Genomic DNA, 55,842 nt, shown 5'->3' on the forward strand with positions numbered 1-55,842 from the left:
TCAGTGGATCGCCATCGACGTCGGTACCGGTGACCTTGCCGTTGACGGGCGTGTCTTCGTTCGTCGTCTCAGCATACGCAGGCGCCGTCGGCGCATCGTTCACCGGATCGACCGTCACCGTCACCGTGCTCGTCGTCGTCCCGCCATGGCCATCACTCACCGTGACAGTGAAGCTGTCCGTCCCATGGAAGTCCGGGTTCGGCGTGTACGTGTACGTGCCATCCGGGTTGACCGTGACCGTGCCATGCGCCGGGTCGCTGCCCTTCGTGTAGGTCAGCGTGTCGCCGCTGTCGATGTCGCTGCCAGTCACGCGGCCGCTCACGGGCGTGTCTTCGGCCGTGGTCTCGGTGTAGTCGGGCGCGGTGGGCGCGTCGTTCACGGGCGAGACGGTCACGGGCACCGTGACGGTGGTGGTGCCGCCCTTGCCGTCGCTGACGGTCACTTCGAAGCTGTCGGGCCCTTCGTAGCCGGGCTTGGGCGTGTAGACGAACTGGCCGGTGGACGGATCGACGGTGACGGTGCCGTGCTCGGGGCCCTTGGCGACGGTGTAGGTCAGCGTGTCACGGTCCGGGTCGGTCGCCTGCACTTGTCCGCTAACGGGCTTGTCCTGGTCGGTGACGACAGGATCGGCCTTGCCTTCGGGGCCGCGGTTCTGCGCGGGCAGCAACGGCGGAATGAAAGCCGGGCCACCGCCGCCGCCCCCACCACCGCTCGCGGCGGCACCGACGCCCAGCACGCCGAGCGCGCCCAGCAGCCAGCCCGGCACGCCATCGGGCAGCAAGGCGCCGCCGGCGTCGTTCCACTCGATCTCGGTGAAGTGAAAGTCTTTCCAGGGCGCGGTGTACTGGCCCCACCACTGCACGCCGGCGCCGTCTTCGAGCACGAGGTCGTTGCGGCCGGCGTCGGGGTACTCGGCGAAGAAGCCGCGCACGGCGACTTCCTGGCCGTCGCGCAGCACGAGCACGAGGTCGTCGCCGCGGCGCTCGAACTTGAGCACGCTCTCGGGCGCGATCTTCAGCGTGACGATCGACGGGCGATCCAGAACCAGAGGGGCTTCCGCCGTCGCTTTGCGGGATGACGCGCCACCAGACTTGTAAACAGCTTCCATGATTGGTCTTTCTCCTTGATTCCGGACCTCGGGCGAGCCCTCGCTTTCAGCGAACAGCCCGGGTCGCACGTTGGGAAATCTCGAAGGCCGCGGGTGGCTCTCGAGGACTCGCCGGCGCGACCCGGTGTGCGGGTCACGCAGGCTTGCGCTTGCATGGGGCGGGATTCTTGGTTCGGGGGGGTGTCCGGACTTTTGCCGGAGAGGCCGTGGCGTTTGCCGTGGCGTACAACTGTTCACAAACGTGTGTGAATGTCGAATACTTCACACGATTGGCGAAAGAAAATCAGCAATTCGCAAGTTGGGAAAGCGAGCGCTGGCGGTCTTTTGGCTTACGGGCTTTTGCCGGAGCGTCCAATTCTTTTGATGGACGGAATCGGCCCGGCTATTTCCTGCAATACCGGACGGGCCCTGTCCAGCCCCCCGTTTTCCCTCTGACAGCCCCCCTCGCCGCGGCACCTTTTTTAAGGCCTCGGGCGGCAATGGCGGGCGGATCGATCAGGAATGAAGACCGGTCATTGGATGAATTTGCATTTCTTGTGACAATGATTACCAAATTAATTTCTTGGTTACATTGTTTCGGCCACAGGGCGTTCCAACGCGGTGCCGGCGCCCCCTCTTTCCATGTCCTATTGGTCACCTCCGGAGCCCCGGAGAGCTCATCTGCTGGTTGTCGACGACAACGTTGACGAACTCAAGCTCTTGCTGGAAACGCTGCGGGGCACCGGCTACCGCATCACGCTCGCCTTCGACGCGATGGAGGGCTACCGGCGGGCGACGACGCTGCAGATGGACCTGGTGCTGCTGGACGTGCGCCTGGGCGGCACCGACGGGTTTGCCGCCTGCCGCCTGCTGAAGGCCGACCCGGCCACGGCGGACATTCCGGTGATCTTCGTGACCTCGTCGGCCAGCCTGGAAGAGCGCCTGACGGGCCTGCGGGCCGGTGCGGTCGACTACATCGTGAAGCCCTTCGACCCGGCCGAGGTGATGGCCCGCGTCGAGATTCACCTGGCGCTGGCGGAATCCCGCAGGGCGCGCACCGCCCCTGCCCCGCAGCCGGCGCCCCCGCCCGACAGCCCCGCCGCGAACGACGGCGGCGCGCCGGGCTCGGGCATGGACCGCGCGCTCATGCAGGCGGCGGAGCGGCTGATATTGGCCGACCTGAGCCGCGTGCTGCCGCTGCGCGAGCTGGCGGCGCGCGTGGGCACGCACGAGAAGCGCCTGTCGCGCGTGTTCAAGGAGCTGACGAACCGCACGGTGTTCGAGTTCGTGCGCGAAGCGCGGCTGCACGAGGCGCAGCGCCTGCTGCTCGAATCGGCCATGCGCATCGAAGAGATCGCCGCGGCGGTGGGGTTCTCGAGCGCCGCGAATTTCGCGACGGCGTTTCGCGAGTACTTCGACTGCACGCCCTCGGCCTGCCGCCAGGCCGGTGTCGAACGTTCCGGCACCTGACGCGCGATGCATCCGGTGCGCACACGCCCCTGGTGGGCAAGCGGTCTGCTGCTCGGCCTGGCCTTGTGGTTGTGGGGCTTCGCGGCCAGCGCGGCGGAAGCCGTCAGGTTCAGCGCGCTGAACCGGGGCAATGTCTCCGTCGAACAGACCGTCGAGGTGCTGGAAGACCCCACGGCCCGCCTGTCGGCGCGCGAGGTGCTCGCCCTGCCCAGCAGCGGTGCGAACGGGTTCGTGCCCGCCACGCCCGACCAGCTGATGCGCGGGTTCTCGACCTCGGCGGTCTGGCTGCGCCTGTCGCTGGTCAACGATGCGCAGGAGGTGCGCACGGCGCGGTTCGGGCTCAACGTGACGTGGCTGCGGCATGTCGACTTTCATCTGCTGCGCACGCGCAATGGCCAACCCGCATGGACGCACGCGCAGGCCGGCGTGTCCGACCCGATGGACAGCACGCATCGCCACGACCGCATTCCGCAGCTGCAGATCGACCTGCAGCCGGGCGAGTCGGTGCAGGTGCTGGTGCGCGTCATGAGCACGGGCCAGATCAAGCTGGTGCTGGAGCTGCACACCGACGAGGCGTGGCATCACATCGAACGCAACCATGCGCTGCTCAGCGGCCTGCTGATCGGCGGGCTGCTGGCCTTCGCGGTGTATTCGGCCGCGCTATGGTGGATTTCGCGCGCGCCGATGCTCGCGTTCCAGGCGGGGAGCTTTGCGCTGCTGGCGCTGTACGAGGCCACCTACCGGGGCTATGCGCGCATCGCACTGTGGCCCGACAGCACCGTCTGGAGCTACCGCGGCCACAGCGTGATGGTGGCGGCCACGGCGCTGTGCCTGCTGCTGTACTTTCACGAGCGCGGCCGCCAGAGCCCGGTGCGCGTGCCCGGGCGCCCGCTGCTGTTCGTGCTGGCCGGCGTCGAGATCGTCGTGCTGCTGGGCACCTTGTTCGGCCCCTATGCGACCTTCGCAGCCATCGGCATCGTGAACGCGCCACTGATCGTGCTCGCGCTGACCGTCTGCACCTTCATCTACCAGCGGCGCGCCGGGCCGGGCGGGCGGCTGTCGCTGCTGGTGATGTTGGTGATCTGCGTGGGCGCACTGATGCGCATGTCGGCGCTGATGTTCGCGGAGCGCTCGATGTCCGACTTCGATCACTATGCGCTGGCGTTCCCGGGCATGCTGGTGGGCGCGTTCGCGATCACGGCGTGGTCGTTCCAGGAGACGCGCCAGCGCAACGCCGCGCAGCAGACGCTGCTGCAGTGGCAGGCCCAGGAGCAGCAGCGGCTCGAAGAAGAAGTGGTGCGCAAGACCCGCGCCCTGAGCGAGGCGCTGGGCCAGGCCGAGCAGCGCACGCGCGAGCAGAAGGAACTGCTGGCCTACATCAGCCACGACCTGCGCGCGCCGGTGGCCACCATCCTGGGCAACCTGAAGCTGATGCAGGACGGCAGCGACACGCCGGCGCCCGCGCGGCTCGCCACCATCGAGCGCAGCGCGGCCTACCAGCTGGAGCTGATCGATGACCTGGTCGACTACGCCAAGGGCGAGCTGGCGCCGCTGGCCGTCGAGGCGCAGCCGGTGCAGTTGCGCACGCTGGTCGACAACGTCGCGCAGTACGCGCACGCGCTCGCGCAGCGCCAGCACAACAGCTTCGAACTCACGATCGACGGCGAGCTGCCGGCCCTGGTCCGCCTGGACGGCAAGCGGCTGCAGCAGGTGGTGCTGAACCTGCTGTCGAACGCGGCCAGGTTCACGCGCAACGGCGCCATCGGACTGCGCTTGCAGGCGCAGCCGAGCGACGGCGCGTGGCAGCTGCACTTCGAAGTGACCGACAGCGGCACGGGCATCGACGCCGACACGCTCGAGCGCATGACGCGCCTGCTGGCCGACAACGCGCCCAGCATGGCGGGCGGCGGGCTCGGGCTGGTGATTGCGCAGCGCATCGTGCAGCGGATGGGCGGGCGGCTCGCCATCCACAGCGGCATGGGCTCGGGGACGCGGGTGGTGTTCTCGCTGTCGACCGAGCCGGCGCCTTCGTCGGACGCGCCTGCACCGCCGCCATCGGAACCCATCGCCGCGCCGCGCCCGCGCGCCAGGCCCCGGGCGCGCGGCCGGCTGCTGCCGGTGTTGACGCCGCTGTCGCCGGCGCAGAAGGACGAACTCGAAGTGCTCGCCCGCGACGGGCGCTGGAGCGACCTGCACGAGTGGGTGAACCGGCTGGCCACGGAGGCGCACAGCCAGCCGATGGTGCTGACGCTGCGCCAGGCGCTGGACCGGCTGGATTTCGAGCAGATCCGGTTGATTGCGCGCGCGGCGCCTTTGCGTCCGCTGTAGCCCGCTCTCGCCCGCCTGCGCCGCACCGCCAGAACCCATGCGACCGGCAGGGTCGCCCCATGGGTGGGCTTTCACTTTCTATTTCGATATATCTAGAATAGTCTCGACCCACTCAAGAAAGCCATCCCCATGCGCCACCTTCACCACGCTCCGCACCACCATCACCACCGCCACGCCCCGCGCGGCGAACACGAAGACGGCCTGGCCGGCGGCGGCCGCGGGATGCGCGGCGGACGCGGCGGCGGCGCGGGCCGGGTGTTCGGCCACGGCGGGCTGCGCTTCGTGCTGCTGCAGCTCATTGCCGACAAGCCTTCGCACGGCTACGAGCTCATCAAGGCCATCGAGGACCGCCTGGGCGGCACCTACGCGCCGAGCCCCGGCGTGGTCTACCCCACGCTCACGCTGCTGGAAGAGCTGGGCTACCTGAGCGTGGAAACCGCCGATGTCGGCGGTCGCAAGCGCTACAGCATCACGCCGAGCGGCCAGGAGTTCCTGGCCGCCAACCGCGAGACGGCCGACGCCATGATGGCCCGCATGGCGGGCGGCGTGGACGGCGCCGGCCCGCGCGCCGGACGGCCCCCGCAAGTCACCCGCGCCATCGAGAACCTCAAGCTCGCGATGCGCCTGCGCCTCGGCGGCGCCCCTCTCACCGAACAACAAGCCCACGAATTCGCCGCGGTGCTCGACAGCGCCGCACAACAGCTCGAACGCATCTGAACCACTCTGACATGACCGACTTCACAACCGCTGCTTCTTCTTCCAACACGCCCGACCGCACGCCCCGCCGCGTGCGCCACGAACTGCGTTTTCGCCAACTCACGGTGAAGACCGTGCAGCGCGTGACGCCGCACCTGATCCGCATCACGCTGACCGGCGACGCGCTCGAAGGTTTCACCAGCCCCGGCTTCGACGACCACGCGAAGCTGTTCTTTCCCGATGCCGCCACCGGCCAGCTCACGCTGCCGACCGCCGGCCCCGACGGCCCCGTGTGGCCCGAAGGCGGACGCCCCGCCATGCGCGACTACACGCCGCGCCGCCACGACGCGCAAGCCAACACGCTCGAGATCGACTTCGCGCTGCACGACGCCGGCCCCGCCACGCAATGGGCCGAGCAGGCCAAGCCCGGCGACATCGTCGGCGTGGGCGGCCCGCGCGGCTCGTTCATCGTGCCGACCGAATTCGACTGGCACCTGCTGATCGGCGACGACACCGCCCTGCCCGCCATCTCGCGCCGCCTGGCCGAACTGCCGGCCGGTGCGCGCGTGGTGGTGCTGGCGGAAGTCGACAGCGCGGCCGACGAGATTCCTTTGGAGACGCAGGCCGAGCTCACGCTGCGCTGGGTGCACCGCCAGGGCGCCGCGCCGGGCCTGAGCCCCGTGCTGGTCGACACGCTGAAAACCATGACGCTGCCAGCCGGCGACTTCCACGCCTGGGTGGGTTGCGAATCGGCGATCGCGAAGGCGCTGCGCGCGCACCTCGTGGGCGAGCGCGGCGCGAACCCGAAGTGGGTTCGGGCGTCGGGTTACTGGCGTCGCGGTGCAGTGGCGACGCACGACACGCACGACGAGTGAAACGCGGCGCAGGCGTCTAACGACGGCGCCTGGGGCTCGTCGTAGAACCAAGCACATCGGACGATTTCCGCCTCCAGTGCCTGGATTCGATGTGCCCAGTCAAGAGCGAAAGGCTGGCCCGCACCAGCCTTGATCAGGGCTTGCGCGCCTTCAAACGCTCCAACCCGAAGTTTTCTTGAAAGGCCATGCTTCGAATTTCCTGAGAAGCAATGGCCGCAGATGTTTCGCGCAGCCCAACATCGAGACACGTGACGTTGCCTGGAACCATGCATGTGTTCGTCTTGAGCGCCACATACTTGGCTTCGCCGGCGCGGATCGAAATGTCCATTTCGACAGGCTTCTTCAGCATGTCCCACGCCCACTCCAGGCGCAGCTTGTGGCTGCCTGGCGGCAGCGCAGCCCAGGAATAGCCCCCGGTATCCAGATTGAAGACATTGACGCCATCCACATAGAAATATGCAGATCGAGCGCCCGAAGCGAACGCCTCTTCACGGTAAACGTAGACAACACCGTCTTCCGGCTTGATGTTCTCCGCGGGTCGGAAAGTCGGCCCCCTCGCATTGGCACAGCCTGCCAACAAAACTGCCGTCAGCACGTACGCGAGTGCTCTTTTTCTGCGCATGTCTTCCCCCCTGTTGAACATCGGCTGATCCTATCTCGGCACCTCGGAGCCAGGAAGCGATCTGGCATCCAGGATGCTTCAACGCAACGTCAGCCGATGACAAGTCGCTTCAGCTTGGTAAGCCTCGCGTCAAAGCCAGCCGACACGCCTGAACCGGTAGTACAGGTACCCGCAGGTGCTGACGATCAGCCCCAGCGCCATCGCATAGCCATAGCGGAATTTCAGCTCCGGCATGTGCTCGAAGTTCATGCCCCAGATGCCCGCGAAGGCGGTGCACACCGCGAAGATGCTGGCCCAGGCGGCGAGCCGCTTGGTCACTTCGCTCTCCTCGATGGTGACCATCGAGAGGTTCACCTGCACCGCCGTGGCGATGGTGTCGCGCACCGCGTCGATCGAGCCGTTGATGCGCACCAGATGGTCGCCCACGTCGCGGAAATACTCCTGCGTGCCCACGCAGATCTGCGGCACGCGCCCGCCGTGCAGCTTGCCCGCCGCCTCCACCAGCGGCGCCACCGCGCGCTTGAGGATGAGGCTGCGGCGCTTCAGGTCGTACAGCTGCTTGATCTTGTCACGCGCCGCGCCGCCCTGGGCAAAGATCTGCTGCTCGATGGATTCGAGTTCCACTTCGAGCGCGTCGATCACCGGAAAGTAGCGGTCGACCACCGCGTCCATCAGCGCATAGAGCACGAAGCCCGCGCCGTTGCGCAGCAGGTCGGGCTCGCGCTCGCAGCGTTCGCGCACGCCCAGGAAACCCTGCTGGCTGCGGTTGCGCACCGACAGCACGTAGTTGCGGCCGACGAACACGTTGACCTCGCCCACGTTCACGCTGTGCCCACTCTCGCCTTCGGTCGAGGGCTCGACCAGGTGCATCACGACGAACAGCGAGTCGCCGTACTCCTCCACCTTGGGGCGCTGGTGGCCGTGCTGGGCGTCTTCGACGGCCAGCGGGTGCAGGTCGAACTCGTCCTGCATCTGGGCCAGCTCTTCGGGCGTGGCGTCGCTCAGCGCCACCCAGACGAAGCAGCCGGCGCGGGAGATGTAGTCGCTGATGTCCTCGACGGGAATGTCGGCGAGCTTGGCGCCGTTTTCATAGGCCACGCAGTTGATCAGCATCGGGACGTTTCCCTCTTCGAACTTGGAATGAACTCAGGCCGCCGCATCGGTCGGTGCGGTCGCGGCCAGGCGGGCCGTGTCGGCCAGCGAGGCCTCGATGGCCTGCGTCTCGCGCGCGAGCAGGGCCAACCCCTGGTCGGCGAACGCGCGGTGGCTGGCCACGTCGGCCCACAGGCTCGCCGCGGCTTCGGCACACGTCAGCGACGTGAAGCGGATGCGGCCCTTGGCGAGCGCGACGAAGCGCTGCTCGCGCAGCGGATCGGCCCGGTCCCAGGCGCCGCCGATGAGCACGCGCTTGCCGCGCTTGATGCGGGGCTCGCGCTCGGCGAAGAAAGGCAACTTGGCGCCGAACCAGCCCGGCAGGCCGGTGTTCAGCGCGGTGTCGAAGGCCGAGGGCGCGGCGTGCGCCTTGGCGAATTCGCGCAGCGTGCCGAGCTGGTAGAGCGCCGGGTCCTTGGCACCGCCTGTGCCTTCGACGGGCCGGATGACGGTCGGGCCGCTGTTGCCCGTGCCCGGTCGCCCTTCGGGCCGTTTCGACTTGCGCAGGTCCGCCAGTTGGGCTGGCAACATGCACAGGTACAGCGCCGCGAGGTCAGCGGGCAGGGTGGCGGTGTCCGGGAGCGCGTCCGCTGCAGGGCCTTTGATTTCATCCGACGGGGCCATGGGCGCCTTTGTTCTTCACGCGGGGTTTGCGCCGGGGGATTTTAGGAGGGGCGATGCGGGCCGCCGCCCGCGCCCGGCCGCGTCAGTGCTCGGGGCCGCCCTGCCCCTGCGGCTCGGGCGCTGGGGCCGGCAGCCATTGCAGCTCGTCCGGCAGGTACGGCCGCGACCAGCTCATGCCGTCCAGCCGCACGCGCAGCGTGAGCCCCCGCACGGTGGTCACGGTGCCGGGCTGCCCGTGCACCAGCACCCTGGCGCCCTTGCGGGCAGGCACATGAAATCGTTTCCGGATGTCCTCGTAGCTCACTGGGGTCTCCATCGATGAGGGTCGCGTGCGCCCGCGTAGTCATGCGCATGCGCATGACTACGCGCGGGGGAGCTGTCTGGATTCAGGGGAATGCGGCCAAAGTGGACGCGGCAGGGGCGTCGGTGCGGGGAGGCCGGCGCGCACGCCGATGGCCGTCCCCGATAATGACCCGATCCCCGGGATGCGCAGCGCGCACCCTCTTTTCTTCTCCACGGATTCAATGACCTTACCGGTGAAAAGCACCAAAGATCAAGCCCCCTCGGCTGGCGATTCCGCCGGGCACACGCCGATGATGACGCAGTACTTAGGCCTCAAGGCCGACCATCCGGACACCCTGCTGTTCTACCGGATGGGCGATTTCTACGAACTGTTCTGGGCCGACGCCGAGAAGGCCTCGCGCCTGCTCGACATCACGCTCACCCAGCGCGGCCAGTCGGCCGGGCAGCCGGTGCTGATGTGCGGCGTGCCCTTCCACTCGGTCGACACCTACCTGGCGCGGCTCATCAAGCTGGGCGAATCGGTCGCCATCTGCGAGCAGGTGGGCGAGGTCGGCGCCAGCAAGGGGCCGGTCGAGCGCAAGGTGGTGCGGGTGGTCACGCCCGGCACGCTGACCGATTCGGAACTGCTCAACGACAAGAGCGATTCGCTGCTGCTCGCCGTGCATGCGGGCACGCGCAATTTCTGCGGCCTCGCCTGGCTCAGCGTGACAGGTGCCGAGCTGCGGCTGGCCGAGTGTCCGGCCGATGCGCTCGAAGCCTGGATCGCACGCATCGCGCCGAGCGAGCTGCTGTACAGCGCCGAGGTCACGCCCGCCTTCGAGCAGCGCCTGAAGGCCGCGCGCGCGGCCGTGCCGTTCACGCTGTCGCTGCGTCCGGCCTGGCAGTTCGATCCCGGCCTGGGCGAGCGCAAGCTCAGCGAGCAGATGGGCAGCCACAGCCTCGCGGCCTGGAACGCCGAATCGCTGGGCAACGCGCACGCCGCCGCCGCCGCGCTGCTGGGCTACGCCGAGCACACGCAGGGCCGCGCGCTGTCGCACGTCCAGCGCCTGTCGGTGGAACGCGACGGCGACCTGATCGAGCTGCCGCCCACCACGCGCCGCAACCTCGAGCTGGTGCAGACGCTGCGCGGCGAAGACGCGCCCACGATGTTCTCGCTGCTCGACACCTGCATGACGGGCATGGGCAGCCGCCTGCTCAAGCGCTGGCTGCTCTCGCCGCGCCGCGACCGCAGCGAAGCCCAGGGCCGGCTCGACGCCATCGGTGCGCTGCAGTCCCCCGGGCCCGGCGCCACGGCCGCGCCCTGGCGCACGCTGCGCGAGCAACTGAAGAACACCAGCGACGTGGAACGCATCGCGGCGCGCATCGCGCTGCGCCAGGTGCGCCCGCGCGAACTCGTGGCGCTGCAGCTCGCGCTGGCGAAGGCCGAGCAGCTGGCGCCGCTGCTGCCGGGCGCGGCCGCGCTGCTGGCGCAGATCACCGAACGCCTCGCACCGCCGCCCGGCTGCGCCGACCTGCTGGTGCGCGCGATCAAGCCCGACCCGTCGGCGCTCGTGCGCGACGGCGGCGTGATCGCCACCGGCCACGACGCCGAGCTCGACGAGCTGCGCGAGATCAGCGAGAACTGCGACGACTTCCTGCTCAAGCTCGAGATCAGCGAGCGCGAGCGCACAGGCATCAGCAACCTGCGCGTGCAGTTCAACCGCGTGCACGGCTTCTACATCGAGGTGACGCAAAGCGCGCTCTCGAAGGTGCCCGACAACTACCGCCGCCGCCAGACGCTGAAGAACGCCGAGCGCTTCATCACGCCCGAACTCAAGGCCTTCGAAGACAAGGCACTGAGCGCGCAAGACCGCGCATTGGCGCGCGAGAAGTGGCTCTACGAGCAGCTGCTCGACGCGCTGCAGCCCTCGGTGCCCGCGCTCACGCAGCTGGCCGGCGGCATCGCCGCGCTCGACGCGCTGTGCGCGCTGGCCGAGCGCTCGCACACGCTGAACTGGCGCGCGCCGACCTTCGTGTCGCACCCGTGCATCGAGATCCAGCAGGGCCGCCACCCGGTGGTGGAGGCGCGACTGGCCGAGAAGTCGTCGGGCGGCTTCATTGCCAACGACACGCAGATGGGGCCGCAGCAGCGCATGCAGATCATCACCGGCCCGAACATGGGCGGTAAGTCGACCTACATGCGGCAGGTGGCGATCGTGGTGCTGCTGGCGTCCATCGGCTCGCACGTGCCCGCCACGGCCTGCCGGCTCGGGCCGATCGATGCCATTCACACGCGCATCGGCGCGGCCGACGACCTGGCCAACGCGCAGTCGACCTTCATGCTCGAGATGACCGAGGCCGCGCAGATCCTGCACAGCGCCACGGCGCAGTCGCTGGTGCTGATGGACGAAATCGGCCGCGGCACCAGCACCTTCGACGGCCTGGCGCTGGCGGCCGGCATCGCGGCGCAGCTGCACGACCGCAGCAAGGCCTTCACGCTGTTCGCCACGCACTACTTCGAGCTCACCGAGTTCCCGGCCACGCACCACGGCGCCGTGAACATGCACGTGAGCGCGACCGAGTCGGGCCGCGACATCGTGTTCCTGCACGAGATGCAGCCGGGCCCGGCCAGCAAGAGCTACGGCATCCAGGTGGCGCGCCTCGCAGGCATGCCCGCGGCGGTGGTCAACCACGCGCGGCAGGCGCTCGATGCACTCGAAGCGCAGCATGCGCAAACGCGTGCACAGGTCGACCTGTTCGCGCCGCCGCCGGCCACCGAAACCCCCATGGCCAGCGCCGTAGAATCCGCGCTGGCTGCCCTCGACCCGGACGCCATGAGCCCGCGCGAAGCCCTCGACGCGCTCTATGCCCTCCAGAAACTGAACGCACGTGAACGCAGTACCGCATGAGCGGGCCCAGTTCCTGCAAGGCGAACCCATGACTTATTGCGTAGGCATCAAACTCAACGCCGGCCTGGTGTTTCTCTCCGACTCGCGCACGAACGCGGGGGTGGACCACATCAGCACCTTCCGCAAGATGATCGTCTACGAGCAGCCGGGCGACCGCGTCATGGTGCTGCTGTCGTCGGGCAACCTGAGCATCTCGCAGTCGGTGCGCGAAATCCTGCAGATCGAAGAGCTGCGCGAAACGCGCGAAGACGGCACGCAGGGCGAGCCGATCACCATCTGGAACGCCAAGAGCATGTTCGACGCCGCGCGCGTGCTGGGCTCGGCCGTGCGCCATGTGTACGACCGCGACGCCGAAGCACTCAAGCATGCGGGCCTCGATTTCAACGTGTCGTTCATCTTCGGCGGGCAGGTCAAAGGCGAAGGCATGCGCCTGTTCCTGGTCTACGCCGCGGGCAACTTCATCGAAGCCACCACCGAGACGCCCTACTTCCAGGTCGGCGAATCGAAGTACGGCAAGCCCGTGCTCGACCGCGTGCTCACGCCCGAGACGCCGCTGGACGAAGCCGCCAAGTGCGCGCTGGTGTCGATGGACTCGACCATGAAGTCGAACCTGTCGGTGGGCCTGCCGCTGGACCTCGTGGTGTACGAGGCCAACAAGCTCGAGACCGACCGCGTGATCTGCATCGACGCCGACAACCCCTACTACCGCATGATGCACAACAGCTGGGGCCAGAAGCTGCGCGAGGTGTTCGACAGCATCGAAGACCCGGTGTGGGACGACAGCGCCACCGAACACCCGCTGCGGATGCCGGCCACGCGCCACAGCCCGCTGCGCAAGATCTCGACCCCCGACGAAAAGCTCATCTGAATCTGTCCGTGCCTCCTGTCATCTTTTCGCACGGCAACAGCTTCCCGGCGAGCACCTACCGCGTCGTTCTCGACAGCCTTCGCAACCGGGGCTTCGAGGTCGACGCCATCGAGAAATTCGGGCACGACCCGAAGTACCCTGTCACCGACAACTGGCCGCACCTGGTGCAGCAGCTGGCCGACTTTGCCAAGCTGCGCGCCGACCGCGCGGGCGGCCCGGTGTTCCTCATCGGCCATTCGCTGGGCGGCTTCCTGAGCCTGATGTGCGCGGCGCGCCATCCCGAGCTGGCACGCGGCGTGCTGCTGATCGACTCGCCGATCCTCGGCGGCTGGCGCGCGAACACGCTCAACGTGGTCAAGCGCACGCCGCTCATGAAGAGCATTTCGCCCGGCGCCGTGAGCCGCAAGCGCAAGAACAGCTGGGAGCACCGCGAGGCGGTGTTCGAGCACTTCCGCAGCAAGAAGGCGTTCGCGAAGTGGGACGAGCAGGTGCTGCACGACTACATCGACCACGGCACCTTCGACAGCGAAGACACGCGCTCGCTGAGCTTCGACCGCGACGTGGAAACCGCCATCTACAACACGCTGCCCCACACGCTGGGCGCGCTGCTGCGCCGCCATCCGCTCAAGTGCAAGGCGGCCTTCATCGGCGGGCGCCAGTCGGTCGAGATGAAGCAGGTGGGCATGGCGATGACCGAGCAGGTCACCAAGGGCCGCATCACGATGCTCGACGGCAGCCACCTGTTCCCAATGGAAAAGCCGCTGGCCACGGCGGCGGCCATCGAGGCTTCGCTGCGCAACCTGATGTAGGTGGTGTTCAGGCGGTGCGGCAGGCGACCGCGTCGCCGACGCGCAGCACACCGCCACGCAGCACCCGCGCCGTCACGCCGCCATGCCCGCGCATGGCGTTGTAGCCACCGGGGCCGAGCAGTTCTTCCATGCGCGAGCAGGGCTCGCAGGGCCCGGTGATCTCGAGCAGCACCTCGGGCCCGAGCGCCAGCACCAGCGGCTGGTCGCGAAACAGCGAGCGCGCTGCCAGCAGGTTGAGGCCCGACACGACGAGGTTGCGGCGCAGCAGCCCCGCGTCGACACCCTCCATGCGCTGCACGAGCGCCGCGACAACCGGCAGGTGCTCCGCCTGGATCAGCGTGACCTGCCGCTTGCCACCGCCGCGCCCGGCACTGCTGCGGTCGCCGGCCAGGCCCAGCCCTTCGATGGCCTGCACCTCCTCCACCGATTGAACTGGTGTGCGCCGCGCGGGGCGCAGCAGGATGGCATCGAGCCGGCCAGGGTGTGGGAACTGCCGGGTCAGGGCGTGGAGGTCGGACATGCGCCGCATTGTCCACGCGGACTTTTTTTGCGCGCTGCTGTCGGCCCGCCGCATACTGGCGCGTCCTTGGGGTTGAACCGACCTTCTTCGAAGCGACACGCACCGCGCCGACGATGACCACCACCGAGCTGAGCTGGATCGCCACCACGCTGACCGCCGCACGCCCGCGCGCGGTGGCGGCGCTGCTGCGTTACTTCCGCGACCTGGACACGGCCGAGGAAGGCTTCCAGGAAGCCAGCCTGCGCGCACTGCGGCATTGGCCCGAGCAGGGCCCGCCCGACGATCCGCTGGCGTGGCTGATCCTCGTGGGGCGCAACGCGGCGCTCGACGAGCTGCGGCGGCGCGACCGGCACGATCCGTTGCCCGAAGAGGAAGACGGCGACGCGGACATGACCCTCGACCCCGACCTCGCCGAGCAACTCGACCAATCGCACTACCGCGACGACGTGCTGCGCCTGCTGTTCGTCTGCTGCCACCCCGCGCTGCCGCTTGCGCAGCAGATCGCGCTGGCGCTGCGCATCGTCTCGGGACTGTCGGTGCCGGAGATCGCGCGCGCCTTCCTGGTCGGCGAGCGTGCGATGGAGCAGCGCATCACGCGCGCCAAGCAGCGCGTGGCCGCGGCCGGCCTGCCCTTCGATGCGCCCGGTGTGCGCGAACGCGGCGAGCGGCTGGCGGCCGTGGGCGCGGTGGTCTACCTGCTGTTCAACGAAGGCTACGCCGCCAGCGGCGGCACGGCCCATGTGCGCGTGGCGCTGTGCGAAGAGGCGATCCGCCTCGCGCGCCTGCTGTGCGACCTGTTCCCCGACGAGCCCGAGACCGCCGGCCTGTGCGCCCTGCTGCTGTTGCAGCACGCGCGCGCCGATGCGCGGCTCGACGCGGCCGGCATGGTCGTGCTGCTCGAAGACCAGGACCGCACGCGCTGGCACCGCGCGGCGATCGACGAAGGCCTGGCCCTGCTCGACACCGCGCTGCGCGAGCGCCGCGTCGGGCCGTACCAACTGCAGGCGGCCATCGCGGCCACGCACGCGCGGGCGGTGCGCGCGGCCGACACCGACTGGGCCGAGATCGACCGGCTCTACGCAGGGCTCGAAAAGCTGCAGCCTTCGCCCGTGGTCACGCTCAACCGTGCGGTGGCCGTGGCCAAGGTGCGCGGGCCCAAGACGGCGCTGGCGATGGTCGACGGGCTGGCAGAGCCGCTGTCGGCGTACTTTCATTTCCACGGCCTGCGCGGCGGGCTGCTGATGCAGCTGGGCCGCGCCGACGAAGCGCGCCGCGCCTTTGCCGACGCGCTCGCACTGGCGCGCACCGCCGCCGAGGCCGCGCACATCCGTCTGCTGCTGGACCGTCTCGGCGCGGACGCCTCTTCCGACTCCCTTCAAGCAAAGGACGCACGATGCTCTATTCCATCCTGATCTACGGTTCCGAAGCTGCGGCGGCCGGCTGGGCGCCCGAGGTCGAAGACGAGATGCTCGAGCGCCACACCGACCTGCGCGACGAGCTGCAGGCCGCCGGCCGCCTCGGCACCGTGCTGCGCCTGATGCCCGACACCGCCACCACCGTGCGGCACGCCGGCGCCGCGCATCCGCTGGTGACCGACGGGCCGTTCGCCGAGACGAAGGAGCAGCTGATGGGCATCTACATCGTCGAGTGCGAGTCGCTCGAAGACGCGCGGCATGCGGCGCGGCGGCTGGACTTCGAGGGCGGCGTGTTCGAGATCCGCCCGGTGACCTGGTACGACCCGGGCGTGATCGCGCCGCGCATCCCGCAGGTCTGAAAAAAATCCCGCTGCGCTGTCGGATCAGCTGGGCCTGCACCGTCCTTGGAACGAGCGCCCGCATGTCGCGGGTCGCCATTCACGCCAAGGAGAAACGTCCATGCCCTCGAATGTCCCCTCTTTGAAAGACCGCTGCGCCGTGATCCACGGCGGCAGCGGTGCCCTCGGCGGCGCCGTCGCCCGCGCCTTTGCTCGCGAAGGCGCCCGCGTGTTCGTCACCGGCCGCAGCCGCGACAAGCTCGACGCGGTGGTGCGAGACATCACCCAAGCCGGCGGCCATGCGCAGGCCGCGGTGGTCGATGCGCTGGACGAAGCCGCAATGCTGCGCCACGCAGCCGAAGTGGCCGAACAAGCCGGCGGCATCGACCTCGCGTTCAACGCCGTCGGCGTCTTCCACGTGCAGGGCCGGCCGCTGGCCGAGCTGTCGCTGGAGGACTTCTTCCTCCCCATCCACGCCTACACGCGCGCCAACTTCCTCACCGCCAAGGCCGTGGCACCGCACATGGCGGCGCGCGGCGGCGGCGTGATCCTGTCGGTGTCGACGCCCGCCTCGCGCCTACCCGGCCCCGGGTACCTCGGACATGCCGTGGCCTGCGCCGGCGTGGAGGGGCTCGCGCGTCACATGGCGGGCGAGCTGGCGGTCTTTCGCATCCGCACGGCCTGCATCCGCTCGCACGCGATTCCCGAGGCGGTGGCCGCGGGCTCGCACAGCGGCGAGGTGTTTCGCCCGGCGGCCGAGCGCATGGGCCTCACGGTCGAGCAGATGCTGGCCGAGCGGCCCGAGGGCCTGCTGGTCGAACGCCTGCCCTCGCTGGACCAGCTCGCGGGCACCGCGGTGTTCCTGGCCTCGCCGCTGGCCGGGGCCATGACCGGGGCAATAGTCAACCTGAGCGGAGGGGTCATCCTCGATTAGGGTTGTGGTCGCTTTGAATTAACATCAAGATACAAATAGGAACTTTAGAAACAGTCGTTTCATTTAAGAAAAAACGTTGCACCACGTACACCACGGCTCAAAAATGTCGTCCTATGTCTGCCCCTCTCCTGGAAGACGTTGAAGTGGTCTCGCTGAGCCCCGCGCTGGTGGTCGAAGACGATCCGGCGATGCGCGAGCGCCTGGCGTACGTGCTGTCGACGCTCGGATGCGACGAGCCCCAGATCGCCTGGGCCGACAGCCTGACCTCGGCCCGCTCGCTGCTGGAGCAGCAGCATTTCGGCGTGGCGCTGGTCGACATCGGCCTGCCCGACGGCAGCGGCGTCGACCTGATCGAGTGGATGCACGTGCACCACCGGCTGGTGCCCGCCGTCGTGATCTCGGCTTGGCGCACCGAGGCCGTGATCTTCGCGGCGCTGCGTGCCGGCGCCATCGGCTACCTGCTGAAGGAACGCGACGACCTCGAGCTCAGCATCGCGCTGCGCAGCATCGAGCAAGGCGGCGCGCCGATCGACCCGGCCATCGCCCGCCGCATCCTCGGCTGGGTCGCGACCCAGCTGCCCGGCCTGCCCTCGCCGCCCGACGACCCGTCGCTGACGCCGGCCACCACGCCCGTCATGCTGACGCCGCGCGAGCGCAAAATCCTCGAGCTCGTGTCGCAAGGGATGAGCAACCGCGACATGGCGGAGGCGCTGTCGATCTCCAGACTGACCGTGGAATGCCACACCAAGAACATCTACCGCAAGCTGGCCGTCAACTCGCGCACCGAGGCGGTCTACCAGGGCCGAAGGCAGGGCTTGCTGCGCTGAGGTTTCTTGCGGGCCTGCTGCTGTGGGCCCTGTGGCTGCTGCTCTCGACGGGCAGCGCACACACACAAACACCGGTGGTCCCCGAGCTTCGCGCCGAAGCCGCACGAGGCACCGGCTGGGACGACACGACGCCGCCCGCCGACGGCTGGACGCCCGTGGCCCTGCCCGACAGCTGGGCCACGCGCTGGCCCGGTTTCGACGGCGTGGTCTGGTACCGGCTGACCTGGGAGCAGCCCGCGCCGGCGGGCGAGACCGGGCTGCTGCTGCACTACCTGAACATGGCCGGAGAGGTCTCGCTCAACGGCACGACGATCTGGCGCGACCGCAGCCTGGTCGAGCCGCTCACGCGCGCATGGAACTCGCCGCGCTACTGGCTGCTGGACGCGCCGCAACTGCGCGCCGGCACCAACACGCTGCTGGTGCGCGTGTCGGGCCTGTCGGCCTACCAGGCCGGGCTGGGGCCGGTGAGCCTGGGCACGCCCGCGGCCATGCAGGCCGAGTTCGGCCGCGAGCAGCTCATGCGGCGCGACCTGCAGGTGTTCGGCCTGGCGACCAGCGCGGCGGTGTCGGCCTTCTTCGCGGCGTGGTGGCTGCTGCGTCGGCGCGAGACGGCCTACGGCTGGTTCGCGGCGATGTCGGTGCTGTGGCTGCTGTTCGGCTACAACCAGATCGCCACCAGCCCGTGGCCCTTTGCCAGCAACCACAGCTGGCAGGCGCTGAACACCTCGCTGCTGCTGGTGTTCAGCGTGTCGTACGGCGTGTTCGTGCTGCGCTTTGCCGGGCGGCGCCTGCCGCGCCTGGAGATCGCGGCGTTCGCGGTGGCGGCCATCGGCGTGCTCGACCTGTGGTTCGCGGGCACCGCCAACCTGCCCACCCACCGCGCGATCTGGACGCTGGTGGGCGGCCTCACGATCATCGTGGTGAACAGCAGCGGCATCTTCCATGCGCTGCGCCACCGGGGCAGCCCGATGCGCTCGCTCGCGCCGTTCATGGCGGTGTCGGCGCTCACGGGCGCGCACGACCTGCTGGTGTTCACGCAGGTGATCGACAGCAACATCTACTACACGACCATGTCCTCGTACGTGCTGCTCTTGGGCATGGCGCTGACGCAGGCCGGGCGCTTCGTGCAGAGCCTGCGGCGCATCGAGAACTTCAACACCGAGCTGATCGAGGAAGTGAACGCCGCCAAGGCCGAGCTCGCGTCCACGCTCGCGCAGCAGCACGCGCTGGAGCTCGCGCACGCGCGCATCGGCGAGCGCGTGGCGCTGGTGAGCGACCTGCACGACGGCCTGGGCGGCATGCTGGTGGGCAGCATCGCGACGCTGGAACGCACGCCCGAGCACCTCAGCGCACCGCAGTTGCTGGCGATGCTCAAGAGCCTGCGCGACGACCTGCGACTGATCATCGACGCCACCGGCCGCGACGACGGCGCACGCGCGCTCGGCGAGCTGCTGGCGCCGCTGCGCTACCGCAGCGCGCAGCTGCTGGACGCCAACGGCATCGACTGCCGCTGGAAGGTCTCGGGCATCGACACGCTGGAGCTCGCGCCCTCGCAGAGCCTGGACCTGATGCGCTTCCTGCAGGAGGCGCTGACCAACGTGCTCAAGCACAGCGCGGGCCGGCGCGTGGACGTGACGGTGGCGCGCGCAGGCGCCGAACTGCAGCTCAGCGTGCGCGACGACGGCCGCGGCTTCGCGGTGGACGGCGTGAGCGGCGGCGCGGGGCTGCGCAACCTGCGGGCGCGGGCACGCCGCCTGGGCGCGCAGCTGCAGCTGCAGTCGCGCCCCGGCGAGACGCAGGTGCTGCTGCGGATGCCCCTGGGCGGCGCGGCGGCTACTTGACCAGTGCCAGCGTGCCCTTCATGAGCGACGCGTGCCCCGGGAACGAGCAGAACCACGCATAGCTGTCTCCCGCCTTGAGCTTGCTCACGTCGAAGCTCACGGCATCGGTCTCGCCGCCGCCGATGACCTTCGAATGCGCGATGACGCGGGCATCACCCGGCTTCACATAGGCCTTGTCCAGCCCCGCGCCGATGCCGTCCGCCGCCACGCCCTGCGCGTCGGCGGCCTTGCTCAGCACCCAGTTGTGGCCCATCGCGGCCTTGGGCAGCTTGCCGACGTGCTTGAGCTTCACGGTGAACTGCTTGCAGCTGGCCGGCACGGCGATGGCGCTCTTGTTGAACTGCATCGCGTCGTTGCCTTCGATCTCGATGTCGCAGGTGGCGGCCAGCACGGGGCCGGCAAGCAGCGCCGTGAAAAGCAGGGCCGCGGTGGTTCTCGTCTTCATCACATGGTTCCTTCGGTGAGGTGCCGATTCGGCACGCCCCACTGTGCGGTGGGCGTGCCGCGAAACACTTGCGATGAATCAATGCGCGGCGAAAAGCCTCAGAGTTCGAGCACCAGCCGCCCCTCACAGGCGCGAGAACAGCAGGCCATCATCTTGGTGTTCGCATCGCGCTCGCTGCGCGTGAGCACCACGTCGCGGTGATCGACCTTGCCGGCCAACACGCGCACTTCGCACGAGCCGCACAGGCCTTCCTCGCAGTCGCTCTGCACATCGACGTTGGCCGCGCGCAGGGCTGTCAGCAGGGTCTGGTCGGGCGGCACGGTGATGACGAGGCCGGAGTCCTTCAGCTCCACCTCGAAGGCATGTTCCTTCGACGGGTCGAGCGTGGCCAGCGTCGATTCGAAATGCTCCACGCGCAGCGCGCCCTCGGGCCACGCGGCGCAGCAATCTTCCAGCGCTTCGAGCATGCGCAGCGGGCCGCAGGCGTACACCTGCGCGCCGGGCACGGGCGTGGCCAGCAGCGCGCGCAGGTCGTTGCGCCGGCCTTCATCGGCGGCATGCACGTGCAGGCGCTCGCCGTGCAGCGCGGCCAGCTCGTCGACGAAGGCCATGCTCGCGCGGCTGCGGCCGCTGTAGTGCAGTTCGTAGTCCATGCCCAGCGCCTTGGCGCGCCGCGCCATCGCGCTCACGGGCGTGATGCCGATGCCGCCGGCGATGAAGATCGCCTTCGGCAGCGACTCGTCGAGCCGGAAGTGGTTGCGCGGGCCGCGGATGCGCAGGCGCTCGCCCACCTTCACGTTCGCATGCACCCAGGCCGAACCGCCACGGCCTTCGGGCTCGTGCAGCACGGCGATCTCCAGCGCGTGGGCTTCGTCGGGGTCGCCGCACAGCGAGTATTGGCGCGACAGCTCGGGCGAGCCGCATTCCACGTCGATGTGCGAGCCCGGCGTCCAGCGCGGCAGCGGCTTGCCGTCGGGCGACACCAGGCGCAGCCGCACGATGCCGTCGGCCACCGGCGTCACGCGCTCGACCACCACGGGCCGCGCGATGGCGTGCGCCGACGGCTCGCCGATGCGCACCGGCACCTGCACGTCGCGCAGGCCCGCGTTGGCGCGCTCCGGGTTGGCGCGCGGGTCCCACTCGACCCACAGGTGCTCGGGGCCACGGAACGAGGTGTTCGGCACGTAGCTGAAGCGCTGCTCCGACAGGCGCATGTGCGGCAGCCGGCGCGTGAACTCCTCCAGGAAGATCTGCATCTCCATGCGCGCCAGGTTCTTGCCCATGCACTGGTGCGAGCCGTAGCCGAAGGTCAGGTGGTCGCTGGCGTTGTCGCGGCGGATGTCGAACAGGTCGGCATCGGCGAAGTGGCCTTCGTCGTGGTTGGCCGACGAGGTGACGATCAGCAGCCGCGAGCCCGCCGGCAGGTCGACGCCGCCGACCTGCGTGTCCTTGGTGACGAGCCGGCGCCAGGCGGCCACCGAGCCGTTGTGGCGCAGGCACTCTTCCACCGCGTTGGGAATGAGGCCCGGGTCGTCGCACAGCTCCTGCCACACCTGCGGGTGCTGCAGCAGCAGCTTCACGGCGTTGGCGGTGGCGTTGGCGGTGGTCTCGTGCGCGGCCACGATGCCGGCCATCATCATCGAGTGCAGGTACGAGTCGGTGACGACCTCGGGGTGCTGCATCTGCTTGCGGATGCCGTACTGCATCCAGCCGGGCGCATCGGGGTCCTGGCGCATCTTGTCGAGCACCTTGCCGGCGTACTGCCAGAAGTTGCCGACGGCGTGCGCCACGGCCACCTGCTCCTCGGGCTTGGGGCGGCCCCAGGTGTTGACGGTGTGCGCGATGGAATATTTGCGCAGCGTGTCCATGTCTTCCTCGGGCACGCCGAGAAAGTGCAGCGCCACGGTGAGCGGGATTTCCCACAGCATCTGGTCGACGAGGTCGGCGCGGCCGTCGTCGATGAAGCGGTCGACATAGCTGCGCGCGAGTTCGCGCACCAGCGGCTCGTGGTGCTTCAGCGCCTCGGGCGTGAACGGGTCCATGAGCGCGCGGCGGCGCGGCATGTGGGCCGGCTCGTCCTCGTTCACCAGTGTGCGGTTGAGCGCAAAGCCGTAGCTTGCGAGCACGGCATTGGCCTCTTCGCCCGTGGGCGTGATCTTCTCCAGCGCGTTCGACGGGCTGAAGGTGAGGTTGTCGCGGAACACCGCCTTGATGTCGTCGTAGCGCGTGATCACCCAGTAGCCCAGCTTGGGGCTGTAGAAGATCGGCTCCTGCTCGCGGGCCCAGCGCACGTACTCGGGCGGGTCCTGCTGGTAGCCGTCCTCGAAGGGATCGAACTCGGCGGCGCGCTGGCTCACGGGGCAGCCGGTGGGCGTGCGCTCGGCGGAGAGCGCCCCGTGCGCGATGGGGCAACCGGAAGTGCGCGAAGGCATGGCGGTGTCGGACATGGCAGCAGACTCAGTCGAGCGTGATCTTCAGGTCGCGGATCAGCTTGTGCCAGCGCGCGGTCTCGGCCTTGAGCAGCTCGGTGTACTGCGCGGGCGTGTTGCCCACGGGCTCGACGCCGAAGTCGACCATGCGCTTGTTCACCGAGGGCTCGTGGATGGCGGCCACCAGCTGGCGGTTGAGCGTGTTCACCACGTCGGCCGGCGTGGCCGCGGGCACCACCACGCCGACCAGCGCGGCGGCTTCGACGTTCTTGTAGCCGAGCTCGGCGAAGGTGGGCACGTCGGGCAGCTGCGGCAGGCGCGTGGGGTTGGCCACGGCCAGCGCGCGCACCTTGCCGCCCTTGATGAAGCCGGCGCCGGCGGCCATGTCGACCATCATGGCCGGCAGCTGCCCGCCGACCACGTCGGCCAGCGCAGGCGCCGCGCCGCGGTACGGCACGTGGACCATGAAGAGCTTGGCTTCCACCTTCAGCAGTTCCATCGCCAGGTGGTGCGGGCTGCCCGCGCCGGCCGAGGCGTAGTTGATGCCGCCCGGCTTGGCCTTGGCCTGCGCGATGAAGTCCTTGGCGGAGGCAAAGCCCGAGTTGGCGCCGACCACCAGGATCATGGGGAACTTGCCCATCAGCGTGACGGGTGCCAGGTCCTTGGTGGGGCTGTAGCTCAGCGACTTGTACAGCGCCGGGTTGAACACCAGCGTGCCGTTGTCGGCCGAGAGCACGGTGTAGCCGTCGGCCGGGGCGCGCGCGGTTTCGGCAGCGGCCAGCGCGGTGTTGCCACCCGGCTTGTTGTCCACCAGCACCGGCTGGCCGACCTGGGTCGACAGCGTCTGGGCGACGGTGCGCGCGAGGAAGTCGGAGCCGCCGCCCGCTGCGTAGGGCACGAGCCAGCGGATCGGCTTGGCGGGGAAGGTGGTCTGGGCGCTGGCGGCGGTGGCCAGCGCAGCCAGGGACAGGACCGCAAGGCCGCGGGCGAAGTGCTTCTTCATCGGGGTGTCTCCGTGGTAGAAATTGTGTATTGCGTAATTATCATACGCATTGCGTAATCACTAGACCACGGGTTTACCCGGCCACCGAGGCCGCCACCTAAGATGAGGACGACATGACCTCCCCCGCCGAAGCACCCCCGGTTCCCTCTTCCCCTCCCCGCGAGCGCCGCCAGCGCGTGCAGTCCGCCGAGACCGGCATGGCCGTGCTCAAGGGCCTGGCGCACCTGGGCGGGCGCAGCAGCCTCACGGCGCTGGCCACCCATGTGGGCGAGAGCCCGGCCAAGGTGCACCGCTACCTCGCGAGCCTGATGGAAGAAAGCCTGGTGCGCCAGGACACCGCCTCGCAGCACTACTACCTGGGGCCCGAGGCGATCCAGATCGGCCTGGCCGCCATGCGCCAGGCCGACCCGATCCGCGCGGCCGAGCCCTGCCTGATCCGCCTGCGCGAATCGCTGGAGGTGACCTGCTTCGTCGCGGTGATGGGCAACAAGGGCCCGACCATCGTGCGCTTCGAGGAGCCGGGCCTGCCGGTGACGGTGAACGTGCGCGCCGGCTCGGTGATGTCGATGCTGTGGTCTGCCACCGGGCGCGCCTTCCTGGGCCTGCTCGACGAGTCGCGCGTGGTGGCGCTGGCCGAGCAGGAACTGGCCGACGCCACCGAGGACATGCGCGCGCTGCTCGATGCCGACGACCCCATCGGCGCGTTGCGCCGCGAGGTGCAGCAGGCGCACTGCGCCATCGTGCGGGACACCTACCTGCGCGGCATCAGCGCCGTGGCGGCGCCGGTGTACGACTACGCGGGAAGGGTGTGCGCCGTGATCACCGCGCTGGGTGCCACGGGCGGGTTCGACCCGTCGATCGACGGGCCGATCGCCATCGCCGTGCGGCGGGAGGCGAAGGCCGCCGGCGCGCTGCTGGGCGCGGCGGCCTGAAGCTGCAGGCTTATTCCGCCCAGACCACCGCGCCGGTCCACGCTGTGGCCAGCACCACGATGCCGAAGGCGATGCGATACCAGGCGAACGGAATGAAGTTGTGCGTGCTGATGTACTTCAGCAGCCAGCGCACGCACAGCCACGCGCTGATGAACGAGAAGGCCAGCCCCACTGTGAACAGCGGAATGTCGGCCACCGACAGCAGCGCGCGCTCCTTGTAGAGGCTGTAGGCGCCCGCGCCGATCAGCGTCGGAATCGCCAGGAAGAACGAGAAATCGGTCGCCGCCTGGCGCGACAGGCCCAGCAGCATGCCGCCGATGATGGTCGAGCCGCTGCGGCTGGTGCCGGGGATCATCGCGAAGCACTGCACCAGGCCGACCTTGAGTGCGTCCCAGGGCGTCATGTCGTCCACGTGCTCGACGCGCACCGAACCGGGCGGGCGCTTCTCGGCCCACAGGATGATGAAGCCGCCGATGATGAAGGTGCTCGCCACCACGGTCGGGATGAACAGGTGCGCCTTGATCATCTTGCCGAACAGGAGGCCCAGCACCACCGCGGGCAGGAAGCCGATGACGATGTTCAGCGCCAGCCGGCGCGCCTTGGGCTGGCGCGGCAGCGCCACCACGGTCGAATGGATCTTCTGCCAGTAGACCAGGATCACCGCGAAGATCGCGCCGGTCTGGATGGCGATGTCGAACACCTTGGCCTTGGCGTCGTCGAAGCCCAGCAGCGAGCCCGCAAGAATGAGGTGGCCGGTCGACGAGATCGGCAGGAATTCGGTCAGACCCTCCACGATGCCCATGACAGCGGCCTTGACCAGCAAAACGATATCCACGCGTACTCCTTGAAAGAGCGGCAATTATGGCGAGGCCATCGGTCAGGCCCTGTTCAGGCGCCGTTCCGCCGGTGGAACGCAAGGCAGCCCGCCCACGGAAATACCTAGTTCAGGTGATGTTCGACCTCGGCGCGTTAATACATATTGATAACAGTTATTCATCTGCGCCCGAAGGAGCATCCATGTCAACGTTCACCACCGGGAGTGAACTCGAGGACTGCGTCGCAGAAGAACGCCCCTCGACGCTCGACGACCATGTCGAAGACCGTCTCAAGAGCCCCTGCCAGCTGGAGCGGGAGCAGTGCCACGGCATGCTGCGCGTGGCCGAAGCCACCGGCGCCTCGGCCCACGAGCTGCGCCAGCTGACCCAGCGCCTGGCCGACATCGACCGCTGCGGCGCCAGCGCCTGCATCGTCGCGCAAGGCCATGTGGAGGCCGACCGCATGGCCTCCGGCCTGCAGGCCAACGCCGCCCTGTGCATCGACTTCCGGCTGCTGGAGCCGCTGGGCCCGGCCCATGACAAGAAATGGTTTGCGCGTTGGAAGTTCTGGAGCTTCCTGCTCGGCGCGGCCGGCCCGGTGGCCGCGCTCACGCTGCAGGGCCTGGCGCTGCGCCCGGCCGAACCGCACGACGCGCACGCCGACCTGGTCGCCAAGTCGCGCAAGGTGCTCGAAAGCTGGCGCCGCACCTCCGACACCCTCTTCTGGCACGCGGTGGAAGACTACGTGCGCCAGCAGGCCTTCTCGCTCGAGACCCAGGCCTACCTGATGCACTGCGTGGCGTCGGTCTTCGCCGCCGAGGCGCCCGTGCTGTGCGACGCCGAACGCGAACGGCTGGCCGCCGTGCTCACCGACACCTACTGCGACGCACTCGGCACGGCGGCGACCATGCCCTCGTCGGACATCTACCGCCGCCTGGCGCAGGGCCTGGAAACCGACAGCGGCAACGCCGGCCCGGGCCGCCCGCTCGCGCGCGGCGAGGCCGCGCAGGTGGCGATGACCACGCTGGTCACGGTCGTCGGCAACGGCGGCTCACACTGAGCGCCGACGCAACGCGCGCACCGCGCTGTCGACCGTCGTCAGCACCGGCAGGCCGCTGGCCGCTTCGCAGGCGCCACGCGCCCGCGCCATGCTGAACTGAGCCAGGGCGATGCGCGTGCAACCGCGCGCGCGCAGCGCCGCGGCCTGTTCGGCGATGAGCGCGTCATGGCGCTGCGCGTCGCCCGCATCGAGCGCGGCCAGCGCGCCCTCGGCCAGCGCGAGTTCGAGCGCCATGCCCGACGGAAACTCTGGCGGCATCGATTCCAGCGTGCGCGCGAAGGTCGCGATCAGGCCCAGGCGGCCCTCGCCCTGCACGGCCTCCTCGATCATGGCCTCGTTGGGCTTGAGCACCGGAATGCCCGCGTGCCACTGCGCCACCGCCTCGATGCACGGCCCGAAGGCCGAGCACGTGAAGAGAATGCCGCGCGCGCCCGTGTCCACCGCGTACTGCGCCAGGCGCTGGAAGCGCTCGTGCATGGCCGCGTCGAGCCCCTTGCCGTCGCGCGCGAGGTCGGCCGAGAGGCTGTCGTCCAGCAGGTTCATGCGCACGGCCTCGGGCCAGTCGCGTGCGAAGGCTTCGTTGATGGGGGCGACGGAATGCGAGAGCGCGTGGATGAGGGCGATGCGTGTCATGAAGTCGGGTGAGATCAGATGCCCTTGGACGACGGGTTGGCAAAGGCCTCCTTCGTCTCGGCATTGAGCGGGTAGTTGATGTTGATGCCCTTGGGCGGAATCGGCGACATGAACCACTTGCTGTAGAGCTTTTCCATCTCGCCGGACTTCATCATGCCCGACACCACGCGGTCCACCAGCGCCTTGAAGGCCGGGTCGTCCTTGCGGAACATCAGCGACTGGTTCTCGGTGCGCAGGCTCTCGCCGGTGATGACGAAGTCCTTCGGATTGCGCGCGTTGGCGATCTGGCCCGCCAGCAGGATGTCGTCCAGCACGAAGGCCTGCGCGCGGCCGCTCTCGACCAGCAGGAACGAGTCGGTGTGATCCTTGCCCGAGAGCTGGTTCACCTCGAGGCTGCGGCCCTTGTCGGCCGCGCGCAGCAGGCGGAACGACGTGGTGCCGGCGGTGGTGACCACGGTCTTGCCCTGCAGGTCGGCGATGCTCTTGATGCCCGAATCGGCCTTCACCAGCGTGCGCACGTTGTAGCGGAAGATGTCTGGCGAGAAAGCCACCTGCGACTGGCGCTCGACCAGGTTGGTGGTGGAGCCGCACTCGATGTCCACCGTGCCGTTCTGCACCAGCGGGATGCGGTTGGCCGAGGTCACGGCCTGGTACTTGATGTCGAGGGCCGGCAGCTTCAGCTCGGTCTTCAGCGCGTCGACGATGCGGTTGCAGATCTCGATGCTGTAACCCACGGGCTTGAGGTTGGCGTCCAGGTACGAGAAGCCGAACGAGGCCTCGCGGTAGCCGAAGGTGATGGCGCCGCTGGCCTTGATCTTGGCGAGCGTGTCGTTGGCGGCCTGCGCCTGCGCGGCGGTGGTCGGCACCAAGGCGGCACAGGCCAGCGCGAAGGCGGCGGCAATGGAAAGCGACGGGCGAAGCTGGGGCATGGAACGCTCCTCGGAACAGCGGTTGAAGAAAAAGGGGCGGTGGCTCAGCGCGTCGCGCCGCGCGTGACCGCGTCGACCGAGGCCGTGAGCCGCGCGACGATCTCGTGCAGGTGGTCGCGCGTCGCGATGTACGGCGGCGCCAGCAGCACGTGGTCGCCCTGGCGGCCGTCGACCGTGCCGCCGAAGGGGTAGCACAGCAGGCCGCGCGCCATCGCGTCTTTCTTGATGAGCGCATGGACCTTCAGCGATGGATCGAAGGGCTGCTTGCTCGCGCGGTCGGCCACCAGCTCGATGCCCCAGAAGAAGCCGCGTCCGCGGATGTCGCCCACGTGCGGGTGGTCGCCCAGCGCCTCGGCCAGCATCGCGCCGAAGGCGACGCCGTCGTCGCGCACCTTGGCGACCAGGCCGTCGCGGCGGATCACCTGCTGCACCGCGAGCGCCGCCGCGCAGGCCATCGGATGACCCAGGTAGGTGTGGCCGTGCTGGAAGAAGCCGCTGCCCTTGGACATGGCCTCGACGATGCGGCGCTGCGCCAGCACCGCGCCGATCGGCTGGTAGCCGCCGCCCAGGCCCTTGGCGATGGTCATCAGGTCGGGCACCACGCCCTCCTGCTCGCAGGCATGCAGCGAACCGGTGCGGCCCATGCCGCACATCACCTCGTCGAGGATCAGCAGCACGCCGTACTTGTCGCAGACCTCGCGCACGGCCTTGAAATAGCCCGGCACCGGCGTGAGCACGCCGGCGGTGGCACCGCCCACGGTCTCGGCCACGAAGGCGATCACGCGGTCAGCGCCCTGCGCGACGATGGCCGCTTCCAGCTCATCTGCCAGGCGCAGGCCGTACTGCTCGGCGCTTTCACCTTCGCGCTGCTCGCGGTACGGGTAGCACGGCGCGACGTGCGTGGCCGGCACGAGGATGGGCGCGAAGGGCTCGCGCCGCCAGGCGTTGCCGCCCACCGCGAGCGCGCCCAGCGTGTTGCCGTGGTAGCTCTGGCGGCGCGCGATGAAGTGCGTGCGCTGCGGCTGGCCGATTTCCACGAAGTACTGGCGCGCCATCTTCAGCGCCGACTCCACGGCCTCCGAGCCACCGCTCACGAGGTACACGTGGCTCATGCCTTCGGGGGCGCCACCGATGAGTTCGTCGGCCAGCTGCTCGGCCACCTCGCTCGTGAAGAAGCTGGTGTGGGCGTAGGCCAGTGTGTCGATCTGCGCGTGCATGGCCGCCATCACCTCGGGATGGCCATGGCCGAGCGAGGACACGGCCGCGCCGCCCGAGGCGTCAAGGTACTCGCGCCCTTCGGCGTCGCGGATGAACATGCCCTGCGCGCTGGCGGCAACGGGCGGGGTCTGGCGAAGGTGGCGGTGGAAGACGTGCGTCATGGCGAGGGAAAAGCGGGGCCTGTATTTGGAACTAACGTTTCGGCCGAATTATTGTTTGGAACATTTGTTCCGTCAACTCCCGGGATTTCCCTGCTCCGGTACATTCGTTCCAGACACCGAGAGAAAAGAGACACCGCCATGGGCGCCAAAGAACTGATCCGCCAGCGTTTCAACGAACTGAGCCCCGCCCTGCAGCAGGTGGCGCGCTACGTGCTCGACCACCCCAACGAAGTGGTCACAGGCTCGATGCGCAACGTCGGCACGCGCGCGCAGAGCACGCCAGCCACGCTGGTGCGCTTCGCGCAGCACCTGGGCTTCGAGGGCTGGCCGCAGCTGAAAGAGGCCTTCGCCGCCGACATGGGCCTGGGCACCGAGACCTACGGCGGGCGCGCCAAGCAGCTGGTGGGCCGTGTCGCCGACCAGGGCCTGGCGGGCGAGATGTTCGAGGTGCAGCGGCGCAACCTGGAGCTCACGCACCAGCAGAGCGGGCCGGCGCTGCTCAAGGCCTGCGCGCTGCTGGAGAAGGCGCCGGCCGTGCACGCGGCGGGCTTTCGCGCCTGCTTTCCGATCGCGTTCTCGTTCGTGTACGTGTACCGGCTCTTTCGCACCAGCGTGCACCTCGTGGACGGCCAGGGCGGCTCGCTAGAGATGCAGCAGCGCGCCTTCGCCAAGGGCGACGCACTGGTGGTGGCGAGCTTTGCGCCCTACTCGCGCGAAGCCTTGCAGGTGGCCGAGGCTGCGAAGGCGGCCGGTTGCCGCATCGTGGCGATCACCGACAGCGTGACCTCGCCGCTGTCGCTGCTGGCGGACGAGACGCTGCTCTTCACCATCCACAGCCCCTCGTTCTTCCCGTCGGTGGCGGCCGGCGTGGCCGTGACGGAAGCGCTGGTCGAGCTGCTGGCGAGCCGCGCGGGCAAGCCAGTGATCCGGCGCATCGACCAGGCCGAGGCGCAGCTGTTCGAGTCGGGGGCCTACCTCATGGCGCCGGTGGCGCGCGGCGGATAGGGAAAAGGATCAGGCCAGCGCGCGGGTGCGGCCGGCGCTCTGGCGCAGGTAGAGCACCAGCAGGTCGCGGTTGGCGTTGATGTGCTCGCGCATCGCGGCTTCGGCGCCCGAGGCCTCCTGCCGGCCCAGCGCCTCGACGATGCAGCGGTGCTCTTCGAGCGCCTGCAGGGCCTGGCTGTGGCGGTACAGCAGCATCGCGGCGTCGTGCCTGTGCGGGCGCGAGCGGCTGTCGAAGATCACCGGCAGCTGGCAGGCGCGCTGCACGGCCTCGCTGAGCCAGCGGTTGTCGGCCAGCGACAGCAGCTTGTGGTGGAAAGCCTGGTTCAGGTCCTGCCACAGGTCGGCCCGCTCGTCGGTCCATTCGCCGCTGTCGTGCAGCAGCGCGTGCTGCTCGTCGACCATGGCCGTCAGTTCGGCCAGCGCCTCGTCGTCCAGGCCGCGCTCGCTGAGCAGGCGGCAGCCCATGCCTTCGAGCGTGGCGCGCACACTGAAGGCGTCGAACACGTCCTTGGCGTCGAAACGGCGCACCTGGAAACCCCGCTGCGGGTGGTAGACCAGCAACCCCTCGTCGGCCAGCCGCGCCATGGCGCCGCGCACAGGGGTGCGCGACACGCCAAGCTCGTTGGCGAGCGAAATCTCCATCAGGTGGGCGCCGGGGGCGATCGCACCGTCGAAGATGCGGGTGCGCAGCGTGTCGGCCACGGACAGAACGCGCGTCCGCGAGGGGTCTGGGGGGGTCATCGAAAGTCGGAAACAGGGGGCGGCCGGAAGCAGGCCGCGCGGATGGTACGGCGGCGTATCGAAGCTTCATATCCCCAATTTCCGTAAAAATACCGTTCTGGCGACTTTTTCGAGAATTACGGAAAAATTATTAACTTCTGTAAACAACCACCCCGGTTTCTGCGTTACCGCCCCGCTGTTTCTGCCGCCAGGTGGATCGCGGCGCGAATCCGGGGGTAGGTGCCGCAGCGGCAGATGTTGCCGCGCATGGCGTCCGAGACCTGGTCGTCGCTGGGTTTGGGCGTGGCTTTGAGCAGCGCGCAGGCCGACATGAGCTGGCCGCTCTGGCAATAGCCGCACTGCACCACGTCGACCTCGGTCCAGGCCGCGCGCAGGGCGTCGGCTTCCCGGCCCTTCAGGCCCTCGATGGTGGTGACTTCGCGCCCGCCCACGGCCTCCAGCGGGGTGACGCAGGAGCGCACGGCCTGGCCGTCCAGGTGCACGGTGCAGGCGCCGCACAGCGCCTTGCCGCAGCCGAACTTGGTGCCGACGAGCTTCATCTCGCCGCGCAGCACCCACAGCAACGGGGTGTCGGGCTCGGCGCTCACGGTGGCGGTCTGGCCGTTGATCTTCAGCGTGGTGGTGGTCATGGGGTGTCTTTCTTGCTGTTCCGGGAGATCAGGCCAGCCGCAGAGGCAGGCTGCGCAGGCGCTGGCCGGTCAGCGCGAACACGGCGTTGGCCACGGCGGGCGCGATGGGCGGCGTGCCGGGCTCGCCCACGCCACCAGGCGGCACCTCGGCGCCGGTGCCGGCGAGGATGTCGACCTCGATGGCCGGGCACTCGTCGATGCGCAGCGGCGTGTAGTCGTGGAAGTTGCTCTGCTGCACCTGGCCGCGCGCCACGGTGATCTCGCCGCGCAGCGCGGCCGACAGGCCGAACACGATGCCGCCTTCCATCTGCTGGCGGATCAGGTTGGGGTTGACCGGCAGGCCGCAGTCGATCACGCACACCACACGGTGCACGCGGATCTGCCGCTCGGGCGTCACCGACACCTCGGCCACCTGCGCCACGATGCTGCCGAAGGCCCGGTGGATGGCCACGCCGCGCGCGCGCTTCGTGCCGTCGGGCCCGTCGGCCAGCGGCTCGCCCCACTTCGAGAGTTCGGCCACGCGCTTGAGCACCGCCAGGTGGCGCGCATCCTTGGCAAGCAGGCCGGCGCGGAAGGCCACCGGGTCCTTGCCGGCGGCGACGGCGCATTCGTCGATGAAGCTCTCGACGAAGAAGCCGTTCTGCGAATGCGCCACCGAGCGCCAGATGCCGGTGGTGACGGCCGATTCGACCGGCACGTGCGCCACGCGGGCCTGTGGGAAATCGTAGGCGGTGTTCCAGGCGCCGTCGGTCGAGTTGTCCATGAACGACGGCGCCCCCAGGCTGGAGCCGGCGCTGGTGGTCTGCCACGCGACCAGCGCGCCCGCCGCGTCGAAGCCGGCCTTGCACAGCGCCACGTAGGCCGGGCGGTAGAAGTCGTGTGTCATGTCTTCCTCGCGCGACCAGATGAGTTGCACCGGCGCGCCGCCGGCCTCGCGCGCGAGCTGCGCGGCCTGCACCAGGAAGTCGATGAAGTAGCGCCGCCCGAAGCCGCCGCCCAGGTAGGTGACGTGCAGCGTGACCTTGTCGGCGTCGATGCCCAGCGCCTTGGCGACCGCGGCGCGCGCGAAGCCCGGCGCCTGCGTGGGCGCCCAGACGGTGGCGGCGCCGTCCTTGAACTGCACGGTGCAGTTCATCGGCTCCATGGTGGCGTGCGCCAGGAAGGGCACGCGGTACTCGACCTCGATCGTGCGCGCGGCGGACTTCAGCGCCGCCGCCACGCCGCCGGTATCGAGGCGCGCATTGCCCGCATCGGCGTCGAGCGTGCGCGCGAGGCGGTCGATCATCTCGGCGCTCGAGAGGCTCGCGGCCGGGCCGTGATCCCATTCGATGTCGACCTGCTTCAGCGCGCGCATCGCGTGGTACGGCGTGTCGGCGATCACCGCCACGCCGCCCGCCGTGCTGCCGGTGCCGACAAGGCTCGCGGCCACCGGTTCCAGCGCCATCACCTTGCGCACGCCGGGCAGCGCCTCGGCCGCCTTGGCGTCGAAGCGCGCGACGCGGCCGGCCAGCGTCGGGCACATGGCGATGCTGGCGTACAGCAGGCCCGGCGGCAGCACGTCGATGCCGTAGGTGGCCGTGCCATTGAGCTTGCCGGCGTTGTCGATGCGCCGCTGCGGCTGGCCGATGACGCGGAAGTCGGCTTGCGCCTTGAGCTTCACCGCCGTGGGCAGCGGCTGCTGCGCGGCCTTTGCCGCGAGTTCGCCGAAGCGCGCGCTGCGGTTGGAGGCCGGGTGCAGCACGCGGCCGGCCTCGGTGCGGCATTCGCCGGCGGGCACCTGCCACTGCGCCGCCGCCGCGCTCACCAGCATGAGCCGCGCCGAGGCGCCGGCCTCGCGCACCGGGCCCCACTGGTCGGTGACGCTCGACGAGCCGCCCGTGCCCGAGAGCCCCGGGATCGTGCGCAGCAGCTTGCCCACCACCTGGTGCGCCGCGCGCTTGCCGAAGCCCTCGTCGCCGGGCTTGAAGGGCAGCGCGTCGAGGATCATGGCCTGGTTGTTGTAGATGGCGTCGAAGCCGGCCTGCTCGAGCCGCACCTGCGACACCGCGGCATCCATTTCCTCGGCCAGCAGCATCGCCAGGCCGGTGTGCGTGCCCTGCCCCATTTCCGATTGCGTCATCACCAGCGTGACGGTGTCGTCGCTGCCCACCTTGACCCAGCCGTTGAGCGCGACCTGCCCGTTGCCCGCCGGCAGCGGCGCACCGGGCACGAGGCGCGAAGCCGCCGGCGTGGCGGCCCAGCCGACGACCAGGGCGCCGGCGGCGCCGAGGGTGCCGAGCACGAAGTGGCGGCGTTTGAGTGTGGGCATGGCGGGGTCTTTCTTCGGTGGGGGTCTTGTCGTTCAGAGGTGCGGTCGTCGTCAGGGCGGCACGGCGATGCCTTGCCAGAAGATCTCGAAGCCGGCTTCGGCGTAATCGAAGGCCGGTTCGGCGTCGCCGGCCTGCGCGATGTAGCCGACAGTGGTCTCGGCCATGGCCGTGAGCATCGCGCCCAGGAATTCGATCGGCCGCTCGACGACCTCGCCGCGCCGCATGCACTCCTGCGCCACCGCTTCCAGCCGCGCGAACGGCGCCATGCCGGCGGCGCGGCTCTCGTCGCTCAGTTCGTCGGAGACCTTGAGCTGCGCCAGCACGCGCAGCTTGCCGGGGTGCGCCACGCCCCAGCGCACGTAGCGGTCCCAGATGTGGCGGAACTGGGTGCGCGGGTCGGCGGCCTCGGGCCAGTCGGCCAGCATCACGCCGGCCAGCTCGGTCTTCAGCGCGCGGTACAGCGCGTCGGTCAGCAGCGCCTTGCTCGCGAAGTAGGTGAACAGCGTGCCCTCGGCCACGCCCGCGGTGCGCGAGATCGCCGAGGTCGGCGTGGCCCACACGCCGCGCCGGCCGAACTCGACCAGCGCGGCCTCGAGGATGGCGTTGTGCTTGTCGACACTGCGGGGGCGGGCCATGCGCGGACGGTCTCCATCGTTCGTTTAATTGAGTGCTCACTCAAGTATAGGAACGCGGCGCCGATCCGCAAGCCCCGCGCGGCCCGCGCCATGCCGCATGGCGGAACCACGACGCGGCGCGGCAGTCCAACCAGTGTCGTGGCGTCGTGCTGCGACAGGAGGTACGACCATGAAGCATGTGAAGCATTGGCAGGACCCCGTCAACGCCGTCGCCGGCGTGTGGCTGATCGTCTCGCCATGGGTACTGGGCTTTCAGGGCAATTCGCTCGCCATGTGGACCATGGTGGCGACCGGCATCGTGCTGGGCGCCGTGGCCTTGGGCGCGACCTTCGTGCCGCACCAGTGGGAAGAGTGGACCGAAGTGGCGCTGGCAGCCTGGCTGGCGGTGTCGCCCTGGTTGCTCGACTTCCGCATGGTCGAGCCGGCGCTGGTCAATGCAGTCCTCGTGGCTGCGGTGATCATGGTGCTCGCCCTCTGGGTCCTGGTGACAGACAAGGACTACCTGGGCGAGGCCCTCGACCGACCAGCGCACTGATGGGGAGAGAGCGATCCTGTGAGCGCCGAGCGGTGACCACCGCCGCGAAGCGACGACGCCCGGTCCGGTGTTCGCGCCGGTCGGGCCGACGGGCCAGGCAGGTTCCCATGCCCGCCCGCAACACCCGCCCCTTACGGTGTGCGGGAAGCGGCGCTGTTGTTTGAAGGGCTGTTGCCGGCCGGGCGGGTCGCCCCCATCCAGTCGGCCTGCCAACCGCCGCCCATGGCCTGGATCAGCGCGATTGCCGCGGCCTGGCGATTGACCTGAAGCTGCACGAGCGCGCGCCGCGCGCTCAGTGCGGCGGCCTGCGCCTGCACCACATCGGTGTAGCTCACCTGCCCCGCGCGATACCGGTTGAGCAGTTGCTGCTCGGTCTTGTCGGCCGCTGCCGTGGCCTCGCGGCGCAAGCCTTCCTGCTGCGCCAACGTGGCGCCGCTGGTCAGCTGGTCTTCCACGGTCTGGAACGCGGCCAGCACGGTCTGCCGGTAGCGCGCCACGCTGGCCTCGTGGCCGGCCTTGGCGGCATCGACGCTGGCGCTGATGGCGCCCGCATCGAACACCACCTGCGCCACCGACAGGCCCAGCCCCCACAGCGTGTTGGCCGCGCCGAAGAGGTCTCTCACGCGGCTGGCGTTGCTGCCGACCGAGGCCGTGAGCGAGATGTTCGGGTAGTAGGCCGAGCGCGCCACGCCGATCTGCGCATTGGCCGCGGCCACCGCGCGCTCCGCCGCCGCGATGTCGGGACGGCGCTGCAGAAGCGTCGAGGGCACGCCGGTCGGCACGCCGGGCACCGTGGGCGTCCAGCGCGCGGGCGGCAGGCTGAAGTCGGCCGGCGCCACGCCCACCAGCATCGCGATGGCGTGCTCCAGCGTGGCGCGTGTGCGCTGCAGGCCCACGCGGTCGGCCTTGGCGTTCACCAGTTGCGTCTGCGCCTGCAGCACGTCGGTCTGCGCGGCAATGCCGGCGGCGTAGCGGTTGCTCGTGATCTCGAACGCGCGCTGGTAGCCGAGGATGGTTTCGTCGAGCAGCACGATCTCGGCGTCGGCCTCGCGCAGCGAGAAGTAATTGGTCGCCAGGTCGCCGACGGCCGACAGCCGCGCCGAGGCCAGGTCGGCCTCGCTGGCCTGCGCGTTGGCCTGCGCGCTGTTCACGGCCTCGCGCAGGCGGCCCCACACGTCGGGCGTCCAGCTCGCGCCCAGCGTGGCGCCGAAGGTGTTCGACGGGCTGGCCGAGGCGTTGCCGCCCACCGTGCCCGAGCGCTTACCGCTGCCGTCGAAGGACACCGACGGGAACAGCCCCGCGCGCTGCTCGCGCACCAGCGCCTGGGCCTGCGTGTAGCTGGCGACGGCGGCGGCGATGTTCTGGTTCGACACCTGCACGCGCGCCGCGAGTTCGTCGAGCGTGGCGTCGCCGAAGAGCTTCCACCACTCGCCGCGGTCGAGCGCGTCGGCCGGCGCGGCGGGCAGCCAGCCGTCGGCGGCAGGCTGTTCCTTCCAGCCGGCCGATGCCGCCGACTCGGGCACCTTGTAGACCGGGCCCACGGCGCAGCCGGCGAGCACGGCGGCCAGCGCGAGCGTGCTCAGCGCGAAGAAGCGTCGTGAAGAACCGAAGGAAGAAATGGAGGCATTCATGGTCATGGATCTCAGGCGGCCGGGGCGCGGCTCAGCGCGTGTTCGTTCTTGCCGCGGCGGCGCAGCTTGTCCAGCAGCAGGTACACCACCGGCGTGGTGAGCAGCGTCAACAGCTGGCTCGCGATGAGCCCGCCGATGATCGCCACGCCCAGCGGCCGGCGCAACTCGGCGCCCTCGCCGAAGCCGATGGCCAGCGGCAGCGCGCCGAGCGCGGCGGCCAGCGTGGTCATCAGGATCGGGCGGAAGCGCAGCAGACAGGCCTCGCGCACCGCCTCGAGCGGGCTCAGGCCGCGCGAGCGCTCGGCCTCCAGCGCGAAGTCGATGATCAAAATGGCGTTCTTCTTCACGATGCCGATCAGCAGGAACACGCCGATCAGCGCGATGATGGAAAACTCCATGCGGAACATCAAGAGCGCCAGCACCGCGCCCACGCCGGCCGAGGGCAAGGTCGAGAGCACCGTCACCGGATGCACCAGGCTCTCGTACAGGATGCCCAGCACGATGTAGATCACCACCAGCGCCGCCACGATCAGCATCGCCTGCTGCCCCTGCGACTGCTGCGCGCTCAGCGCGGTGCCGGCAAAGGCGCCGCGCACGTTGGTCGGCATGGCGATGTTGGCCTCGGCCTTGGCAATGGCCTCTCGCGCGTCGCCGAGGTTGGCGCCCTCGGCCAGGTTGAACGAGATGGTGGTGGCCAGCTCGCCGTCCTCATGGCTCACCGACGTGGCCACCGACTGCTCCTCGAACTTCGCCACCGCCGACAGCGGCACCAGCGCGGTGGCCGTGTTGCTCAGCACGTTGCCGGTCGAGGCGTTGCGCGAGCCGGCGTTGGCCGACACCGGCACCGTCGCGGCGGCGGCGCTGGCGGAGGCCGTCGTGCCGCCCGTGGCCGTCGTGGCCGCCACCTGCGTGGTCACGGCCTGCCCCGCGACCACCGAGGTCTTGGTGGCCGGCACGTACACGTCGCGCAGCGCGTTCGGGCTGCGCGTGTAGCCCGGCGCCCATTCCATCACCACGTGGTACTGGTTGAGCTCGGTGTAGATGGTGGCCACCTGCCGCTGGCCGAAGGCGTTGTACAGCGCGTTGTCGATCGCAGTGGAGGTGAGCCCCAGCCGCCGTGCGCTGTCGCGGTCGACCTTGGCCACCGTCTCCACGCCGTTCTGGTCCTGGTCGGTGTCGATGTCGGTCAGCGTGGGCTGCTGCTTCATCTCGTCGGCCAGCTTCACGGCCCAGGTGCGCAGGTCGGACAGGCTGTCGCTCTTGAGCGTGTACTGGTAGGTGGAGTTGCTGGAGCGCCCGCCCGAGCGCACGTCCTGCACCGGGCCGAGGAACACGCGCAGCCCCGTCACCTGCGCCAGCTGCGGGCGCAGCCGCGCGATCACCGCCAGGCCGCTGTCCTTGCGCTGGCTGGCCGGCTTCAGGTTGACGAACATGAAGCCGCCGCCCGCGCGCCCGCCGCCGGTGAAGCCCACCACGGTGTCGACCGCTTCGTCCTTGCGGATGATGTCGACCACCTCGCGCAGCTTGGCGCCCATGGCCTGCGACGAAATGCTCTGGTCGGCGCGCAGGCCGCCGTTGAGCTGGCCGCTGTCCTGCTGCGGGAAGAAGCCCTTGGGCGCCGCGCTGAACAGGTAGACATTGAGCCCCACCACCGCCAGCAGCACGACCATGACGATCGCCTTGCTGTCCAGCGCCCAGTCGAGTGCGCTCTCGTAGCGCTTGAGCATCCAGTCGTAGCTGCGCGCCGCCGCGCGGCCGAAGCGGCCTTGCGGCTTGTTCTTGTCGTGCTCGCCGCCGGGCTTGAGCATCCACGCGCACATCATCGGCGTGGTGGTGAGCGAGATGACCAGCGAGATCAGCACCGCCGCCGACAGCGTGACCGCGAACTCGCGGAACAGCCGCCCCACCTGCCCGCCCATGAACAGCAGCGGAATGAACACCGCCACCAGCGACACGCTGATCGACAGCACCGTGAAGCCCACTTCCTGCGCGCCGAGCAGCGCCGCCTTCATGCGCGACATGCCGGCCTCGATGTGGCGGCTGGTGTTCTCCAGCACCACGATGGCGTCGTCCACCACGAAGCCCGTGGCCACGGTGAGCGCCATCAGGCTCAGGTTGTTGAGGCTGAAGCCCAGCAGGTGCATGACCCCGAACGTGCCCAGCAGCGCCACCACCGTGGCCACCGCCGGCACCACCGTCGCGCGCACGCTGCGCAGGAACAGGCTGACCACCAGCACCACCAGCAGCACCGCGATGACCAGCGTCATCTCCACCTCGCGCAGCGAGCTGCGGATGGAGTTGGTGCTGTCCGAGGCGACCTGCAGCGTCACGTCCGGCGGCAGTTGTGCCTGCAGCTCGGGCAGCAGCGCGCGCACGTTGTCGACGGTCTCGATGATGTTGGCCGAGGGCTGGCGCGTGATCAGCACGATGATCGCCGGCTCGCCGTTGAACAGGCCCAGCGTGCGCGTGTCTTCCACGCCGTCGATCACGTCGGCCACCTCGCGCAGCCGCACCGCCGCGCCGTTGCGCCAGGCCACGACCATCGAGGCGTAGTCGCTCGCGCGCAGCGCCGGGGTCTGGGTGTAGATCTGCAGCTTGCGGCCTTCGCCCTGCACCATGCCCTTGGGGCGGTTGGCGTTGGACGCCTGGATGGCGGCGCGCACGTCTTCGGTGCTGATGCCGTAGCGGTTGAGGGCGAAGGGGAGCAGTTCGATGCGTACCGCGGGGAGCGAGCCGCCGCCGATCTCTACGTCACCTACGCCGTCTACCTGCGACAGGCGCTGGCTGACGATGTTGGAGACGGCGTCGTAGATCTGGCCTGGGGTCTTTGTTTTGGACGTGAGGGCCAGGATGATGACTGGGGAGGCGGCTGGGTTGGCTTTGCGGTAGGTGGGGTTGCTTCTTAGCGTGGCGGGCAGGTCTACGCGGCTGGCATTGATGGCGGCCTGGACTTCTCTGGCGGCGCCGTCGATGTTGCGGCTGAGGTCGAATTGCAGCGTGACTCGGGAGGAGCCTACCGAGCTGGTGGACGTCATTTCGTTGACGCCTGCGATTGTTCCCAGGTGTCTTTCTAGTGGCGTCGCGACGCTGGTTGCCATCGTCTCTGGGCTGGCGCCTGGGATCGAGGCTCTTACCGAGATGACTGGATAGTCGACTTGGGGTAGCGGGGAGACTGGGAGGACGAAGAACGCGGCTATGCCTGCCAAGGCGATGCCTATGGTTAGCAGGACTGTGCCTATGGGGCGGCGGACGAAGGGGCGCGACAGGTTCATCGCAGTGCCTTCTTTTGAGTTCCGAGGCCGGGTCTCGCCCCGGCAGGCGACCTACTTTTCTTTGCTTCGCCAAAGAAACGTAGGCAAAAGAAAGGCGACCCTACTGTCTGCGTCCCTCCGCTTCGCTTCGGGCAACCTGCGGTGCTCGCGTTTCGCGGGGTCTCGCCCAAACTCGCTTCGCTCAAACAAGGGCGAGCCCTGATCCGCGAAACGCTGCGCTCCTCGGCGCATACAGAAGGGGTTGGGATACCAACGGGCCATCGCTTCGCTCGGCCAGTGGGCCGCAGCAGGCGCTTTGCGCCTGCTGCGGCTGGGATTGGTTGGTGCGCGGGCGCGGGCGCGGGCGCTGGTGTTGCCGTTGGGGTTTGCGTTGCCCTTGCTGTTGGCAAGGAACCGCGCGCAGGCGAAGCCGCGCGCACGGGCATTGAATTCGGCTGTTGGTATTGCATGGCCGAGCGAAGCGACGGCCCGAAGCTCCCCTCCCCTCTGGCTGCGCCGAGGAGCGGAGCGTTTCGCGGATCAGGGCTCGCAGCTGTTTGAGCGAAGCGAGTTCTGCGAGACCCCGCGAAACGTGAGCACCGCAGGTTGCCCCGTAGCGAAGCGAAGGGGTCGCAGACAGTGGGGTCGCCTTTTCTTTGCTTACTTTCTTTTGGCGAAGCAAAAGAAAGTGAGTCCGCCGCCGGGCGGAACTCCCGGCCCCGGGAAGCAAACAAGCAGCAGGAGCACAGACAGATCAAGCCGCCTCCTCCTCAAGCTCCGAAGAAGAAGCCCGAGCACTCCCCCCACCCAACCGATCAAACGCCAGATAAATAACAGGCGTAGTGAACAAAGTCAGCAGCTGACTAACGATCAACCCGCCAAAGATCGCCAACCCGAGAGGACGTCGCAATTCAGCCCCGTCCCCAAAACTGAACATCAGCGGCACAGCAGCAAACAGCGCAGCCAAAGTAGTCATCAAGATCGGACGAAACCGCAGCAAAGCAGCTTGATGAATGGCTTCACGAGCCGACTTCCCCTGCGTCCTCTCAGCATCGATAGCAAAGTCGATCATCATGATCGCGTTCTTCTTCACGATGCCGATCAGCAGGATGATCCCGATGATCCCGATCACCCCCAGGTCATTGCCCGTCAGCATCAAGGCCAGCAAGGCACCGACCCCGGCAGAAGGCAACGTAGACAAGATCGTCAACGGATGCACATAGCTCTCGTACAGCACCCCCAGCACGATGTACACACAAACCACCGCCGCCAAAATCAACCACAGCTGATTCGACAAAGACTTCTCATAAGCCCCAGAAGCCCCCAGAAAAGTCATCGTCACACTGCTAGGCAGCCCGATCTCTTTAGCAGCCGCGCGAATCGCGGCAACCGATCCACCGAGCGACACCCCCGGCGCCGTATCAAAATTCAACGTACTCGCCGGATACTGCGCCACGTGCGTGATCTGCAACGGCGCCTGCCGCTCGCTGATCTCCGCAAAGGCCGACAACGGCGTCGCCGTACCCGACCCCGCAATGAGGTTCAGCTGCCCCAGCGTCTGCGGCGTGTTCACCATGCCAGGCTGCGCTTCCAGGATCACGCGGTACTGATTCGTCTCGGTGAAGATGGTCGACACGATGCGCTGCCCGAAGGCGCTGTACAGCGCGTCGTCCACCGAACTCGCAGTGATCGACAGCCGCGACGCCGTGTCGCGGTTCACGTTCACATACGCCGCCAGGCCTTGCGCACCGGCATCGCTGCTCACGTTGCGCACCTTGTCCGATTCCTGCAGCTTCGCCACCAGCTTCTGCATCCACTCGGTGACCAGCGCACTGTTCACGCCTTCGAGCGACACGCGGTACTCGGTCGGCCCGGTCTCGGCGTCGATGGTCAGGTCCTGCGTGGGTTGCAGGTACAGCGTGAGGCCGGCCACCTGCCGCACGCGCTCGCGCAGGCGCTCCATCACCTCCTGCTGGTTGTCGTGGCTGCGGGTCAGGTTGATGAGCATGCTGCCGGTGTGCAGCATCGTGTTGTTGGCCGCATCCACGCCGACGAAGGAGCTGAGGTTCTCGACGTCATGGTCTTCAAGAATCGCGCGCGCGGCCTGCTGCTGCAGCTGCGCCATGCGCTCGAAAGACACGTCTTGCGCGGCCTGCACGCGGGCCTGCAGCTGGCCGGTGTCCTGCGTGGGGAACAGGCCCTTGGGAATGGTGAGGTACAGCACCACGGTCAGCACCAGGGTGAGCAGCGCCACCAGCAGCGTGAGCGGCTGGTGCGCGATCACCCAGTGCAGCGAGCGGTCGTAGCGCACCATCACGCCGTCGAAGAAACGCTGGGCGCGCGCGCCGAAGCCGGTGCCCGATGCGTCTTTCTTCGGCTCGTGCTTGAGCCAGCGCGCCGACATCATCGGCACCAGCGTGAGCGAGACCACGCCCGAGATCAGGATGGTGATCGCCAGCGTCACCGCGAACTCGCGGAACAGGCGGCCCACCACGTCGCCCATGAACAGCAGCGGGATCAGCACGGCGATGAGCGACACGGTCAGCGAGATGATCGTGAAGCCGATCTGCGCGGCGCCCTTGAACGCAGCCTGCAACGGCTTCTCGCCCTCCTCGATGTAGCGCGCGATGTTCTCGATCATGACGATCGCGTCGTCCACCACGAAGCCGGTGGCGATGGTCAGCGCCATCAGGCTCAGGTTGTTCAGGCTGTAGCCCAGCAGGTACATCAGGCCAAAGCTGCCGATCAGCGAGATCGGCACGGCGATGCTGGCGATGACGGTGGCGCGCAGGCTGCCCAGGAAGGCGAAGATCACCAGCACCACGAGCACCACGGCCAGCACCAGCTCCATCTCGACGTGCTGCACCGACGAGCGGATGCCGGCGGTGCGGTCGCTCAGCACCTCGACCTGCAGGCCCGCGGGCATGCCGGCCTGCAGCTCGGGCAGCTGCTTCTTGATGGCGTTGACGGTGGCGATCACGTTGGCGCCGGGCTGGCGCTGCACGTTCAGGATGATGGCCGGCGTGAGCTGCACCTGCCCGTCGACCTTGCGCCCGGCCCAGGCACCGAGCTGCGTGTTCTCGGCGCTGTTGACCACGCGCGCCACGTCGACCATGCGGATCGGCGCGCCGTTCTTGTAGCTGACGATGAGGTTTTTGTAGTCGTCGACCGTGAGCAGCTGGTCGTTCGAGTTGATGGTGTAGGCGCGCTTGGGGCCATCGAAGCTGCCCTTGGCGCCGTTGGAGTTGGCCGCGCTGATGGCGGTGCGCAGCGAATCCAGCCCGATGCCGTTGGCCGCCAGCGCCTGCGTGTTGGCCTGGATGCGCACGGCCGGGCGCTGCCCGCCGCTGAGCGACACGAGGCCCACGCCGGAGACCTGGCTGATCTTCTGCGCGAGCCGGGTATTCACGAGGTTCTGCACCTCGGTGAGCGGCAGCGTGTCGGAGGTGATGGCCAGCGTGAGCACCGGCGCGTCGGCCGGGTTGACCTTGGCGTACACCGGCGGCGCAGGCAGGTCGGCCGGCAGCAGCGAGCCGCCGGCGTTGATGGCGGCCTGCACTTCCTGCTCGGCGACGTCCAGCGTCTGGCCCAGCGAGAACTGCAGCGTGATGATCGACACGCCCGCCGCGCTGGTCGAGCTCATGCGGTCCAGGCCCGACATCTGGCCGAACTGGCGCTCCAGCGGCGCGGTGACGGTGTTGCTCATGACCTCGGGGCTGGCCCCGGGGTAGAGCGTCTGGACCTGGATGGTCGGGTAGTCGACCTGCGGCAGCGCCGCCAGCGGCAGAAAACGGAACGCCACCAGGCCGGCCAGCACGATGGCCAGCATCAGCAGCGAGGTGGCGACCGGCCGCAGGATGAACGGGCGCGAGGGGCTCATGGGCTGCGCCGTCCCTCACCGCCGCGTTCGCCACCGGCGCCGGCGCCGCCGCGCTCGGCCATGCGCTGCCAGCGCTCCAGCGCGGCCGGCTCGCCACGGTCGAGGGCTTCGAGGAAACGCTTGCGGCGTTCGAGTTGTTCGGGGTCGTCCTTGGCCGCATCGAGCATGCGCTGGCGCTGCTCGGCGGTGGGGAGCTTGGCGGGTGTGGCTGCAGGTGCAGGGGCTGCCGCAGGTGCGGGCGTTGTTGCCGCTGGCGCTGCAGCGGGCGCAGCAGGTGCCTGCGATGGCGAAGCCGGCGCCGCCGCTTCGGCCGGACGGGCACCGCCGCCTTGCGCGCCACCGGCACCACCCGCACCGCCGGCACCTTCTTGCCGACGTCCTCCACGCCGTCCACCTGGCGCCGCTGCGCCGGAGGCCGCACCGGCCGGCCGATCTACCGTGGTCTGCACGCGCGCACCGTCCTTCAGGCGGTCGCCGCCTTCGGTGACCACGGTTTCGCCGGGCTGCAGGCCCTTGGTGATGGAGGCGAAATCGACGCTCGATTCGCCGCGCGTCACCGGCCGCTGCGAGGCCGTGTTCTCGGCCGTCACCACGTACACGTAGTCGCCGTTCGGGCCATGGCGCAGCGCCGTGACCGGCACCACCACCGCGCTGCTCACGGTGCGCAGCAGCAGCCGCAGGTTGACGAACTGGTTCGGGAACAGCGCGCCGTCGGCGTTGGTGAAGCGCGCCTTGGCCTTCACGGTGCCGGTCTGCGTGTCGACCATGTTGTCGAGCGTGGAAAAGCTGCCGTCGGCCAGCCGGCGCGTGCGCGTGCGGTCGAAGGCGGTGGTGGCGAGCGTGGCGCCCTGGCCCAGCCGCTCCTGCACCTCGGGCACGCGGTCTTGCGGAATGGCGAACTCGACGTCGATGGGCGCGATCTGCGTGATGGTGGCCACGCCGCCGGTGCTGCCGGTCGAGATGTAGTTGCCCGCGTCCACCGGCCGCAGACCGATGCGTCCGCTCACCGGCGCCGTGATCCGGCTCCAGGCCAGGTTGAGCTTGGCGGTGTTCTCGTTGGCACGGTCGATGGCCACGGTGCCTTCGAGCTGCTTGACCAGCGCGGCCTGGGTGTCGACGTCCTGGCGGGCGATGGAGTCTTGCCCGAGCAGCGTCTGGTAGCGCTGCAGCGTGACGCGCGCCGCGGCCAGCTGGGCCTCGTCGCGCTGACGTGCGCCGGCGGCCTGCGCCAGCGCGTTCTCAAAGGGCTGCGGGTCGATGGTGGCGAGCACGTCGCCCTTCTTGACCATCTGGCCTTCCTTGAACAGCACGGCCGTGAGCACGCCCGACACCTGCGGCTGCACCGTCACGTTGGCCAGCGGCGTGACCGTGCCCAGCGCCTCGAGCTGCACCGGAATGTCGGCCTGCCGCGCGACGGCGGTGCCGACGGTGCTGGAGGCCGGGCCTCCGCCGCCTGCCCGACCGCCCGGGCCACCGCCGCCGGGGCGGCCTGCGCCTGCACCCGGTCCGCCCGCGCCCGGTGCCGGCGACTTGGATCGCTGCACCAGGTACCAGGCACCGCCCCCGAGCGCCACGAGCAGCAGCAGGGCCAGCAGGCTCCCGACCCAGCGGCGCCGGCGCGCCGGAGGATGGGTCGGCGACACGACGGGTGGCAGGGGTTCGGGGGGCGTTTGGGAATCCATGGGCGGTGCGTGCGAAGGGGTGCGAAAAGGCGGCCTGAAGGGAGGCGGCCTAGAGTACAGCGCGAAATATCACTCCCGCAGTTTTCCGTGCCGTAAAGCGACGGTAAAGCTTCCGTTTGCGCGGCGCCCCGCCATCACCGGGCCGCCGTTCGCGCCGGCGACCGGCACTTCACGCCGCCCACCCGCATTTCGTCGCATGGCCGTGGCGGCGGCCGGGCGGCATCGGCACAGTCCGCTCCATCGATTCCCTGCCCCCTTTGTCTTCTTCCAACCGAACGGAGCCTCTCATGCTGATGCAAATCCTTCTTCACACCCCGAAGTGGGTGTTCGCCGTGTTCGTCCTGCTGGCCTGGCTCGGTGGCCGGCAGCTGGTGGCCAACCGCATCGGCCTGAACCGCGTGCTGGTGATGCCGGTCGCCATGGCCGGCCTGTCGTTCTGGGGCGTGGTGTCGGTGTCCGGCGAGTCGGCCGGCGCCCTGCTCGGCTGGGCCGTGGCCGCGCTGCTGCTCATGGTGCTGGTACTGCGCCGCCCGCTGCCGGCGACCACGCGCTACGACGCGGCGGCGCGCCAGTTCGAGGTGGCCGGCACCGCCGTGCCGCTGATGCTCATGATGGGCATCTTCCTCACCAAGTACGTGGTGGGCGTGTCGCTGGCCCTGCACCCCGAACTGCGCCACCAGGCCGCCTTCGCCCTGGGCGTGCCGGCGCTGTACGGCGCCTTCAGCGGTGTCTTCGCGGCCCGCGCCGCGCGCCTGTGGCGGCTGGCCGCCGCGTCGGGCGCGATGGTCAGCGGCGCCCGCGCGGCCTAAGATTCCGACGCCCCGCCCGCCCTTCGCCGCCAGGAACCGCCATGACCGTGCTCGTGTTGATCCTCAAGATTTCCATCTCGGTGGTGCTGCTTGCCTCGCTGGCCGAAGCGCTGGTGCTGTCGTGGCGCAACGGCTGGCGCAGCTACGACTGGAAGGCGGCGGGCATCTCGGTGTTCGATTTTCTGGTGCGCGAATACCCGCTGCGCTGGCTGCTGCCGCTGGCCTTCTGGGTCGGCGCCATGGACTGGCTCTACGCCCACCGGCTCTTCACGCTGCCGATGGACCACTGGACCGGCTGGCTCGCCTGCTTCGTCGGCCAGGAGTTCTGCTACTACTGGTACCACCGCGCCGCGCACCGCGTGCGCTGGTTCTGGTGCACCCACGCCGTGCACCATTCGCCGAACCAGCTGAACCTGTCGGCCGCCTACCGCTTCGGCTGGACCGGCCGGCTCACCGGCACGCTGGCCTTCTTCCTGCTGGCGCCGCTCTTGGGCATGCCGCCGCGGATCATCTTGCTGATGCTCACGCTGAACCTGCTCTACCAGTTCTGGATCCACGCGACCTGGATTCCGAAGCTCGGCCCGCTCGAATGGGTGCTCAACACGCCCTCGGCCCATCGCGTGCACCACGCCTCGAACCTGGAGTACCTGGACGGCAACTACGGCGGCGTGCTGATCGTGTTCGACCGCCTGTTCGGCACCTACATCCCCGAGCGCGCCGACCTGCCCTGCCGCTACGGGCTGGTGAAGCCGATCACCTCGTACAACCTGTTCGAGATCGAGTTCAGCCAGTGGCGCGACCTGTGGCGTGACCTGCGCTCGGCGCGCTCGCTGCGCGCCTTCGTCGGCCACCTCGTGAAGCCGCCGGGCTGGAGGCCGGACGGGCCGGGCGAGACCACCGAGGAGCTGCGCCAGCGCGCGGCACTGCCACCTTCACCGTCAATGCCGGCATCGGCCGCCAGCGACTTCGTTCCCCTTTCACCTGTCTCTCTCAAGGAGCTGTCATGACCCCCATGTCCTCTTCCTCTTCTTCCTCCTCCTCTTCCTCGTCCGCCGACATCGAGCGGCGCGCCCGCCGCCGCGCCGGCGCCAAGATGGGCTGGTTCATCCATGCCTTCGTCTACGTGGTCGTCAACGTCGGGCTGGTGGGACTCGCCGCCTCGCGCGGCCACAACTGGGCCGTGTACCCGCTCATGGGCTGGGGGCTGGGCCTGCTGATCCATGGCGCCGTGGTCTGGCTCATCGCGCCCGGCGGCGGCCTGTACGACCGGCTGCTGGAGCGCGAGCGCCGCGCGCTGGGCGGCGAGGACCGCCGGTGAGCCTGGGCCTGTCGCTGTCGCCTCTTGCCGCCGGGCTCAGTGCCCGGTTCAGCGCCACCAACCTCCAGTCCATGCTGCGGCATGGGCTGATCACCGCGGTCTTCAACTGCATGATCGCGAGCGCGCTGACCATCGCCGGCGGCGGCAGCTGGGCCGCCCACATGGTCTACTCATTGGCGATCGGCACCGCGAGCTGGCTGTTCATCGATGGCGGCCGGCTCCTCATCACCGGACACCGCGAGGCCCTCTGGCCGAAATGGCCGTGGGGCCCGCTGCTGGTCGTGGCGGGCGTGACCTTCGGCTTCCTCACCGGCAACCTCATCGGCGACGCCTGGAGCGGCGCGCCCGCCTTCGACTTTCTCGACCTGCGGGGCCACAAGCTGGCCACGGGCGTCACCGTCACCATCATCGCGGGGGCCGGCATCTGCTTCCTCTTCTACAGCCTCGGCAAGAGCAAGTACATGCAGAGCCAGATCGAACTGGCCCAGCGCAACGCCACCGAAGCCCGCCTCAAGCTGCTCGAAACCCAGCTCGAGCCGCACATGCTGTTCAACACGCTGGCCAACCTGCGCGTGCTGATCACCGTCGATCCGCCGCGCGCCGTGGCCATGCTCGACCGCCTGAACAGTTACTTGCGCATGACGCTCAGCGGCTCGCGCGCGCTGTCGCATCCGCTGTCGGCCGAGTTCGACCGGCTGGGCGACTACCTCGAGCTGATGTCGGTGCGCATGGGTGAGCGCCTGCGCTACACGCTCGACCTGCCCGACGACCTGCGCGACACGCCCGTGCCGCCGCTGCTGCTGCAGCCCCTGGTCGAGAACAGCATCCGCCACGGCCTCGAGCCCCAGGTCGAAGGCGGCGAGATCGCCGTGCGCGCGCGCCGCGAGGCGGGCGAGCTGGTGATCGAGGTGAGCGACACCGGTGTCGGGCTCGATGCGACCCGGCCGCAGGCCTCGGAAGGCAGCGGCTTCGGGCTCGAACAGGTGCGCGAGCGGCTGGCCACCGTGTACGGCGAGCAAGGCCGTCTGAGCCTGGCCCCCGCGCCCACGGGCGGCGGAACGCGCGTCACCCTGAACCTTCCCCTGCCCGCCTGAACAGGCCCCACGACAACAACAAGACGATGCCCCTCACCGCCCTCATCGCCGAAGACGAACCCCTGCTGGCCCAGGCCCTGCAGGCCGAACTGGCCGCCGCCTGGCCCGAGCTGCGCGTGGTCGCCACCGCCCGCGACGGCCGCAGCGCCGTGCGCGAGGCGTTAAGGCTGCTGCCGCAGGTGCTGTTCTTCGACATCCGCATGCCCGGCCTGGACGGCCTGGGCGCCGCCGCCGAACTGGCCGACAGCTGGCCCACCGACGAGGCGCCGATGCCGCAGCTGGTGTTCGTGACCGCCTACGACGAATACGCCGCGCGCGCCTTCGAGGCCGAAGCCATCGACTACGTGCTCAAGCCCGTGCAGCCCGAGCGCCTGCGCAAGACGGTGGCTCGGCTGCGGCAAGCATTGGCGGCGGCCGCGCCGTCGATGACGCCGCCTATCCCGCCTGACGAGGCGCTGGAGCGCACCCTCGCCCAATGGCGCCAGGTGCTGGGCGCCGCCGGCGGCGCGCCGTCGGCATCGTCGTCGCCGTCAGCGCCGCTGCGCATGATCGCCGCCAGCGATGCGGGCGGCGCCACCGTGCGCATGGTGCCGATCGACGAGGTGCTGTATTTCGAGGCCGCCGACAAGTACCTGCGCGTGCTCACCGCCACGCAGGAATACCTGATCCGCACGCCCCTCAAGCAACTGCTGCCCCAGCTCGATGCCGACACCTTCTGGCAGGTGCACCGGGCGGTGGTGGTGCGCAGCGCGGCCATCGAGGCGGTGCACCGCGACGAGGCCGGCAAGCTGCACCTCGCGCTGCGCGGGCGGGCCGAGAAGATCCCGGTCAGCCGGCTCTACGCCCACCTGTTTCGCGCCATGTGAAATCCAGGCGCCGGGCACGCAGCAAAAAGCCGGCCTTTTCGGGGCCGGCTTTTTTCATTCAGTCACGAATGGCGTTGTAAATCAGCGCCAGTGGCCGTGTCCGTGGCCATGACCGCGGTGATAACCACGACCGTAGTAGCGCGGGCCGTAATAGGCCGGCGGCGGTGCGTAGTAGACCGGTGCCGGGCGGTAGTACACCGGCGGCGGCGGACGGTAGTAGACCGGGGGCGGCGGTGCGTAATACACCGGGGCCGGCGGCGCATAGACCGGGGCCGGGTAGTAGGCGGGACCGCCCACGCCGACCGCCACGCCGGGCACGCCGACGCCGATCGACCAGCTCACGTCGCCGCGGGCGCTGGCCGAGGTGGCGGCAAACAGCGCACCGAAGGCCACCGCACCGGCGGCGGCCCATTTGAAGAGGGTAGAACGTGTGACGCTCATGATGTGGGACTCCTTGTTGGGGGGCGTTGTGCGCCCCATGTCCGTATTGAACGCTGCAATTGCAAAGCGGGTGGACGCTGCATTGTGAAGAGCGTTGCCAAAAGTAACCCCGACAGGCCCCCCTCTAGAATGACGCGATGACCTCCCCGACCGACAAAAGCGGCACCAAAACGACCGCTGCACCGAGCAATTTCCTGCGCCATGTGATCGAGAACGACCTCGCACAGGGTGCCTACGCAGGCCGCACCTGGGGCGGTTCCCCGGGCGACGCCGCCCACCACGCCCAGGGCATGCCCGACCCCGCCAAGGTGCGCATGCGCTTCCCGCCCGAGCCCAACGGCTACCTGCACATCGGCCACGCCAAGAGCATCTGGCTGAATTTCGAGCTGGCCAAGGAATACGGCGGCGTGTGCCACCTGCGCTTCGACGACACCAACCCCGAGAAGGAAGAGCAGGAGTACGTCGATTCCATCCGCGACGCCGTGAAGTGGCTCGGCTACGAAACCTACCTGGCCGACCGCCCCAGCGCGCCCGGCACGATTCAGGAGCACGAGTACTTCGCCAGCAACTACTTCGACTTCATGTACGAAGCCGCCGAGTACCTGATCGGCGCCGGCCTGGCGTATGTCGACGAGCAGACGCCCGAAGAAATGCGCGCCAACCGCGGCGACTTCAACACGCCCGGCACCGACAGCCGCTTTCGCGCCCGCACACCCGACGAAAACCTGGCGCGCTTTCGCGAGATGCGCGATGGCAAGCTCGCCGATGGCGCCGCCATCCTGCGCGCCAAGATCGACATGGCGAGCCCCAACATCAACATGCGCGACCCCGCGCTGTACCGCATCCGCCGGGCCACCCACCACAACACGGGCGACAAGTGGTGCATCTACCCGATGTACACCTACGCGCACCCGATCGAAGACGCGCTGGAGCAGATCACCCACTCCATCTGCACGCTCGAATTCGAAGACCAGCGCCCCTTCTACGACTGGCTGCTCGACCGCCTGGCCGAAGGCGGCCTCGTCGCCAGCCCGCACCCGCGCCAGTACGAGTTCGCCCGCCTGAACGTCACCCACGTGATGACCAGCAAGCGCAAGCTGCGCCAACTGGTCGAAGAGAAGCACGTCGACGGCTGGGACGACCCCCGCATGCCCACCATCGCCGGCCTGCGCCGCCGCGGCTACACGCCCGCCGCGCTGCAGCTGTTCTGCGAACGCAGCGGCACCACCAAGTCCGGCGGCTGGATCGAGTACGCCAGCCTCGAGGCCGCGCTGCGCGACACCCTCGACCCCATCGCGCCGCGCGCCATGGCCGTGCTCGACCCGGTGAAGCTCGTCATCACCAACTGGGGGGAGCTGATGGGCAGCAACGACGCGCTCGACGACTGCTCCGCCCCCGTGCACCCGCACCACCCCGAGATGGGCAAGCGCGAATTCAAGCTCGGCCGCGAGGTCTGGATCGAGCGCACCGACTACGAAGACGTGCAGCCCAAGGGCTTCTTCCGCCTGTTCCCCGGCAACAAGGTGCGCCTCAAGTACGGCCACGTCATCGAATGCACCGGCGCCACGCGCGACGCCGACGGCAAGCTCCTCGAAGTGCAGGCCACGCTGGTGCCCGACACCAAGAGCGGCACGCCCGGCGCGGACGCGATCAAGGTCAAGGGCAACATCACCTGGGTGGCTGCTGCGGATGCCGTGCAGGCCGAGGTGCGGTTGTACGAGCGCCTGTTCGCCGAAGCCAACCCGGGCAGCGGCGAGCTGCTGGACGAACTGAACAAGCACAGCCTCGAGGTGTGCACGGCTTTCGTCGAGCCGTCGCTGGCGAAGGCCGAACCCGGCGTGGGCATCCAGTTCGAACGGCACGGCTACTTCGTGCGCGACACGAAGGGCAGCGCCGCCGGCGGACAGGTGGTGTTCAACCGCGCGGCGGGGATGCGGGACAGCTGGGCCAAGTAGGCCCGGTCTATCTCTCTCCCGCAAAGCCGGGGCCGTCATGGCTCCGGCTTTTTTCTTGCGCCGAGCGTCGACAGACCCCGGCTATCCTGTCGGTTCATGAACGCTACGAGCCCTTCTTCTCGCCTCATCCGTTTCAACAAACCCTACGGCGTCCTCAGCCAGTTCACGCCCGAGGGTCGTTGGCGCGGCCTGAAGGACTTCATCGACCTGCCCGGTGTCTACGTCGCCGGCCGCCTCGATGCCGACAGCGAGGGCCTGCTGCTGCTCACCGACGACGGCAAGCTCCAGGCGCGCATCGCCGATCCGCGCTTCAAGATGGAGAAGACCTACTGGGTGCAGGTCGAGGGCGTGCCGACCGACGAGGCGCTGGCGGCGCTGCGCAACGGCGTGCAGCTCAACGACGGCCCCACGCGCCCCGCACGGGCGCGCCGGCTCGACCCGCCGCCCGAGGTGTGGCACCGCGAGCCCCCCATCCGCGAGCGCAAGCTCATTCCCACCGCGTGGCTGGAGCTGGCGATCAGCGAAGGCCGCAACCGCCAGGTGCGGCGCATGACGGCGGCCGTCGGGCTGCCGACGCTGCGCCTCATCCGCGCCGCCATCGGGCCCTACACGCTCGACGGGCTCGCGCCCGGAACCTGGCGGGAACAGAGCGGCGGCTGAGCCGCCGCACCACCAACTCTTCATTTCGAATCCTGTCCATGCACATGAACCTTCCTCTCTCCGATCTCCCTTCTGCCGCGTTGAACCGCCGCAGCGCCGTGCTCGGCGCCCTCGGCTTGCTGGCGCTGCCTGCCAGTGCCGCGGCCCCGGCCAAGAAGAACAACAGCAAGCCGCAGGCGTCCGATGTCTGGCCACGCGCCTTGCTGGTGCCCGGCGGCGTCGCCCGCCTGTCGCTCGGCCCCGCCGCCACGCGCCCCAAGGCTTTCGCCGGTGACGTGCCGCTGCTGGTGCTGGGCGATCCGATCGAATGGACCGCGCTGGTCGGCATTCCGCTCGCCACCCCACCCGGCGAAGCCAGCATCAGCGTGCGCGCCGAGGGCAACAAGCCCGAGCGCCATATCGCCTACACCATCGCCCCGAAGCAGTACCGCGAACAACGCCTGACGGTGGCGCCGCGCACGGTCGACCTGTCGCCCGAGGACGAGGCGCGCTACACCAAGGAACGCGACCACCTGGCCGGCGTGATGGCCACCCTCACCGACCTGCGCCCCGACGCCGCGCTGCAGATGCGCGTGCCCGTGCCGGGCCGCCGCTCCAGCTCGTTCGGCCTGCGCCGGGTGTTCAACGGCCAGTCGCGCAATCCGCACAGCGGCATGGACATCGCAGCCGGCACCGGCACGCCCGTGCGCGCGCCGCTGGCCGGCAAGGTGATCGACACCGGCGACTACTTCTTCAACGGCGGCACCGTCTGGGTCGACCACGGCGGCGGCCTGCTGACGATGTACTGCCACCTGAGCCGCTGGGACGTGAAAGTGGGCGACGTGCTCAAGGTCGGCGACCCGTTGGCCGCCGTGGGCGCGACGGGACGGGTGACCGGGCCGCACCTGCATTGGGGGGTGATGCTGAACCGGACGATGGTGGACCCGGCGTTGTTCGTTGCCAGTTGAGTTGCGCGCGTGGGAACGAGCCCTCACGAGCCTCGGGGATCGCGGCGCATGACCGTCCGGACGAAATCCTTCCTCATCTGGCTTTCCGTCGTCCCTGTGCTCTCGGCCCTGTGCGTCGTTGGCCTGAACCTGTTGCCGTTGTGGTTCGTGTACCTCTTGCCCTATGCGATCGGGGTGGCCTTGCTGATGATCCTCGTGGCGATCGTGGCCGCAGGCGGTGCGACCAAGACTCTCGGCGCGAGCTTTGGGGGCCTCGCTGCCGGCGTCGTGCTGGTGTTCGTCGCCTACGACATCGTCAAAACCGCTGACCGAGCGGATTGGAACGCTTCGTACAACGAGTTCCGGCAGTTCAGCCAAGTCGTGGCACGCGGCGATCGAAAGGCCACAGCAGCGGCCCTCGACGATCTCCGGCGCTTCACGCCGGCCGAAGCGCTCTGCATCCTTGGTTCCGAGAGCGGAACCGGCGGCTCAGGCTATCTCATGCCCGAGGGCCCGGATACGCAGCGCACCCGCCAGGGAAATCGCTACTTCATCTCGACGCCGCGACTCTTCGAGGTGGCCGAGATCCTCGTTTCGACACAGCCGTCCCAACGCGAAACGCAAGTGGCCCTGTCCCAGATGCTGCAGGCCTTGTACTGGCGCGACGACCCGGCGGCATTTCCGCGCTGGGAACAGCTCTGGCTGCGCACAAAAGCCGCCACGGGCGGCACGGCCGGCTGGCACTTCGACGGCGCCCGTCTGAGGTGGCCATCCGAGCAGTGCGGGGGAGACGACGACACGCACCTGGCCGACCTGGTCAAGGAGATCAACAAGCCACCCGAAACACCGGCAGAGTCCCGTGCCCACGAGTCCAGCAGTTCGCAAGCGCGGCAAGCCGCAGACAACGCGCTTCGCGACGCGCAGAACACCGCAGTCGCACGGTGAAGACCCGGGCGCCCGCCCCGGCTTATAAAGAGATCTTTCGAGGAGCGAGGCAAGCGACCGATGGCAAAACAGACACGAGCCGAGCGCCGACGCGAGCGGGCGCGACAGGAACTGGCCGGCAAGGCCTGGATGGCGATCTTCGTCGGCATCCTGCTGCTGGTGGTCGCTCCCGCCTTCCTGAAAGGGCCGATCGTGGGCACGCTCGGGCCTGCGCTCCGGCCTGCCGGTTGGGTCGCGCTGGCGATCGGGGCCGTGCTGCTGGGCCTGCACTACGTCGTCCGCCGTCAGGCTGCCCCCGTGGAGATCGAGTCCGCAGCAGCTCGCGCTCCCGCACGCCCCGCGCCCACCTCGACAGCCGAGCGTCGCGAGCCCGTGCTGTCGCCCGCGCCATCGACGACACCCCATGCGGGCCAGGAATCGCAGTGGAGCCCCGCCGTGCTCCACGCCATCGAATGGCGTCGCTTCGAGGCCTTGTGCGAAGCGCTCTACGCACAAGCCGGGTTCACCACGCGCAGCCAATCGCATGGCGCGGACGGCGGCGTCGATATCTGGCTCCAGTCCAGGCACAGTGACGTGCCGCGCATCGTCCAGTGCAAGCATTGGCAGAGCAAAGCCGTGGGCGTCAAGGAAATGCGCGAGTTCCTTGGCGTGATGGCTTCGCACCAATTGAAGAGCGGCACCTACGTGACGAGCTCGACCTTCTCGGCGGAAGCGGCGGCGTTTGCGAAGGCGAACGGCATCCACGCCCAGGACGGCGCGGCCTTGCTCCGGCTCATCGGCCAGCGCACGCCCGAACAACAGGCGGCACTGCTGGCCGTGGCCTACGAAGGCGAATACTGGCGGCCCACCTGCGCGAGTTGCGGCACCAAGATGGTCGAAAGAAGCTCGTCCAAGAACGACGGCAGCTTCTGGGGCTGCGCCAACTATCCGAAGTGCAAAGGCCGGACGATCCCGAAGTCGAGGGCATCTGCAACGGTCTGACCGGAAAGCGCGCCATGGCCCATCTACCGATGTTCACCGAAGCCTGCCTCGACACCTCGTTCGCGCGCACCAGCGAACGCCGCGAAGCCCTCGCCTTGCTCAACACCCGCCTGCACCCCGTCCTGCAGAAAATCGTCGCCGCCGAAGTCGCCTCGGGCAACCGCGTCAATGGCGTCGGCATCGACTGGCCCGACCTGGGCTCGGTGCACGTGACGATGGGCAAACATTTCGGCGACCGCCACGCCAGCGCAGACGCCGCTTTCAGCCTCTGCGACGACCCGCACTACTGGCATGCCGACTACAGCACCGCGGACAAACCGCGGCACC

General features: G+C 69.0%; 49 protein-coding genes (2 of these 49 running past the window's edge). 27 read left to right on the top strand and 22 right to left on the bottom strand.

Going from position 1 to position 55,842, the window contains the following annotated elements:
* Positions 1-1,108: the 5' end (the start) of a tandem-95 repeat protein gene (locus AC07SQ_RS30130; protein ID WP_495271645.1), read on the bottom strand. The gene continues 6,272 nt to the left of window position 1, outside the view; 1,108 of the gene's 7,380 nt are visible here — the first part of the coding sequence; the start codon lies at positions 1,106-1,108; the stop codon falls past the left edge of the window.
* A 621-nt stretch (positions 1,109-1,729) separates the two neighbouring features.
* Here AC07SQ_RS30130 and AC07SQ_RS30135 point away from each other — a divergent pair.
* From AC07SQ_RS30135 to AC07SQ_RS30150, 4 genes are all read left to right on the top strand, one after another.
* A complete protein-coding gene (locus tag AC07SQ_RS30135; RefSeq protein WP_070062643.1) occupies positions 1,730-2,557 on the top strand; it encodes a response regulator transcription factor in 828 nt (275 codons plus the stop codon).
* A gap of 15 nt (positions 2,558-2,572) precedes the next feature.
* On the top strand, positions 2,573-4,885 hold the full coding sequence (locus AC07SQ_RS30140) for a sensor histidine kinase (protein ID WP_495276175.1): 2,313 nt from the start codon (positions 2,573-2,575) through the stop codon (positions 4,883-4,885).
* A 129-nt stretch (positions 4,886-5,014) separates the two neighbouring features.
* Positions 5,015-5,602: a PadR family transcriptional regulator gene (locus tag AC07SQ_RS30145; protein ID WP_062474958.1), complete on the top strand. Its 588-nt coding sequence runs from the start codon at positions 5,015-5,017 to the stop codon at positions 5,600-5,602.
* Between the two features lie 11 nt (positions 5,603-5,613).
* On the top strand, positions 5,614-6,456 hold the full coding sequence (locus AC07SQ_RS30150; protein ID WP_495271647.1) for a siderophore-interacting protein: 843 nt from the start codon (positions 5,614-5,616) through the stop codon (positions 6,454-6,456).
* Between the two features lie 133 nt (positions 6,457-6,589).
* On the opposite strand, the gene AC07SQ_RS30155 is transcribed toward AC07SQ_RS30150, so the two are convergent.
* The 4 genes from AC07SQ_RS30155 to AC07SQ_RS30170 form a co-directional block, all read right to left on the bottom strand.
* Positions 6,590-7,099: a DUF2846 domain-containing protein gene (locus AC07SQ_RS30155; RefSeq protein WP_492727786.1), complete on the bottom strand. Its 510-nt coding sequence runs from the start codon at positions 7,097-7,099 to the stop codon at positions 6,590-6,592.
* 108 nt (positions 7,100-7,207) lie between these two features.
* Complete coding sequence (gene corA, locus AC07SQ_RS30160; RefSeq protein ID WP_495271648.1) at positions 7,208-8,191, bottom strand: magnesium/cobalt transporter CorA; 984 nt, start codon at positions 8,189-8,191, stop codon at positions 7,208-7,210.
* A 33-nt stretch (positions 8,192-8,224) separates the two neighbouring features.
* Positions 8,225-8,854 carry a hypothetical protein gene (locus AC07SQ_RS30165; RefSeq protein ID WP_495271649.1) on the bottom strand — a complete coding sequence of 210 codons (630 nt, stop codon included), beginning with the start codon at positions 8,852-8,854 and terminating at the stop codon, positions 8,225-8,227.
* Between the two features lie 82 nt (positions 8,855-8,936).
* On the bottom strand, positions 8,937-9,125 hold the full coding sequence (locus tag AC07SQ_RS30170) for a polysaccharide deacetylase (RefSeq protein ID WP_354344848.1): 189 nt from the start codon (positions 9,123-9,125) through the stop codon (positions 8,937-8,939).
* Between the two features lie 253 nt (positions 9,126-9,378).
* Between AC07SQ_RS30170 and mutS the strand changes: the two genes are divergently transcribed.
* Genes mutS through AC07SQ_RS30185 form a run of 3 tightly spaced genes read left to right on the top strand, consistent with a single transcriptional unit; the run spans position 9,379 to position 13,722 of the window.
* A complete protein-coding gene (gene mutS, locus AC07SQ_RS30175) occupies positions 9,379-12,045 on the top strand; it encodes a DNA mismatch repair protein MutS (protein ID WP_495271650.1) in 2,667 nt (888 codons plus the stop codon).
* Between the two features lie 28 nt (positions 12,046-12,073).
* Positions 12,074-12,913: a proteasome-type protease gene (locus AC07SQ_RS30180; protein ID WP_062474940.1), complete on the top strand. Its 840-nt coding sequence runs from the start codon at positions 12,074-12,076 to the stop codon at positions 12,911-12,913.
* A 2-nt stretch (positions 12,914-12,915) separates the two neighbouring features.
* Positions 12,916-13,722, top strand: a complete 807-nt coding sequence (locus AC07SQ_RS30185) for an alpha/beta fold hydrolase (protein ID WP_206167908.1) — start codon at positions 12,916-12,918, stop codon at positions 13,720-13,722.
* Positions 13,723-13,729: 7 nt separating this feature from the next.
* Here AC07SQ_RS30185 and AC07SQ_RS30190 read toward each other — a convergent pair whose 3' ends face one another.
* Positions 13,730-14,242 carry an MOSC domain-containing protein gene (locus AC07SQ_RS30190; RefSeq protein ID WP_495271651.1) on the bottom strand — a complete coding sequence of 171 codons (513 nt, stop codon included), beginning with the start codon at positions 14,240-14,242 and terminating at the stop codon, positions 13,730-13,732.
* Between the two features lie 113 nt (positions 14,243-14,355).
* On the opposite strand from AC07SQ_RS30190, the gene AC07SQ_RS30195 reads away from it, so the two are divergent.
* From AC07SQ_RS30195 to AC07SQ_RS30215, 5 genes are all read left to right on the top strand, one after another.
* Positions 14,356-15,654: an RNA polymerase sigma factor gene (locus AC07SQ_RS30195; RefSeq protein ID WP_495271652.1), complete on the top strand. Its 1,299-nt coding sequence runs from the start codon at positions 14,356-14,358 to the stop codon at positions 15,652-15,654.
* The gene (locus AC07SQ_RS30200) at positions 15,636-16,016 is read left to right on the top strand and encodes a YciI family protein (protein WP_070062632.1); all 381 of its coding nucleotides are present in this window, start codon (positions 15,636-15,638) and stop codon (positions 16,014-16,016) included. The genes AC07SQ_RS30195 and AC07SQ_RS30200 overlap by 19 nt, the downstream gene beginning before the upstream one ends.
* Positions 16,017-16,116: 100 nt before the next feature.
* Entirely contained in the window at positions 16,117-16,929 is an 813-nt protein-coding gene (locus AC07SQ_RS30205; protein ID WP_495271653.1) for an SDR family NAD(P)-dependent oxidoreductase, read from the top strand.
* A 113-nt stretch (positions 16,930-17,042) separates the two neighbouring features.
* Positions 17,043-17,756, top strand: coding sequence for a response regulator transcription factor (locus AC07SQ_RS30210; RefSeq protein ID WP_095948901.1), 714 nt, complete (start codon positions 17,043-17,045; stop codon positions 17,754-17,756).
* A 74-nt stretch (positions 17,757-17,830) separates the two neighbouring features.
* The gene (locus tag AC07SQ_RS30215) at positions 17,831-19,597 is read left to right on the top strand and encodes a sensor histidine kinase (protein WP_495271654.1); all 1,767 of its coding nucleotides are present in this window, start codon (positions 17,831-17,833) and stop codon (positions 19,595-19,597) included.
* Here the strand turns inward: AC07SQ_RS30215 and azu are convergent.
* The 3 genes from azu to AC07SQ_RS30230 all read right to left on the bottom strand — a co-directional run bounded on the left by azu (position 19,590) and on the right by AC07SQ_RS30230 (position 23,474).
* Positions 19,590-20,042, bottom strand: a complete 453-nt coding sequence (gene azu, locus AC07SQ_RS30220) for an azurin (protein WP_159276014.1) — start codon at positions 20,040-20,042, stop codon at positions 19,590-19,592. The genes AC07SQ_RS30215 and azu overlap by 8 nt on opposite strands.
* Before the next feature lie 98 nt (positions 20,043-20,140).
* On the bottom strand, positions 20,141-22,489 hold the full coding sequence (locus AC07SQ_RS30225; protein WP_495271655.1) for a cytochrome P450/oxidoreductase: 2,349 nt from the start codon (positions 22,487-22,489) through the stop codon (positions 20,141-20,143).
* Positions 22,490-22,499: 10 nt separating this feature from the next.
* Entirely contained in the window at positions 22,500-23,474 is a 975-nt protein-coding gene (locus tag AC07SQ_RS30230; RefSeq protein ID WP_495271656.1) for a Bug family tripartite tricarboxylate transporter substrate binding protein, read from the bottom strand.
* A 113-nt stretch (positions 23,475-23,587) separates the two neighbouring features.
* Between AC07SQ_RS30230 and AC07SQ_RS30235 the strand changes: the two genes are divergently transcribed.
* Positions 23,588-24,406, top strand: a complete 819-nt coding sequence (locus tag AC07SQ_RS30235; RefSeq protein ID WP_159270951.1) for an IclR family transcriptional regulator — start codon at positions 23,588-23,590, stop codon at positions 24,404-24,406.
* A gap of 10 nt (positions 24,407-24,416) precedes the next feature.
* Here the strand turns inward: AC07SQ_RS30235 and AC07SQ_RS30240 are convergent, their stop codons facing one another.
* On the bottom strand, positions 24,417-25,241 hold the full coding sequence (locus AC07SQ_RS30240; RefSeq protein ID WP_354344832.1) for an undecaprenyl-diphosphate phosphatase: 825 nt from the start codon (positions 25,239-25,241) through the stop codon (positions 24,417-24,419).
* Positions 25,242-25,423: 182 nt separating this feature from the next.
* On the opposite strand from AC07SQ_RS30240, the gene AC07SQ_RS30245 reads away from it, so the two are divergent.
* Complete coding sequence (locus AC07SQ_RS30245) at positions 25,424-26,281, top strand: hypothetical protein (protein WP_354344830.1); 858 nt, start codon at positions 25,424-25,426, stop codon at positions 26,279-26,281.
* Here AC07SQ_RS30245 and AC07SQ_RS30250 read toward each other — a convergent pair.
* From AC07SQ_RS30250 to AC07SQ_RS30260, 3 genes are read right to left on the bottom strand one after another with little or no spacing between them, the layout of a single operon-like run.
* A complete protein-coding gene (locus AC07SQ_RS30250) occupies positions 26,273-26,914 on the bottom strand; it encodes an aspartate/glutamate racemase family protein (RefSeq protein ID WP_495271657.1) in 642 nt (213 codons plus the stop codon). The genes AC07SQ_RS30245 and AC07SQ_RS30250 overlap by 9 nt on opposite strands.
* Positions 26,915-26,928: 14 nt before the next feature.
* Positions 26,929-27,843, bottom strand: coding sequence for an amino acid ABC transporter substrate-binding protein (locus AC07SQ_RS30255; RefSeq protein ID WP_495271658.1), 915 nt, complete (start codon positions 27,841-27,843; stop codon positions 26,929-26,931).
* Between the two features lie 44 nt (positions 27,844-27,887).
* Entirely contained in the window at positions 27,888-29,222 is a 1,335-nt protein-coding gene (locus AC07SQ_RS30260) for an aspartate aminotransferase family protein (protein WP_495271659.1), read from the bottom strand.
* Between the two features lie 138 nt (positions 29,223-29,360).
* Here AC07SQ_RS30260 and AC07SQ_RS30265 point away from each other — a divergent pair, with 138 nt between their 5' ends.
* Positions 29,361-30,227 carry a MurR/RpiR family transcriptional regulator gene (locus AC07SQ_RS30265; protein ID WP_095746150.1) on the top strand — a complete coding sequence of 289 codons (867 nt, stop codon included), beginning with the start codon at positions 29,361-29,363 and terminating at the stop codon, positions 30,225-30,227.
* Between the two features lie 9 nt (positions 30,228-30,236).
* Here the strand turns inward: AC07SQ_RS30265 and AC07SQ_RS30270 are convergent, their stop codons facing one another.
* From AC07SQ_RS30270 to AC07SQ_RS30285, 4 genes are all read right to left on the bottom strand, one after another.
* Positions 30,237-30,968: a GntR family transcriptional regulator gene (locus tag AC07SQ_RS30270; RefSeq protein ID WP_095948910.1), complete on the bottom strand. Its 732-nt coding sequence runs from the start codon at positions 30,966-30,968 to the stop codon at positions 30,237-30,239.
* A gap of 164 nt (positions 30,969-31,132) precedes the next feature.
* A complete protein-coding gene (locus AC07SQ_RS30275) occupies positions 31,133-31,597 on the bottom strand; it encodes a (2Fe-2S)-binding protein (RefSeq protein ID WP_070062620.1) in 465 nt (154 codons plus the stop codon).
* A gap of 28 nt (positions 31,598-31,625) precedes the next feature.
* Complete coding sequence (locus AC07SQ_RS30280; RefSeq protein ID WP_495271660.1) at positions 31,626-33,905, bottom strand: xanthine dehydrogenase family protein molybdopterin-binding subunit; 2,280 nt, start codon at positions 33,903-33,905, stop codon at positions 31,626-31,628.
* A gap of 51 nt (positions 33,906-33,956) precedes the next feature.
* On the bottom strand, positions 33,957-34,541 hold the full coding sequence (locus AC07SQ_RS30285; RefSeq protein WP_495271661.1) for a TetR/AcrR family transcriptional regulator: 585 nt from the start codon (positions 34,539-34,541) through the stop codon (positions 33,957-33,959).
* Positions 34,542-34,710: 169 nt separating this feature from the next.
* Here AC07SQ_RS30285 and AC07SQ_RS30290 point away from each other — a divergent pair, with 169 nt between their 5' ends.
* Positions 34,711-35,076 carry an SPW repeat protein gene (locus AC07SQ_RS30290; protein ID WP_062474873.1) on the top strand — a complete coding sequence of 122 codons (366 nt, stop codon included), beginning with the start codon at positions 34,711-34,713 and terminating at the stop codon, positions 35,074-35,076.
* Between the two features lie 131 nt (positions 35,077-35,207).
* Here AC07SQ_RS30290 and AC07SQ_RS30295 read toward each other — a convergent pair whose 3' ends face one another.
* The 4 genes from AC07SQ_RS30295 to AC07SQ_RS30310 all read right to left on the bottom strand — a co-directional run bounded on the left by AC07SQ_RS30295 (position 35,208) and on the right by AC07SQ_RS30310 (position 45,520).
* Positions 35,208-36,707 carry an efflux transporter outer membrane subunit gene (locus tag AC07SQ_RS30295; protein ID WP_495271662.1) on the bottom strand — a complete coding sequence of 500 codons (1,500 nt, stop codon included), beginning with the start codon at positions 36,705-36,707 and terminating at the stop codon, positions 35,208-35,210.
* Between the two features lie 11 nt (positions 36,708-36,718).
* Positions 36,719-39,979 carry an efflux RND transporter permease subunit gene (locus tag AC07SQ_RS30300; protein ID WP_495271663.1) on the bottom strand — a complete coding sequence of 1,087 codons (3,261 nt, stop codon included), beginning with the start codon at positions 39,977-39,979 and terminating at the stop codon, positions 36,719-36,721.
* Positions 39,980-40,712: 733 nt separating this feature from the next.
* Positions 40,713-43,838, bottom strand: coding sequence for an efflux RND transporter permease subunit (locus AC07SQ_RS30305; protein ID WP_495271664.1), 3,126 nt, complete (start codon positions 43,836-43,838; stop codon positions 40,713-40,715).
* Positions 43,835-45,520 carry an efflux RND transporter periplasmic adaptor subunit gene (locus AC07SQ_RS30310; RefSeq protein ID WP_495271665.1) on the bottom strand — a complete coding sequence of 562 codons (1,686 nt, stop codon included), beginning with the start codon at positions 45,518-45,520 and terminating at the stop codon, positions 43,835-43,837. The genes AC07SQ_RS30305 and AC07SQ_RS30310 overlap by 4 nt, the downstream gene beginning before the upstream one ends.
* 287 nt (positions 45,521-45,807) lie before the next feature.
* Here AC07SQ_RS30310 and AC07SQ_RS30315 point away from each other — a divergent pair, with 287 nt between their 5' ends.
* The 5 genes from AC07SQ_RS30315 (at position 45,808) to AC07SQ_RS30335 (ending at position 49,607) form a co-directional block, all read left to right on the top strand.
* Positions 45,808-46,329: a DUF6622 family protein gene (locus tag AC07SQ_RS30315; protein WP_495271666.1), complete on the top strand. Its 522-nt coding sequence runs from the start codon at positions 45,808-45,810 to the stop codon at positions 46,327-46,329.
* Between the two features lie 41 nt (positions 46,330-46,370).
* Positions 46,371-47,336, top strand: coding sequence for a sterol desaturase family protein (locus AC07SQ_RS30320; protein WP_495271667.1), 966 nt, complete (start codon positions 46,371-46,373; stop codon positions 47,334-47,336).
* Complete coding sequence (locus AC07SQ_RS30325; protein WP_495271668.1) at positions 47,333-47,647, top strand: 2TM domain-containing protein; 315 nt, start codon at positions 47,333-47,335, stop codon at positions 47,645-47,647. The genes AC07SQ_RS30320 and AC07SQ_RS30325 overlap by 4 nt, the downstream gene beginning before the upstream one ends.
* A 71-nt stretch (positions 47,648-47,718) precedes the next feature.
* Positions 47,719-48,741 carry a sensor histidine kinase gene (locus AC07SQ_RS30330; RefSeq protein ID WP_495271914.1) on the top strand — a complete coding sequence of 341 codons (1,023 nt, stop codon included), beginning with the start codon at positions 47,719-47,721 and terminating at the stop codon, positions 48,739-48,741.
* Between the two features lie 26 nt (positions 48,742-48,767).
* The gene (locus AC07SQ_RS30335) at positions 48,768-49,607 is read left to right on the top strand and encodes a LytR/AlgR family response regulator transcription factor (RefSeq protein ID WP_159270939.1); all 840 of its coding nucleotides are present in this window, start codon (positions 48,768-48,770) and stop codon (positions 49,605-49,607) included.
* Between the two features lie 81 nt (positions 49,608-49,688).
* On the opposite strand, the gene AC07SQ_RS30340 is transcribed toward AC07SQ_RS30335, so the two are convergent.
* Complete coding sequence (locus AC07SQ_RS30340) at positions 49,689-50,048, bottom strand: hypothetical protein (protein WP_070062581.1); 360 nt, start codon at positions 50,046-50,048, stop codon at positions 49,689-49,691.
* A 137-nt stretch (positions 50,049-50,185) separates the two neighbouring features.
* On the opposite strand from AC07SQ_RS30340, the gene AC07SQ_RS30345 reads away from it, so the two are divergent.
* The 6 genes from AC07SQ_RS30345 to AC07SQ_RS30370 all read left to right on the top strand — a co-directional run.
* On the top strand, positions 50,186-52,003 hold the full coding sequence (locus AC07SQ_RS30345; RefSeq protein WP_495271669.1) for a glutamine--tRNA ligase/YqeY domain fusion protein: 1,818 nt from the start codon (positions 50,186-50,188) through the stop codon (positions 52,001-52,003).
* A gap of 96 nt (positions 52,004-52,099) precedes the next feature.
* A complete protein-coding gene (locus tag AC07SQ_RS30350; protein WP_495271670.1) occupies positions 52,100-52,663 on the top strand; it encodes a pseudouridine synthase in 564 nt (187 codons plus the stop codon).
* Positions 52,664-52,707: 44 nt separating this feature from the next.
* Positions 52,708-53,610 carry a peptidoglycan DD-metalloendopeptidase family protein gene (locus AC07SQ_RS30355; RefSeq protein WP_495271671.1) on the top strand — a complete coding sequence of 301 codons (903 nt, stop codon included), beginning with the start codon at positions 52,708-52,710 and terminating at the stop codon, positions 53,608-53,610.
* 48 nt (positions 53,611-53,658) lie between these two features.
* Positions 53,659-54,534, top strand: a complete 876-nt coding sequence (locus AC07SQ_RS30360) for a hypothetical protein (protein WP_495271672.1) — start codon at positions 53,659-53,661, stop codon at positions 54,532-54,534.
* 60 nt (positions 54,535-54,594) lie between these two features.
* Positions 54,595-55,515 carry a restriction endonuclease gene (locus tag AC07SQ_RS30365; protein WP_495271673.1) on the top strand — a complete coding sequence of 307 codons (921 nt, stop codon included), beginning with the start codon at positions 54,595-54,597 and terminating at the stop codon, positions 55,513-55,515.
* Between the two features lie 14 nt (positions 55,516-55,529).
* Positions 55,530-55,842: the 5' portion of a hypothetical protein gene (locus AC07SQ_RS30370; RefSeq protein WP_493193745.1), read on the top strand. 14 nt of this gene lie beyond the right edge of the window; the window shows 313 of its 327 coding nt (coding positions 1-313); its start codon is at positions 55,530-55,532; its stop codon lies beyond the right edge, outside the window.

This window comes from Variovorax sp. GW821-FHT06D12 (assembly GCF_059419205.1).

Excerpts from the sequence above, each read along its gene's own strand:
- AC07SQ_RS30135 (WP_070062643.1), top strand. The coding sequence starts at position 1,730 with ATGTCCTATTGGTCACCTCCGGAGCCCCGGAGAGCTCATCTGCTGGTT.
- AC07SQ_RS30355 (WP_495271671.1), top strand. The coding sequence starts at position 52,708 with ATGAACCTTCCTCTCTCCGATCTCCCTTCTGCCGCGTTGAACCGCCGC.
- AC07SQ_RS30330 (WP_495271914.1), top strand. The coding sequence starts at position 47,719 with ATGCTGCGGCATGGGCTGATCACCGCGGTCTTCAACTGCATGATCGCG.
- AC07SQ_RS30205 (WP_495271653.1), top strand. The coding sequence starts at position 16,117 with ATGCCCTCGAATGTCCCCTCTTTGAAAGACCGCTGCGCCGTGATCCAC.
- AC07SQ_RS30180 (WP_062474940.1), top strand. The coding sequence starts at position 12,074 with ATGACTTATTGCGTAGGCATCAAACTCAACGCCGGCCTGGTGTTTCTC.
- AC07SQ_RS30275 (WP_070062620.1), bottom strand. The coding sequence starts at position 31,597 with ATGACCACCACCACGCTGAAGATCAACGGCCAGACCGCCACCGTGAGC.
- AC07SQ_RS30360 (WP_495271672.1), top strand. The coding sequence starts at position 53,659 with ATGACCGTCCGGACGAAATCCTTCCTCATCTGGCTTTCCGTCGTCCCT.
- mutS (WP_495271650.1), top strand. The coding sequence starts at position 9,379 with ATGACCTTACCGGTGAAAAGCACCAAAGATCAAGCCCCCTCGGCTGGC.
- AC07SQ_RS30155 (WP_492727786.1), bottom strand. The coding sequence starts at position 7,099 with ATGTTCAACAGGGGGGAAGACATGCGCAGAAAAAGAGCACTCGCGTAC.
- AC07SQ_RS30280 (WP_495271660.1), bottom strand. The coding sequence starts at position 33,905 with ATGCCCACACTCAAACGCCGCCACTTCGTGCTCGGCACCCTCGGCGCC.
- AC07SQ_RS30335 (WP_159270939.1), top strand. The coding sequence starts at position 48,768 with ATGCCCCTCACCGCCCTCATCGCCGAAGACGAACCCCTGCTGGCCCAG.
- AC07SQ_RS30235 (WP_159270951.1), top strand. The coding sequence starts at position 23,588 with ATGACCTCCCCCGCCGAAGCACCCCCGGTTCCCTCTTCCCCTCCCCGC.
- AC07SQ_RS30245 (WP_354344830.1), top strand. The coding sequence starts at position 25,424 with ATGTCAACGTTCACCACCGGGAGTGAACTCGAGGACTGCGTCGCAGAA.
- AC07SQ_RS30320 (WP_495271667.1), top strand. The coding sequence starts at position 46,371 with ATGACCGTGCTCGTGTTGATCCTCAAGATTTCCATCTCGGTGGTGCTG.
- AC07SQ_RS30340 (WP_070062581.1), bottom strand. The coding sequence starts at position 50,048 with ATGAGCGTCACACGTTCTACCCTCTTCAAATGGGCCGCCGCCGGTGCG.
- AC07SQ_RS30285 (WP_495271661.1), bottom strand. The coding sequence starts at position 34,541 with ATGGCCCGCCCCCGCAGTGTCGACAAGCACAACGCCATCCTCGAGGCC.
- AC07SQ_RS30190 (WP_495271651.1), bottom strand. The coding sequence starts at position 14,242 with ATGTCCGACCTCCACGCCCTGACCCGGCAGTTCCCACACCCTGGCCGG.
- AC07SQ_RS30250 (WP_495271657.1), bottom strand. The coding sequence starts at position 26,914 with ATGACACGCATCGCCCTCATCCACGCGCTCTCGCATTCCGTCGCCCCC.
- AC07SQ_RS30300 (WP_495271663.1), bottom strand. The coding sequence starts at position 39,979 with ATGAACCTGTCGCGCCCCTTCGTCCGCCGCCCCATAGGCACAGTCCTG.
- AC07SQ_RS30230 (WP_495271656.1), bottom strand. The coding sequence starts at position 23,474 with ATGAAGAAGCACTTCGCCCGCGGCCTTGCGGTCCTGTCCCTGGCTGCG.
- AC07SQ_RS30165 (WP_495271649.1), bottom strand. The coding sequence starts at position 8,854 with ATGGCCCCGTCGGATGAAATCAAAGGCCCTGCAGCGGACGCGCTCCCG.
- AC07SQ_RS30350 (WP_495271670.1), top strand. The coding sequence starts at position 52,100 with ATGAACGCTACGAGCCCTTCTTCTCGCCTCATCCGTTTCAACAAACCC.
- AC07SQ_RS30260 (WP_495271659.1), bottom strand. The coding sequence starts at position 29,222 with ATGACGCACGTCTTCCACCGCCACCTTCGCCAGACCCCGCCCGTTGCC.
- AC07SQ_RS30315 (WP_495271666.1), top strand. The coding sequence starts at position 45,808 with ATGCTGATGCAAATCCTTCTTCACACCCCGAAGTGGGTGTTCGCCGTG.
- AC07SQ_RS30325 (WP_495271668.1), top strand. The coding sequence starts at position 47,333 with ATGACCCCCATGTCCTCTTCCTCTTCTTCCTCCTCCTCTTCCTCGTCC.
- azu (WP_159276014.1), bottom strand. The coding sequence starts at position 20,042 with ATGAAGACGAGAACCACCGCGGCCCTGCTTTTCACGGCGCTGCTTGCC.
- corA (WP_495271648.1), bottom strand. The coding sequence starts at position 8,191 with ATGCTGATCAACTGCGTGGCCTATGAAAACGGCGCCAAGCTCGCCGAC.
- AC07SQ_RS30310 (WP_495271665.1), bottom strand. The coding sequence starts at position 45,520 with ATGGATTCCCAAACGCCCCCCGAACCCCTGCCACCCGTCGTGTCGCCG.
- AC07SQ_RS30305 (WP_495271664.1), bottom strand. The coding sequence starts at position 43,838 with ATGAGCCCCTCGCGCCCGTTCATCCTGCGGCCGGTCGCCACCTCGCTG.
- AC07SQ_RS30200 (WP_070062632.1), top strand. The coding sequence starts at position 15,636 with ATGCTCTATTCCATCCTGATCTACGGTTCCGAAGCTGCGGCGGCCGGC.
- AC07SQ_RS30210 (WP_095948901.1), top strand. The coding sequence starts at position 17,043 with ATGTCTGCCCCTCTCCTGGAAGACGTTGAAGTGGTCTCGCTGAGCCCC.
- AC07SQ_RS30365 (WP_495271673.1), top strand. The coding sequence starts at position 54,595 with ATGGCAAAACAGACACGAGCCGAGCGCCGACGCGAGCGGGCGCGACAG.
- AC07SQ_RS30195 (WP_495271652.1), top strand. The coding sequence starts at position 14,356 with ATGACCACCACCGAGCTGAGCTGGATCGCCACCACGCTGACCGCCGCA.
- AC07SQ_RS30145 (WP_062474958.1), top strand. The coding sequence starts at position 5,015 with ATGCGCCACCTTCACCACGCTCCGCACCACCATCACCACCGCCACGCC.
- AC07SQ_RS30345 (WP_495271669.1), top strand. The coding sequence starts at position 50,186 with ATGACCTCCCCGACCGACAAAAGCGGCACCAAAACGACCGCTGCACCG.
- AC07SQ_RS30150 (WP_495271647.1), top strand. The coding sequence starts at position 5,614 with ATGACCGACTTCACAACCGCTGCTTCTTCTTCCAACACGCCCGACCGC.
- AC07SQ_RS30225 (WP_495271655.1), bottom strand. The coding sequence starts at position 22,489 with ATGTCCGACACCGCCATGCCTTCGCGCACTTCCGGTTGCCCCATCGCG.
- AC07SQ_RS30295 (WP_495271662.1), bottom strand. The coding sequence starts at position 36,707 with ATGAATGCCTCCATTTCTTCCTTCGGTTCTTCACGACGCTTCTTCGCG.
- AC07SQ_RS30265 (WP_095746150.1), top strand. The coding sequence starts at position 29,361 with ATGGGCGCCAAAGAACTGATCCGCCAGCGTTTCAACGAACTGAGCCCC.
- AC07SQ_RS30290 (WP_062474873.1), top strand. The coding sequence starts at position 34,711 with ATGAAGCATGTGAAGCATTGGCAGGACCCCGTCAACGCCGTCGCCGGC.
- AC07SQ_RS30255 (WP_495271658.1), bottom strand. The coding sequence starts at position 27,843 with ATGCCCCAGCTTCGCCCGTCGCTTTCCATTGCCGCCGCCTTCGCGCTG.
- AC07SQ_RS30270 (WP_095948910.1), bottom strand. The coding sequence starts at position 30,968 with ATGACCCCCCCAGACCCCTCGCGGACGCGCGTTCTGTCCGTGGCCGAC.